Source organism: Rhodomicrobium sp. R_RK_3 (assembly GCF_002198715.1).
In the GTDB taxonomy this organism is placed as follows: domain Bacteria; phylum Pseudomonadota; class Alphaproteobacteria; order Rhizobiales; family Rhodomicrobiaceae; genus R-RK-3.
On sequence record NZ_MWLK01000039.1, the window covers coordinates 57672 to 113684 of the forward strand.

At 65.0% G+C, this 56013-nt stretch carries 51 protein-coding genes, 1 pseudogene and 1 riboswitch (1 of these 53 cut by a window edge); of the genes and pseudogenes, 33 read left to right on the forward strand and 19 right to left on the reverse strand.

Translation table 11 applies throughout. The features are described from left to right. The first annotated feature begins 185 nt into the window (after nucleotides 1–185). Nucleotides 186–1115, forward strand: a complete 930-nt coding sequence (locus BLEFHOIH_RS25345; RefSeq protein ID WP_170937379.1) for a dynamin family protein — start codon at nucleotides 186–188, stop codon at nucleotides 1113–1115. A 316-nt stretch (nucleotides 1116–1431) separates the two neighbouring features. Here the strand turns inward: BLEFHOIH_RS25345 and BLEFHOIH_RS25350 are convergent, their stop codons facing one another. Continuing rightward, a complete protein-coding gene (locus BLEFHOIH_RS25350) occupies nucleotides 1432–3252 on the reverse strand; it encodes a transporter substrate-binding domain-containing protein (RefSeq protein WP_088348855.1) in 1821 nt (606 codons plus the stop codon). A gap of 139 nt (nucleotides 3253–3391) precedes the next feature. After that, complete coding sequence (locus BLEFHOIH_RS26975; RefSeq protein WP_170937380.1) at nucleotides 3392–4018, reverse strand: hypothetical protein; 627 nt, start codon at nucleotides 4016–4018, stop codon at nucleotides 3392–3394. 250 nt (nucleotides 4019–4268) lie between these two features. Here BLEFHOIH_RS26975 and BLEFHOIH_RS25360 point away from each other — a divergent pair, with 250 nt between their 5' ends. Beyond that, on the forward strand, nucleotides 4269–5135 hold the full coding sequence (locus BLEFHOIH_RS25360; protein WP_170937381.1) for a phosphodiester glycosidase family protein: 867 nt from the start codon (nucleotides 4269–4271) through the stop codon (nucleotides 5133–5135). A gap of 24 nt (nucleotides 5136–5159) precedes the next feature. On the opposite strand, the gene BLEFHOIH_RS25365 is transcribed toward BLEFHOIH_RS25360, so the two are convergent. From BLEFHOIH_RS25365 to BLEFHOIH_RS25380, 5 genes and pseudogenes are all read right to left on the reverse strand, one after another. Beyond that, nucleotides 5160–6113 (reverse strand): DUF5996 family protein, encoded by a 954-nt coding sequence (locus BLEFHOIH_RS25365; RefSeq protein WP_088348858.1) that lies wholly within the window; start codon nucleotides 6111–6113, stop codon nucleotides 5160–5162. A gap of 124 nt (nucleotides 6114–6237) precedes the next feature. Continuing rightward, nucleotides 6238–7248, reverse strand: a complete 1011-nt coding sequence (locus BLEFHOIH_RS25370) for a polysaccharide deacetylase family protein (protein WP_088348859.1) — start codon at nucleotides 7246–7248, stop codon at nucleotides 6238–6240. A 258-nt stretch (nucleotides 7249–7506) separates the two neighbouring features. Beyond that, nucleotides 7507–7740 carry a 4-oxalocrotonate tautomerase family protein gene (locus BLEFHOIH_RS25375; protein ID WP_088348860.1) on the reverse strand — a complete coding sequence of 78 codons (234 nt, stop codon included), beginning with the start codon at nucleotides 7738–7740 and terminating at the stop codon, nucleotides 7507–7509. Between the two features lie 20 nt (nucleotides 7741–7760). After that, nucleotides 7761–7871: pseudogene (locus BLEFHOIH_RS27455) on the reverse strand (3-oxoacyl-ACP reductase); the annotation flags it as partial. 96 nt (nucleotides 7872–7967) lie between these two features. Next, complete coding sequence (locus BLEFHOIH_RS25380) at nucleotides 7968–9350, reverse strand: aspartate aminotransferase family protein (RefSeq protein WP_088348861.1); 1383 nt, start codon at nucleotides 9348–9350, stop codon at nucleotides 7968–7970. Between the two features lie 582 nt (nucleotides 9351–9932). Here BLEFHOIH_RS25380 and BLEFHOIH_RS25385 point away from each other — a divergent pair. Then, nucleotides 9933–10370 (forward strand): hypothetical protein, encoded by a 438-nt coding sequence (locus BLEFHOIH_RS25385; RefSeq protein WP_088348958.1) that lies wholly within the window; start codon nucleotides 9933–9935, stop codon nucleotides 10368–10370. Between the two features lie 54 nt (nucleotides 10371–10424). Then, nucleotides 10425–10916 carry a YidB family protein gene (locus BLEFHOIH_RS25390; protein ID WP_245297192.1) on the forward strand — a complete coding sequence of 164 codons (492 nt, stop codon included), beginning with the start codon at nucleotides 10425–10427 and terminating at the stop codon, nucleotides 10914–10916. Nucleotides 10917–10995: 79 nt separating this feature from the next. Here the strand turns inward: BLEFHOIH_RS25390 and smpB are convergent, their stop codons facing one another. Then, the gene (smpB, locus tag BLEFHOIH_RS25395) at nucleotides 10996–11469 is read right to left on the reverse strand and encodes an SsrA-binding protein SmpB (RefSeq protein WP_088348862.1); all 474 of its coding nucleotides are present in this window, start codon (nucleotides 11467–11469) and stop codon (nucleotides 10996–10998) included. Between the two features lie 12 nt (nucleotides 11470–11481). Then, nucleotides 11482–12375: a 4-hydroxy-tetrahydrodipicolinate synthase gene (gene dapA, locus BLEFHOIH_RS25400; RefSeq protein ID WP_088348863.1), complete on the reverse strand. Its 894-nt coding sequence runs from the start codon at nucleotides 12373–12375 to the stop codon at nucleotides 11482–11484. A 345-nt stretch (nucleotides 12376–12720) separates the two neighbouring features. On the opposite strand from dapA, the gene BLEFHOIH_RS25405 reads away from it, so the two are divergent. The 4 genes from BLEFHOIH_RS25405 to BLEFHOIH_RS25420 all read left to right on the forward strand — a co-directional run bounded on the left by BLEFHOIH_RS25405 (nucleotide 12721) and on the right by BLEFHOIH_RS25420 (nucleotide 17414). Continuing rightward, nucleotides 12721–15033 (forward strand): lytic transglycosylase domain-containing protein, encoded by a 2313-nt coding sequence (locus BLEFHOIH_RS25405; protein ID WP_170937382.1) that lies wholly within the window; start codon nucleotides 12721–12723, stop codon nucleotides 15031–15033. Nucleotides 15034–15101: 68 nt separating this feature from the next. Further along, nucleotides 15102–16067 carry an alpha/beta hydrolase gene (locus tag BLEFHOIH_RS25410; protein ID WP_088348865.1) on the forward strand — a complete coding sequence of 322 codons (966 nt, stop codon included), beginning with the start codon at nucleotides 15102–15104 and terminating at the stop codon, nucleotides 16065–16067. Nucleotides 16068–16416: 349 nt separating this feature from the next. Beyond that, nucleotides 16417–17070 carry an SRPBCC family protein gene (locus BLEFHOIH_RS25415; protein ID WP_088348866.1) on the forward strand — a complete coding sequence of 218 codons (654 nt, stop codon included), beginning with the start codon at nucleotides 16417–16419 and terminating at the stop codon, nucleotides 17068–17070. Beyond that, entirely contained in the window at nucleotides 17070–17414 is a 345-nt protein-coding gene (locus tag BLEFHOIH_RS25420; protein ID WP_088348867.1) for a metalloregulator ArsR/SmtB family transcription factor, read from the forward strand. The genes BLEFHOIH_RS25415 and BLEFHOIH_RS25420 overlap by 1 nt, the downstream gene beginning before the upstream one ends. A gap of 158 nt (nucleotides 17415–17572) precedes the next feature. Here BLEFHOIH_RS25420 and BLEFHOIH_RS25425 read toward each other — a convergent pair whose 3' ends face one another. Then, on the reverse strand, nucleotides 17573–18472 hold the full coding sequence (locus BLEFHOIH_RS25425) for a TatD family hydrolase (RefSeq protein ID WP_088348868.1): 900 nt from the start codon (nucleotides 18470–18472) through the stop codon (nucleotides 17573–17575). Between the two features lie 21 nt (nucleotides 18473–18493). Beyond that, nucleotides 18494–19351 carry an EboA domain-containing protein gene (locus BLEFHOIH_RS25430; protein WP_088348869.1) on the reverse strand — a complete coding sequence of 286 codons (858 nt, stop codon included), beginning with the start codon at nucleotides 19349–19351 and terminating at the stop codon, nucleotides 18494–18496. A 99-nt stretch (nucleotides 19352–19450) separates the two neighbouring features. Here BLEFHOIH_RS25430 and BLEFHOIH_RS25435 point away from each other — a divergent pair, with 99 nt between their 5' ends. After that, nucleotides 19451–20842 (forward strand): nucleotide pyrophosphatase/phosphodiesterase family protein, encoded by a 1392-nt coding sequence (locus BLEFHOIH_RS25435; protein ID WP_088348870.1) that lies wholly within the window; start codon nucleotides 19451–19453, stop codon nucleotides 20840–20842. Between the two features lie 300 nt (nucleotides 20843–21142). Here BLEFHOIH_RS25435 and BLEFHOIH_RS25440 read toward each other — a convergent pair whose 3' ends face one another. From BLEFHOIH_RS25440 to BLEFHOIH_RS25450, 3 genes are read right to left on the reverse strand one after another with little or no spacing between them, the layout of a single operon-like run. Then, nucleotides 21143–21991 (reverse strand): UbiA family prenyltransferase, encoded by an 849-nt coding sequence (locus tag BLEFHOIH_RS25440; RefSeq protein WP_210191601.1) that lies wholly within the window; start codon nucleotides 21989–21991, stop codon nucleotides 21143–21145. After that, nucleotides 21988–23169, reverse strand: a complete 1182-nt coding sequence (eboE, locus tag BLEFHOIH_RS25445; RefSeq protein WP_170937383.1) for a metabolite traffic protein EboE — start codon at nucleotides 23167–23169, stop codon at nucleotides 21988–21990. Before eboE ends, BLEFHOIH_RS25440 begins: the two co-directional genes overlap by 4 nt. Beyond that, nucleotides 23169–24365 (reverse strand): 3-dehydroquinate synthase, encoded by a 1197-nt coding sequence (locus BLEFHOIH_RS25450; protein ID WP_088348872.1) that lies wholly within the window; start codon nucleotides 24363–24365, stop codon nucleotides 23169–23171. Before BLEFHOIH_RS25450 ends, eboE begins: the two co-directional genes overlap by 1 nt. Before the next feature lie 114 nt (nucleotides 24366–24479). Between BLEFHOIH_RS25450 and BLEFHOIH_RS25455 the strand changes: the two genes are divergently transcribed. From BLEFHOIH_RS25455 to BLEFHOIH_RS25485, 6 genes are all read left to right on the forward strand, one after another. Then, the gene (locus BLEFHOIH_RS25455) at nucleotides 24480–24848 is read left to right on the forward strand and encodes a transmembrane 220 family protein (RefSeq protein ID WP_088348873.1); all 369 of its coding nucleotides are present in this window, start codon (nucleotides 24480–24482) and stop codon (nucleotides 24846–24848) included. Between the two features lie 222 nt (nucleotides 24849–25070). Further along, nucleotides 25071–26498: a PQQ-dependent sugar dehydrogenase gene (locus BLEFHOIH_RS25460; RefSeq protein ID WP_088348874.1), complete on the forward strand. Its 1428-nt coding sequence runs from the start codon at nucleotides 25071–25073 to the stop codon at nucleotides 26496–26498. 108 nt (nucleotides 26499–26606) lie between these two features. Next, nucleotides 26607–27119, forward strand: a complete 513-nt coding sequence (locus tag BLEFHOIH_RS25465; RefSeq protein ID WP_088348875.1) for a c-type cytochrome — start codon at nucleotides 26607–26609, stop codon at nucleotides 27117–27119. Between the two features lie 1036 nt (nucleotides 27120–28155). Then, entirely contained in the window at nucleotides 28156–28422 is a 267-nt protein-coding gene (locus BLEFHOIH_RS25475; protein WP_088348877.1) for a hypothetical protein, read from the forward strand. Nucleotides 28423–28572: 150 nt separating this feature from the next. After that, nucleotides 28573–30069 carry a peptidase S10 gene (locus tag BLEFHOIH_RS25480; RefSeq protein WP_088348878.1) on the forward strand — a complete coding sequence of 499 codons (1497 nt, stop codon included), beginning with the start codon at nucleotides 28573–28575 and terminating at the stop codon, nucleotides 30067–30069. A gap of 85 nt (nucleotides 30070–30154) precedes the next feature. Continuing rightward, complete coding sequence (locus BLEFHOIH_RS25485; RefSeq protein ID WP_245297193.1) at nucleotides 30155–31555, forward strand: amidase; 1401 nt, start codon at nucleotides 30155–30157, stop codon at nucleotides 31553–31555. 124 nt (nucleotides 31556–31679) lie between these two features. Here the strand turns inward: BLEFHOIH_RS25485 and BLEFHOIH_RS25490 are convergent, their stop codons facing one another. After that, on the reverse strand, nucleotides 31680–32582 hold the full coding sequence (locus BLEFHOIH_RS25490) for a methyltransferase domain-containing protein (RefSeq protein ID WP_088348880.1): 903 nt from the start codon (nucleotides 32580–32582) through the stop codon (nucleotides 31680–31682). Between the two features lie 86 nt (nucleotides 32583–32668). Here BLEFHOIH_RS25490 and BLEFHOIH_RS25495 point away from each other — a divergent pair, with 86 nt between their 5' ends. After that, nucleotides 32669–33478, forward strand: a complete 810-nt coding sequence (locus BLEFHOIH_RS25495; RefSeq protein WP_088348881.1) for a ComF family protein — start codon at nucleotides 32669–32671, stop codon at nucleotides 33476–33478. Between the two features lie 111 nt (nucleotides 33479–33589). Next, the gene (locus tag BLEFHOIH_RS25500) at nucleotides 33590–35878 is read left to right on the forward strand and encodes an NADP-dependent malic enzyme (RefSeq protein ID WP_088348882.1); all 2289 of its coding nucleotides are present in this window, start codon (nucleotides 33590–33592) and stop codon (nucleotides 35876–35878) included. Nucleotides 35879–35905: 27 nt separating this feature from the next. Here the strand turns inward: BLEFHOIH_RS25500 and rhuM are convergent, their stop codons facing one another. Continuing rightward, nucleotides 35906–36973: a RhuM family protein gene (gene rhuM / locus BLEFHOIH_RS25505; RefSeq protein ID WP_088348883.1), complete on the reverse strand. Its 1068-nt coding sequence runs from the start codon at nucleotides 36971–36973 to the stop codon at nucleotides 35906–35908. A 206-nt stretch (nucleotides 36974–37179) separates the two neighbouring features. Here rhuM and BLEFHOIH_RS25510 point away from each other — a divergent pair, with 206 nt between their 5' ends. The 8 genes from BLEFHOIH_RS25510 (at nucleotide 37180) to BLEFHOIH_RS25540 (ending at nucleotide 46765) form a co-directional block, all read left to right on the forward strand. After that, nucleotides 37180–37752, forward strand: coding sequence for a GbsR/MarR family transcriptional regulator (locus BLEFHOIH_RS25510; protein WP_088348884.1), 573 nt, complete (start codon nucleotides 37180–37182; stop codon nucleotides 37750–37752). Then, nucleotides 37752–39122, forward strand: a complete 1371-nt coding sequence (locus tag BLEFHOIH_RS25515; protein WP_088348885.1) for a cytochrome ubiquinol oxidase subunit I — start codon at nucleotides 37752–37754, stop codon at nucleotides 39120–39122. The genes BLEFHOIH_RS25510 and BLEFHOIH_RS25515 overlap by 1 nt, the downstream gene beginning before the upstream one ends. After that, a complete protein-coding gene (gene cydB / locus BLEFHOIH_RS25520) occupies nucleotides 39122–40132 on the forward strand; it encodes a cytochrome d ubiquinol oxidase subunit II (protein ID WP_170937384.1) in 1011 nt (336 codons plus the stop codon). The genes BLEFHOIH_RS25515 and cydB overlap by 1 nt, the downstream gene beginning before the upstream one ends. A gap of 281 nt (nucleotides 40133–40413) precedes the next feature. After that, complete coding sequence (locus tag BLEFHOIH_RS26980) at nucleotides 40414–40590, forward strand: hypothetical protein (protein ID WP_170937385.1); 177 nt, start codon at nucleotides 40414–40416, stop codon at nucleotides 40588–40590. A gap of 173 nt (nucleotides 40591–40763) precedes the next feature. Next, nucleotides 40764–41183, forward strand: a complete 420-nt coding sequence (locus BLEFHOIH_RS25525; protein WP_088348886.1) for a hypothetical protein — start codon at nucleotides 40764–40766, stop codon at nucleotides 41181–41183. Nucleotides 41184–41415: 232 nt separating this feature from the next. Then, entirely contained in the window at nucleotides 41416–42012 is a 597-nt protein-coding gene (locus BLEFHOIH_RS25530; protein ID WP_088348887.1) for a TetR/AcrR family transcriptional regulator, read from the forward strand. A 189-nt stretch (nucleotides 42013–42201) separates the two neighbouring features. Continuing rightward, entirely contained in the window at nucleotides 42202–43221 is a 1020-nt protein-coding gene (locus tag BLEFHOIH_RS25535) for an efflux RND transporter periplasmic adaptor subunit (RefSeq protein ID WP_170937386.1), read from the forward strand. Nucleotides 43222–43597: 376 nt separating this feature from the next. Next, the gene (locus tag BLEFHOIH_RS25540; protein WP_088348889.1) at nucleotides 43598–46765 is read left to right on the forward strand and encodes an efflux RND transporter permease subunit; all 3168 of its coding nucleotides are present in this window, start codon (nucleotides 43598–43600) and stop codon (nucleotides 46763–46765) included. Nucleotides 46766–46845: 80 nt separating this feature from the next. Here BLEFHOIH_RS25540 and BLEFHOIH_RS25545 read toward each other — a convergent pair whose 3' ends face one another. Continuing rightward, on the reverse strand, nucleotides 46846–47547 hold the full coding sequence (locus tag BLEFHOIH_RS25545; protein ID WP_170937387.1) for a TetR/AcrR family transcriptional regulator: 702 nt from the start codon (nucleotides 47545–47547) through the stop codon (nucleotides 46846–46848). Nucleotides 47548–47982: 435 nt separating this feature from the next. Beyond that, nucleotides 47983–48378 (reverse strand): phosphoribosyl-ATP diphosphatase, encoded by a 396-nt coding sequence (hisE, locus tag BLEFHOIH_RS25550; RefSeq protein ID WP_088348962.1) that lies wholly within the window; start codon nucleotides 48376–48378, stop codon nucleotides 47983–47985. 231 nt (nucleotides 48379–48609) lie between these two features. Continuing rightward, nucleotides 48610–48722: riboswitch (TPP riboswitch) on the forward strand. On the opposite strand from hisE, the gene BLEFHOIH_RS25555 reads away from it, so the two are divergent. The 4 genes from BLEFHOIH_RS25555 (at nucleotide 48713) to BLEFHOIH_RS25570 (ending at nucleotide 51908) form a co-directional block, all read left to right on the forward strand. Then, nucleotides 48713–49318 (forward strand): GNAT family N-acetyltransferase, encoded by a 606-nt coding sequence (locus tag BLEFHOIH_RS25555; RefSeq protein ID WP_088348891.1) that lies wholly within the window; start codon nucleotides 48713–48715, stop codon nucleotides 49316–49318. Its footprint overlaps the riboswitch before it by 10 nt. Continuing rightward, entirely contained in the window at nucleotides 49315–51159 is a 1845-nt protein-coding gene (gene thiC, locus BLEFHOIH_RS25560) for a phosphomethylpyrimidine synthase ThiC (protein ID WP_088348892.1), read from the forward strand. The genes BLEFHOIH_RS25555 and thiC overlap by 4 nt, the downstream gene beginning before the upstream one ends. Nucleotides 51160–51405: 246 nt before the next feature. Beyond that, nucleotides 51406–51702, forward strand: coding sequence for a hypothetical protein (locus BLEFHOIH_RS27105; protein ID WP_210191602.1), 297 nt, complete (start codon nucleotides 51406–51408; stop codon nucleotides 51700–51702). Continuing rightward, nucleotides 51702–51908, forward strand: a complete 207-nt coding sequence (locus BLEFHOIH_RS25570; protein WP_088348893.1) for a hypothetical protein — start codon at nucleotides 51702–51704, stop codon at nucleotides 51906–51908. Before BLEFHOIH_RS27105 ends, BLEFHOIH_RS25570 begins: the two co-directional genes overlap by 1 nt. 8 nt (nucleotides 51909–51916) lie before the next feature. Here the strand turns inward: BLEFHOIH_RS25570 and BLEFHOIH_RS25575 are convergent, their stop codons facing one another. Further along, nucleotides 51917–52807 (reverse strand): MBL fold metallo-hydrolase, encoded by an 891-nt coding sequence (locus BLEFHOIH_RS25575; RefSeq protein ID WP_088348894.1) that lies wholly within the window; start codon nucleotides 52805–52807, stop codon nucleotides 51917–51919. 155 nt (nucleotides 52808–52962) lie between these two features. Between BLEFHOIH_RS25575 and BLEFHOIH_RS25580 the strand changes: the two genes are divergently transcribed. From BLEFHOIH_RS25580 to BLEFHOIH_RS25595, 4 genes are all read left to right on the forward strand, one after another. Beyond that, a complete protein-coding gene (locus BLEFHOIH_RS25580) occupies nucleotides 52963–53400 on the forward strand; it encodes a thioredoxin family protein (protein WP_088348895.1) in 438 nt (145 codons plus the stop codon). A 587-nt stretch (nucleotides 53401–53987) separates the two neighbouring features. Continuing rightward, entirely contained in the window at nucleotides 53988–55241 is a 1254-nt protein-coding gene (locus BLEFHOIH_RS25585) for a sarcosine oxidase subunit beta family protein (protein ID WP_088348896.1), read from the forward strand. 168 nt (nucleotides 55242–55409) lie between these two features. After that, nucleotides 55410–55694 carry a sarcosine oxidase subunit delta gene (locus BLEFHOIH_RS25590; protein WP_088348897.1) on the forward strand — a complete coding sequence of 95 codons (285 nt, stop codon included), beginning with the start codon at nucleotides 55410–55412 and terminating at the stop codon, nucleotides 55692–55694. Then, nucleotides 55694–56013, forward strand: partial view of a sarcosine oxidase subunit alpha family protein gene (locus BLEFHOIH_RS25595; RefSeq protein WP_088348898.1) — the start only. The gene runs 2659 nt beyond the window's last position; 320 of the gene's 2979 nt are visible here — the first part of the coding sequence; the start codon lies at nucleotides 55694–55696; the stop codon falls past the right edge of the window. The genes BLEFHOIH_RS25590 and BLEFHOIH_RS25595 overlap by 1 nt, the downstream gene beginning before the upstream one ends.

Sequence of the window (56013 nt, forward strand, 5' to 3'; positions counted from 1 at the left end):
TTGACGATGCGGCCGCGCTCCCCGTGCCGCGGCGATCATGGCACGCCGACCGCCGACGTAATAAGATACTGGCGGCCCTCGCCATGCCGCAAGCATGGTGAAATCTAAATGCCGTTGCATTTGCGCATCGTCCACAAGCCTCACCTTCGGTCCTCATGCCATCCGCCGATCTTGCCGACCCCGATATGCCGACGGATCAGCGCCTTGCGCCGCACGAGGCCCTCGCCGACGGCCATGAGGCCGCGCTCGCCTTCGCCGCGACGGTCGGCCGGGCCCGCGCCGAGATCGAGGCGGCGGGAGGCGCGGGCCTCGCGGCGCTCGCCCCGGCGATCCGCGCGCTGCGGCGAATCGAGGCGCTGCTGCGCCATCCCTTGCGGCTGGCGCTGATGGGCGAGTTCAATTCGGGCAAGTCGACGCTGGCCAATCTGCTGATCGGAAACGCGCCGCTGCCGACGCTGCGCCTCTCCAACACCCGCATCCCGACGCTCATCCATTACGCGCCCGAACCCATGGTCGCCGCCGTGCTGGAGGATGGCAGCAAGCAGCGTCTCACCACCGAGGCGCCGACCCCATTGGCCGAGATGCTGCGCATTCAGCTCGGCATGCCGATGCCGCATCTGCGGGCCTGCGAGATCATCGATTTTCCCGGCATTTCCGACCCCTGGCTGAGCTATGGGGCGCTCGATATCGGCCGGCATCCGGTCGACGCCGTGCTCTGGTGCACCTTCGCCACCCAGGCCTGGAAGGAGAGCGAGGCCGCCGTCTGGCGCCTGCTCCCCGAGCACATGCGGCGCCACGCGATGCTGTCCGTCACCAGCAAGGACCTGCTCAGCGAGGAGCAATCGGCCAAGGTGATGGCGCGGCTGCGCAAGGCGACCACCGACACTTTCGCCGATCATGCGCTGATCTCCGCGCTCCAGGCGCGCAAGGCGATCGACCGCGATGGCGGCGTGCAGGATGCGGGCATCTGGCGCATGAGCGGGGCGGCGGATTTTTACGGCAGGCTGCAGGCGCTGCTCGGCGGGCTTCGCGCCCGGCGTTTGGAGAAGGCGAAGGCCATGACGCACGCCATCGCCGGCGCGGCGATTGCCCGGCTTGCTGGTGGGACGGGCTAGGGAGGGTCGCATCGGACGGTATCGGTCCGGACGCTGGGATAATTCTCAGCGTTCGAACACGCCGCAGCCTTGCCCGCTCCCAGGGGAGAGGTAGCGCGGCTGCGGCTCAATGAGCAGTACCGGTCGGTTCCGTCTACTGCTCTGAAAAAAAAGCCCCCTCACCCGGCCGCTTCGCGTCCGCCCTCTCCCTCGAGGGGAGAGGGCTGCGCCGTGCCAGATGGGAGTCACAGCTTCGCCGCTTGCGCCCTTGCCTCTCCCCTTGAGGGAGAGGGCGGACGCCGTTAGGCGGGTGGGTGAGGGGGCTTTTTCCCCGTCCCTATTCAGCCTTGGCGACCGCGCCGGGCATGAACGCGGCCAGATGCCGGTTCACGATGGCGGCGTATTCGCTGCTCTGTTTCAGCACCGCGATCGCGGCGTTGATCTTGGCAAGCAGCGCATCGGCCTCCCGCTGGGCCTTGGCGATCACGATGTGGATGCCGCGGCTGGCGAGCGGCCGGTCCGCCATCTTGAAACCCGCCGACAGGCCGAGCCGCTCGATCATGAAGCGCGTCTCCGGCTCGCTGCCCGCCAGCGCGTCCGCCTCGCCGCGCTCGACCATGCTCAGGCAGTCGATCATCGTCGCCGGGCGGCGCAGCGTCAGCTTGTTGTTCTCGACCCATTTTCGTTCCGCCTCGCCCAGATCGGCGACGTCACGGCCGGCGGGCAAGCAAATGATGCGACCGCCGACACTGTCATCGGTATCGAAGCGGAAATCGCCGCCAGCCCTGGCGAAGAACACGATCGGCACCTGGAACAGCGGCGCCGAGACCAGCATGCCGTCGCAGACCGCCGCGCTCTGAGCGCCGAGAAATTGCGGCTCGTCACAATTCGGAGTCTGCCAGGGCACGGCGATGGTCGGGCTCGGGGTCTTCACCATGTCCTCGATCTGGCCCGGCTTGTCATTGGCCCAGACGACGGCCACCTCGCCGCCATAGACACGCTTGGCGGCGGCCATGGCCAATTCCGTGATTAGGCCGCCTCCCGGCGCCGAAGGGTCGGTCAGCGGCGGGCTGGCGACGACGGACAGGCTGAGGCCGTCCGTGCGCGTGGCCGCGTCCGCAAGCGCCGGATCGGCGGCGGCTTCGGTCTGGGTGCTGAACGGCACCGTGAGCCTCGCCTGTGCGCCCGCAACCGGAAGCGGCACGACGCGCGGCACCGAGGCCATGATCTTCTGGGCGTGGCGGTAGCGATCCCAGCCGGCGACCGGGGCATGCGGGTCGGTCTCGTTCCAGATCGAAGCCGGAAAGTCCTCGCGCAGTTTCGGCAGGCTGTCGAAGAACAGCCCGATGAAGCGGCTGACATCGGCATAGCGGGGATTGACGGGCGCCCAATCGAAAACCGCCATCAGCGTGTCGACGGCGATGGTCGCGGCGGGGCGTTCGCTGCCCGCCTCGCCGGGGGCGATGGTGGCGGCGTGATAGACGGCCGCAAGCTTTTCGCTTACCGGGATCTCGATCACATGAAAGGCCCCGGAGCGCAGGGTCTCGGCCGGCAGGCTGGCGAGATCGCTTTCCAGCAGGAACAGCGCGTACGCGCCGCTCGCGGCGATGGCATCCGCCCCCGCGCCGATCCGGCGGATATCCGGTTTGACACCGGCGAGCGAGAACAGCGTCCGCGCCGTCACTTCGGTCGAGCTGTCCGGTCCCACCAGCCCGAGCGTTCGGCCCTGAAGCTGGTCGAGGGCGGCGATCTCACGGCGCGCCAGCAGATAGGCCTTCTGACTGTAGAGCCGCGTCACGAACCGGATCTTCCGTCGGGCGTCGGGATGGAGCTTCTGAAGGTCGAGGAAGGCGAGGATGTCACTGTTCAGGATGGCGAATTCGACGTCGCGCGAATGCAGCAGATCATTGACATTGGCGACGCCGCCATAGCCCATCACGGGAAGCGGGCGGACGGCTTTGTTGCTGCCGAGCGTGCGCACGAGCTCGGTCAGCGCCTTGGAGATGCGCCCATCCGGCCGCGCGATGCCGTCGGTATAGATGGTGACGGTGGGCTGAAGGGAGACCTGCGCCTGCGCCGCCGCGAGCGCCGCCATCCATCCGATCAGCATGCCCGCCAGCAGGCGCGGCAGCGTCGCGCTCGACCCGTTCCCTCGCATCGGTGTCTCCCCGGCCCTTTAACCGTTGCCCCCACCCTCTTGATAACAAACCTCCATGCCGGCCGGGTGGCAAAACGATGCGCCGGCGCAAAGATTGCCCGCGCCGTGTCGGAAAACCATCCGCGCGGGGAGGGCGGCGCTACCGCATGGACCGGATGATCCGCTCCAGCCTGTCCTGGTCGAGCACCAGCCCGTCCCGGCCTGCGATCGAGGACCAGCGCCGGTACCAGCGCTCGGCCTCATCGGCGTCGGCCCGCGCGTTCGGACCGGCAATGTGCTGGAGCGCGTTGGGGTCGTAGGAGCGCGCGAGCAGCAAGGCCGCCTCGGCCTTCCGCTCGGCGAGGTCCGCGAGCAGCACCTGCCGCGCCTCGGCGATCTTGCCCTCGTCCATGAGCGACTGCGCCTGCGCCAGACGCTCGCCGTCCTCAGCCGGCGACGCGGTCTCTGTCGTGGCCGCGGCAGGCGGCGCCGCGGTGATGGCGGCGGTGGTCGCCGGAGACTGCGTAGCAATGGCCGGCGGCTTCTTGCCGCCCGGCCAGACCAGCAAACCAGCCCCCGCCAGCAGCACCAGCCCGGCGGCGGCGAAAACGGCAATCATGGCGGGCTTTCGCGGAAGCGGGCTGGCAGCGTTTGCGATGGGAGCAGGCGGAGGCGATGCGGCGGCGGGGTCTGCCGCCTCGTCATTCTCGGCGCCGGTGCTGATGCGCTGAAGCCGCTGCAGAATGGCCCGCACTTCATCCAGCTTTTCGTCCTGCTTGGTTTGCATAGCTTGCCGGCGCATCCCAACCGAAACGCCGCTCGCCCCGTCGCCCGAACGGCACCCCATCATTCCATTTACCGCGCCGCCCCGCAATTGGCCTCGCGAAGCGGCGGGCAATTTTTGCCTGCCCGGCGCCGCCGGGCAGCGCGGCGGCCCAATTTTGCAGATGGTTACGGCTTCCTGCGGAACAATCCAGGAAAAGACGCTGGCATGGCGTGACCGATGCTGCGACCTCTATGGCGAGCAGGAGCAAGCGATGAAGCCGAACACAACGACGACCCGGAATGCCGCATTCGTATCGGCCGTGGCCGGCGCTCTCGCGCTGATCGGGACCTGCGCCTTCGCGCCCGCGACGAGCAAAACGAACCCGCGCGGCACCTCGGCCCCGGCGGCGAGCGCGATCACATGGAAACGCCTCGACGCCGGTTTCGAGGTCGCGGAAATGCCGGTCACAGGGCAGGGCAGGGAGGCCGAGCGCATGCTGCTTGCACGCATCGATCCGGCGCGGTTCCGCTTCGTGCTGCGCAACGCTCCGGCCGGTCATACGCTGGACGAATGGATGCGCGAGCTCGGCGCGGTGATGGTGATCAATGGCAGCTTCTTTGCCGTGGACGGCAAGCCCGATACGCCCATTCTCAGCGAGGGCGTGCTGCTCGGACCGCAGGACTACGACGCCCGACACGGCGCCTTCGTGGCCTCGCCCCGGTTCAGCGGCGTCCGCGACCTGCGCAAGGAAAGCTGGCGGCAGGCATTCGCGGGCGCCGACAATGCCATGGTTTCATTTCCGCTGCTCTTGGGGACGGATGGCGGTAACAGCGTCCAGCCCAGCGACCGGCGCGCCAGCCGTTCCTTTGTTGGACAGGATCGATCCGGCCGCGTCATTTTCGGGACCACGCGGGGCGCTTCCTTTGCTCTCGACCGTCTGGCCGCCTTTCTCAAGGCCAGTCCGCTGCAGCTCGATCTGGCGCTCAATCTGGATGGCGGCCCCTATGCCTGCCAGGCCATTGCGTTCAAGGGCTATGAGCGCAATCTCTGCGGCGAGCCCAATGACGGCGGGCAGGGGGCAAGAGGCGAGCATAGCAGCCGGCGGCTGCCCATCGCGCTTGGCGTTCTGCCGCGTTAGCGCGGCGTGTGGCGCGGCGGGCTATCAGACGGCCCGCGTTATCCCCGGACGCCCCATCGGGACCTCGAGCGCGCCCCGATCCCAATTGGCGCAGGTCGCGGCGGCCTCATATGTGCTCATGAGGAATGCGAGCAGTGTGGCGTCGGGGTCTTCGGCGGTGCGCACGGCGTCATAGGGCAGGATGAATTCGCCGAGCTCCTTGTTGTAATAGGCCTCGGCGGGTTCGACCGCCGCCGCTGCGAAGCCGGGCGGTTCGGGATAGGCATAGGAGTAGAAGGAGGGCTGCGGCAGGCGCTCGTCGCCGGGCCAGAAGCCGGCGCTGCTAACCTCATGCGAATAGGCTTCCCGGGTAACGGCATCGGGAAGGTTGGGGACGCCGCCCGGATGCATCGGCGCGCGCCGCCCCGAGAACCGGGTGACGGCCAGGTCGAAACCGCCCCAGAAGAAATGCACCGGGCTGCATTTGCCGATAAAGCCCGTCCGGAAGGTGTAGAGCACCCGGTCCACCTGCGAGAGAACTTGCCAAAAGCGATGAGCATAGACCGGGTCGTAGGCCGTGTGGGCCCGGTCCTCGCCGAAGGGGATCGGGTTGGCGACTTCGTTCGGCAGGTCGTCGATGCGTATATCCAAGCCGAGGCCGGACAGCCCCTTCATGACGTCGGCGTAAAATTCCGCAACCGGGCGCGAATAAAGGCCGATCTCCCGGTACGCTCCATGATCGGCCGATATCGAAAGCACGTGCCTTTGAAAATCGAACTCGAGCTGAAAGCTCCGGTGGCCGTAGGGAATGGTCGAGGTGTTCAAGCCGCGCGGCGTGACATAGAGCGTGACGTGCCACGAATGGTTGAGCCATGGTGTCTGGGCCAGCCGGATCTTGCCGGCGATTTCGGTCCAGAGATGAAGCGTGGCAAGCGTGTCCTGCCAATCGGCATAGGCCAATTCTGGCCAGACATTCCCGCGATCGCTGCTTCTGGGCATCGGCAGCCCTCCAGTTTGGAAAACGTCCCGCAATGCGCGGGACAATCCTCCATCATACGACTGGTGAGGGTGTTTGCGTAGCAGGCAGCGGCCGATGCGTTAATGCGCCCGGCAAAGCGATCGGTCACCAGGCCGGGGCGCGCTCCTGTTTCAGCGCGGCGGCTTCATCCTGCTTCAGGGAGGCAGCGCCCTGCTTGGCCGACATCGCCGAGGATTCCAGGTCGATGAATTCGGTCTTCATCACATCGACATGCCCGGCCGCCAGCACCTTGCCATCCTGGTTGGCGCGTCCCTCCGCGCCGACGCCGGTGAAGACCTTACTCTGCAGGGACGATTTCGAGAAATCGGCCCGCGCCACCAGCGCGCGGTCGGGCTGATAGCCCGAGTTGGAGACGATATGCACGACCTTGTAGCCCTCCAGCTTGAGCTGGATCAGGAAGCCGTCCAGCGCGTCGGCGGTGACGGCCTTCAGGTCGTGGAACAGCACGATGCCGCCATGCATCCGCCGCACCCGCTCCATCGCCCGGTTGATGAGCTGTTCGGGGGTGGTGCCGGCCATGGTGTCGTCGGTGACCACGTCAACGGACATGACCGCGATATTGCGGCTGGCCAGATAGGCGTTCAGCTCCGGCGAATCATTCAGGCCGGGATAGCGGAAGAACGGCGCAATCGGCTGGCCGAGCGCGTAGGACGTGGCGACAAAGCCTTTTTCGATCTCCACCTTGGCGTCTTCGAACGGCATCTTGCTGAGATCGCGCGGATGCGACCAGGTGTGCGTGGCGATGGTGTTGCCGCGATTGGCGGCATCCTTCAGCGCGGCCTGCATGAACAGCGCCATGCGCCCGACGGTGAAGAAGGTCGCCTTGACGCAATGCCGGTCGAGCGTGTCGAGGATCTGCTTGGTGTGCTGTGGGTGCGGGCCGTCATCGAAAGTCAGCACGACCTCCATGCGCCGGAGCAGCGTCGTGTTGGCGTATTGCAGGCGGCCGATCAGCTTGCCGCCCGTCGAGTCGACCGCCACCGTGCGGGAGAGGCCAGTTGTCTTGGGATCATCGGCGCAATCGCCGGCATGCGCGGCCGCGACGCCACCGAAAAAAATCGCCGCCGCGGAAATTGCCTTCACCAAACCAAACATGAACTGCCAATCCGATCGATGCTACTCACCCTGCATTCTCGTCTCCGGCCCCGATCATACAAGCGATATGTGCCGATTCCGCAAAGACGAAACCCGCGCTGTTGATTCTGCACCACAGCGCGGGAGAGGATTGAGGCGATTCGATCACCGGTAGTGTCCACGAACGGGCAACAAGGCGGCGGAACCATGGCAATCCGCGCATGGCGCGAGATTGCCGCAGCCCCGCTCAACCGCGGTCACGGATCGTGGAGGGCGGCCTCAGTCCGCGGCGGCGAGCCGCTTGCGCAGCTCAGGCACCGGCAAGCCGCCATGGCCCCAATTTTCCAGCGGAACCTCCTGGATGACGACGAAAGTGGCCTCGAGCGGCTTGTTGAGCACGTCGAGGAGGAGCTGGCTGACGCCGGCGATGAGCCGCGCTTTCTCCTCGGCGGTGACGGAATCGCGGCCCGGACCCGAGCCTTCCCGCGTAACTTGGATGGTGACGATCGGCATGGATGACCTCCCTTGACTGGTTAGTGGCCGGCGCCCTGTCCTCCATCGGCATGGAGGATTTCGCCTGTCACGAAGCCGGCTCGCTCAAGGTAGAGGAATGCGCCCACCACGTCGCGGATTTCGCCCAAGTGCCTCGCCGGAACGGGGCCCGCAAGGTTTCGTAATTCTCCGGCGCGCGGATCGCGTCTTGATGAGGCCCGCGCGGTAGGTACTCCGCGGCGGTGGGGTCAGCCTCTCGCGGCGAAGATCGCGTCGACGGCTTCGGCGGTCTTGGCGACGACGATGTCGGCCTCGTCCCGGGTCAGGCAGAGCGGCGGCGCGAAGCCGAGAATGTCGCTTTGCGGCATGGCGCGTCCGATGACGCCGCGCTCGGCCAAAGCCGCCGCGATCCGGGGGGCGATTTTCTCCGAGGCGTCGAAGAACGCCCGGTCGTCCCGGTCGGCGACGAATTCGACGGCGGCCAGCATGCCGGCGCCGCGCACCTCGCCGACATTGGGGTGCTCGCCGACGGCGGCGGCAAGCTGCGCGCTGAAATAGGCGCCGATTTCGGCCGCATTGGCCACGAGGTCCATCTGGTCGATCAGCTCCAGATTGGCGACACCCGCCGCTGCGCAGATCGGATGCGCCGAGTAGGTCCAGCCATGGCCGATCGCGCCGAGCCTGTCGGAGCCGTCGACCAGCACCTGCCAGACCCGCTCGCCGACGATGACGCCGGACAGCGGCGCATAGGCCGAGGTCAGCCCCTTGGCGATGGTGATGAGGTCGGGCCGCATGGCGTAGAGGTCCGAGCCGAACATGGTGCCGAGCCGGCCGAAGCCGGTGATGACCTCGTCGGCGACCAGCAGCACGTCGTATTTCTCCAGCACGGCCTGGATTTTCGGCCAATAGCCCTCGGGCGGCGGCACGATGCCGCCGGTGCCGAGGACCGGCTCGGCGATGAAGGCGGCGACCGTGTCGGAGCCCTCGGCGAGGATCATCTCTTCCAGCTTGTCGGCGCAAAACTGGGCGAATTGGGCTTCCGACAGCGAGCGGTCGGCGCGGCGGAAATAATAGGGCGCTTCGGTGTGCAGCACCGGTCCGAGCGGCAGGCCGAAAGCGCTGTGGAACAGGGACAGGCCAGTCAGCGAGCCACTCATCACGCCGGAGCCGTGATAGCCGCGCCAGCGCGAGATGATCTTCTTCTTCTCCGGACGGCCGAGCACGGTGTTGTAATACCAGATCAGCTTGACGTTGGTTTCGTTGGCATCCGAACCCGACTGGCCGAAAAAGACGCGGCTCATGCCCTTCGGCGCGCGGTCGATGATCATCTTGGCGAGGCGGATCGAGGCCTCGGTGCCGTGCCCGGCATAGGCATGATAATAGGCGAGGCTCTTGGCCTGGGCGGCGATGGCGTCGGCGATCTTCTGGCGGCCATAGCCGACATTGACGCAATACAGCCCGGCAAAGGCATCGAGGCTCTTACGGCCATCGATGTCGGTGACGTAGACGCCCTCGCCTGAGGCCATGACCCGGTTCGCCGTCTCGCCGCGCGCATGGGCGCCCATCGGCGTCGCGGGATGGAAGAAATGGTCCCGATCCCAGGCATTGAGTTCGTTGGAGCGGTCGGTCATCGGATCTCCTAAAAGCGTTCAGGCGGCTGTGTCACGGCGGAAATATTTGAGCGCGGCGAGCGCTTTCCGGGCCCGGAGTGCCGGGTGCCGCCGATCAGGATCGGCGCGCCGGTGCTCTTCGCGCAGCCGAGCAAGGATCATGCCATAGTCCGGCGGGGGGGCCCTGCGGCGTCGGCGCGCGCCGTCATGGCCGCCGGCCGCGGGCGGGCGAGATCGGCCGTCATGTCAGTTGCTCCTCGAGGCGGGTGGTTGGTGCCAGTCTAGGCCTTTGCGGCGGAGAGAGGGGCTGTTGTCCCGGCCGGCGGCAGAGAATTCCACTGTCGACGACCCTGAATATAGACGAATTCTCTGAGGCCACCGTAGTGCGCTGGCGCCGGCTGCCCCCGCGCGCCTTCGCGGCAAACCATTCAAATATCGGCGAAATCCTTCCGGTTGCATAAACGGTTTCGGCCAGTTCCTGTTGAATGCCGGGTCGTTTCTCCGTCATGCCAATGGGTGATGCGAGTTGGATTGCGCCGGCCACGGCCTTTCGCTCCGCCGCCAGCGAAGGAGATTACGATGTCGATCCGCCTCTATGCACTGATGACGGGAATGGCCGCGCTGACGGCCGTCACATGGACGGGCCCCGCCCAGGCCCTGACCATGCAGGAATGCAGCACGAAATATAAGGCCGCCCAGGCGGCGGGCACCGTCGCCGGCAAGAGCTGGAACGAGTTCCGCAAGGCCGAATGCGGCCCCGCGACCAACGCCGCGACGGCGGTCGAGCCGGCGCCCGCTCCCAAGCCGAAGGCTGCGCCCAAGCGCGCCGCGGTCGCGCCCGCCACCACGACCGGGGATGCCGTGTTCCCCAATAAAGTATCCCCGAAATATGCCGGACAGCCCGCCGGACGGGCCCGCATGCACACCTGCCTTGAGCAATATCACGCCAACAAGACCAATAATGGCAACGGCAATCTGAAATGGACGCAGAAAGGCGGCGGCTATTACAGCGAATGCAACAAGCGTCTTGCGCAGCAATGACGCCTTCATTGCGGTCGAAAGCCGGTCTTAGCCCTTAGCCCATGGAGATGTCTGATGGGAATGCTCGACGAAGTGATGAATAAGGTGTCGCCTGACGGAAAAATGCCTGGCTCAATTCTCGAGGTGCTGGCCTCGCTCCTGACGGGGCAGCAGCAGCCGGCGCAAGGCGGGACGCCCAACCAGCCGATGAACCCGCCCCAGGGCATGCCGAGAACCGACCCGCAAGCCGACGGCCATGGCGGGATGCCCGAAGGCGGCTTGTTCGGCGGCCTCGCCGAACTTCTGGCGAAGCTGCAATCGGCCGGCGAGAGCAAGACCGTCGATACCTGGGTCGCCGACGGCGCCAACGCCCCGATCGAGCCTGAAAAACTCGAGACCGCGCTCGGCCAGCGCACCGTCGCCAGCCTCGCCCGGCAGGCCGGCGTCAGCGAGCAGGAGCTTCTGGCCAAGCTCGCAACAGTGCTGCCCGGCGTCGTCGACAAGCTGACGCCCAATGGCAATGTCCCGACCCCCGAGCAGATCGCCGCCTATCTGGCCCGGCGTTAACGCCCGCAAGGAACGCTCTCGCGCATCGGTCCAACCGATCGCGCGGAGCGCCGGCGTTGCAATTCAGGCAAGCGGCCATCTAACCCTTATCGCGCATCAGCCGGGCCTTCTGCCGGTCCCAGTCGCGGGACTTTTCGGCCTCGCGCTTGTCGTGCAGCTTGCGGCCGCGCGCCAGCGCCAGCTCGACCTTCGCCCGGCCGCGATCGTTGAAATAGACCTTCAGCGGCACCAGCGTCATGCCGTCCCGGCGCACCGCGCCGATTAGCTTGGCGATCTCGCGCTTATGCAGCAGCAGTTTGCGCGGCCGCCGCTCCTCATGGTTGAAGCGGTTGGCCTCGGCATAGCCGGGGATATAGGCGTTGATGACGTAGATCTCGCCATCCTGGTCCGTGGCGTAGGACTCGGCGATGTTGGATTTGCCCGCGCGCAGCGACTTCACCTCCGAGCCGGACAGCATGATGCCCGCCTCGAACGTGTCGTGGATCTCATAGGAGTGGCGAGCCTTACGGTTCTCGGCCACGATCTTGCCGATAGGCTGCTTCTTCGGTGCCATGGATGGGTCTGCTTACGCGCTCACGGCCTCGGCGAGCAGCAGACCGCTCGCATGCAGGGCCTCGTCAACGACGCGCTTGCCGGCCTGCGACAAGGGGCTGAGCGGCAGGCGGACTTCCGCGCGGCACAGGCCCAGCCGCTCGGCGGCGTATTTCACTGGCACCGGGTTGCTTTCGACGAACAGCGCTTCGTGCAGCGGCAGCAGCCGGTCCTGGATTTTCAGCGCGCGAGCGAAATCGCCTTCGATGCAGGCATTCTGGAACTCGGCGCAGAGCGCGGGGGCGACATTTGCCGTCACGGAAATGCAGCCGTGACCGCCATGCGCCATGAAGCCGAGCGCGGTCGCGTCCTCGCCGGAGAGCTGGCAGAAATCCGGCCCCATCGCCGCCCGCTGCTGGCTGATGCGCGCCATATTGGCGGTCGCATCCTTGACGCCGACAATGTTGGGCAGCGCGTAGAGCCGGGTCATGGTGGCGACATTCATGTCGACCACGCAGCGGCCGGGAATGTTGTAGATGATGATCGGAATGTCGACGGCGTCGTTGACCGCCTTGAAATGCAGGTAAAGCCCTTCCTGCGTCGGCTTGTTGTAATAGGGCGTGACCACCAGAATGCCATTCGCGCCGGCTGACTTGGCGAAGCGCGCCAGTTCGACCGCCTCGGCGGTGCTGTTCGAGCCCGCGCCCGCGATGACCGGCACCCGGCCCGCCGCCTGCTCGATACAGACCTTCACCACGCGCTGATGCTCGTCATGCGACAGCGTCGGCGACTCGCCCGTCGTGCCCATCGGCACGAGACCATGCGTGCCGGATTTGATCTGAAAGTCTACGAGCCGACGAAACGCGTCTTCATCGAATGCGCCGTTGTGAAAAGGCGTAATCAGCGCCGTAAACGATCCCTTGAACATCTAAGAACCTTCGTGACTGTGGTGTTGCCTTAGCAGCGCCTCAGAATTCATCCATATGGACCATAGTGATTTCTCCCAGGAGGGGCAAGCTACGGCTCCCCTGGGCGCACCGCTTTCAGCATACGTAGCGGATCGTTAAGCGTTTCGCCATTTTCTTGCGCAAAGCTTGGATCGGGAAATGCGTGCCAGAGCGGGTTGGAGACGGTATGTTGTATTTCAGTTCTAATCGGCTGCGCGGCGTGGTGGCTTGCCGCACAGCAAGGATTTCGAGTTGGGAACCTACCATCTATCGTAGCTATGCGTAAAAACCAATATAAAGTCCCGCGCAAAGGATCGGCTTTCGCGGTGCTTGCGACGGTCGCCGCCTGCGCCGGTGTGCTGGCCCTGCTGCAGCCGGATGGCGGCGACGGCGAAACGGTCATCGCGAACCATGTCGGCACCGCCGTTACGGGACGCGCCGAATCCACGGGGCGGCAATCCAAGGCGCTGCTCTCGGTGGCGAAATCGGGGCCGGACACGGTGCCGGTACCCGGCAAATCCGATCTGGCGCCGCTGCCCGACAAGAAGGACGGTGCCGAGGCAGCCGCCGCGCCGATCAAGGAAGAGCCCGTCACCACAGCCGCCATGCGCCCGCCCGAGGGCCGGCTGTCGAAGGCGGAGGGCGACGCCCTGCTGGCACCGCTGCTCAAAGCCGACATCCCGGCCTCTGACATCGATGCGCTCAAGGAGGTCGTCAAGCAGGTCCAGAAGCAGGATTTTCCCGACGCGCGCGACGCCATGGCGAAGATCGGCGATGCGACGGTGAAGAAATTCGCGCTCTGGTATTATTACCGCGCCGAAGCGCCCGATGTTCCCGCCACCGAGATTGCCGCCTTCCTCGACGCCAACCCGCTCTGGCCGAGCCGCGCGGCGCTGACCGAAGCCATCGAGGACGCACTGTTCTGGCGCGAGACCGATCCCGCCAAGGTCATCGCCTATTTCTCCGGCAGACGGCCCGTCAGCGGCACCGGCAAGGCGGCGCTCGGCAGCGCGCTGATCGAGACCGGCCGCAAGAGCGAGGGCGAGGCGCTGGTGCGCGAAGCCTGGCGCAAGACGGTGCTGACGCCGTCCATCGAAAAGAAGCTTCGGCAGTTGCATGTGCTGACGGCGGAGGACCACCGCGCCCGCGCCGATTATCTGCTGATTCAGGACAACAAGGCCCGCCTCCCCGCCGTGAAGCGGCTGCTGCCGTTGATCGAAGGTCATGCCCGCGACGCCATCAAGGCCGAGATCGCCTCGGTCGAGCGCTCGAAAAAGGCCGCCGGGCTGCTCGCCAAGCTGGACAAGGACGTCAAGAACGATCCCGGCGTGATGTTCGCGCGGATGCAGGTGCTGCGCCGCAAGGGCGACGACAAGCAGGTCTGGAGCATTCTGCGCTCGGCTCCGAAGACGGCCGAGGCGATGATCGACCCGACCGCCTGGTGGGGCGCCCGCGAGCCGCATATCCGCCTCGCGCTCAATGCCGGCAACGCCAAGACCGCCTATGCCATCGCCAAGGATCACGGCGCCGAGCTGATCGACGAAGATCTGAGCGACGCCGAATTCCTCGCCGGCTGGATCGCGTTGCGCTATCTCGACAAGCCGGAAGACGCGCGCAAGCATTTCGAGGCCTCGGCCGCCGCCGGCGGCCTGCCAAAGCGGCGCTCGCGCGCCAGCTATTGGCTCGGCCGCACCGAACTGGTTCTGAAGAACGAGCGCGCCGCCACCGCGCGCTTCGCCGAAGCCGCCCAGCAGAGCCACACATTCTACGGCCAGCTTGCCCACCAGATGATCGCCTCGTCCCAGGCCAAGGCGGCCATCCGCGGCTTCGTCCGACCGACAGAGGCCGAGGTCAAGGCCTTCGTCTCCCGCGATGTGATGAAGGCGATGGTCATCGCCCAGAAGGCCGGTTTCGAAAATCTGATGTCGGATTTCATGTTCGACCTCGCCCGCCAGATCGGCAGCGCGCCGGACATGATCTTGCTCTGCGAACTGGCGATCCGAACTGCCCAGCCGCAGCGCACCGTGCGCATGGCCAAGATCGCCATGAACCGCGATTTCCCGGTCGAGCATTACGCCTATCCGAACGCCCTCCCGGATTTCAAATCCGTGGCGGGCGGCGGCGACATCGAGGCCGCGCTCGTTCATGCGCTGACGCGGCAGGAGAGCGAGTTCAACCCCGGCACCGTCAGCCCCGCCGGCGCGCTGGGCCTGATGCAGTTGCTGCCCGCGACGGCGAAGGAAGTCGCCAAGTCGAACGACGTCAAATTCGACAAGGGCAAGCTGACCAGCGATCCGGCCTATAATGTTTCGCTCGGCGCCGCCTTCCTGCAGCAGCTCATCAGCAGCTATGACGGCTCCTATATCATGGCGCTGGCGGGCTATAATGCCGGCCCGGGCCGCGTGCGCCAATGGGTGGCCGCCTTCGGCGATCCGCGCAGCAAAACCGTGGATCCCATCGACTGGATCGAGCGAATCCCCTTTACCGAAACCCGTGAATATGTGCACAAAATCCTTGAAAGCGCGCAGGTCTACCGGTCGCGTCTGGCCAGCCAGGATGCAACGCTCCGGCTCGCCGAGGATCTGCATCGCGGCCGCAAGGACAAGCCGCAATTCATGATCGGCGCGGCCTCGAACTAGCGTTTGCGTGCGGCCGCAGCGGGCGTTTCGCGGTATCGGACTGGGCAGAGAAGCGGGGCGGACGCGGGATGGACGAGGCTGGCGGCCAGGGCTGGGAAGACATACGCTTTACCTCCCATGACGGGCTGACGCTGTACGCCCGCCGCTATGGCGAGCCGAGCCGGGCGCGCCCGGTGGTCTGCCTCGCGGGCCTCACCCGCAATTCCGCCGATTTCCACGATCTGGCGAGCTTCCTCGCCAATCACCCGTCACGGCCGCGCGAGGTCTACTGCCCCGATTATCGCGGGCGCGGCAAATCCGACTGGGACCCCGACTGGCGCAATTATTCGCCCTTCATCGAGCTGCTCGACGTGCTCGACCTGATGGCGATTCGCGGCCTGCACCGCGCCGCCGTGATCGGCACGTCGCGCGGCGGCATCATCTCCATGCTGATGGCGCTGATGCGGCCGACCGCGCTCTCCTCGCTGGTGCTGAACGACATCGGCCCCGAGATCGAGACCGCCGGCCTTGCCCGCATCATGGGCTATGCCGGGAAAATCCCGCTGCCGGCCAATTGGCAGGAGGCGCGCGATCTGGTGCGCTCGATGAACAAGCGGTTCTTCACCAATCTCAGCGAAGAGGAATGGGCCGATCTGGCCGGGCAATTCTTCGCCGAGGAGAATGGCCGCCCGGCGCCGGGCTATGATCCCAAGCTCGGCAGCGCCCTGTCGGAGATCGACATTTCGCAGAAGATCCCCACCATGTGGCAGCAATTCGAGGGGCTGAAAAATCTGCCCGTGCTGGTGCTGCGCGGCGAGAATTCGGACCTTCTGAGCGCCAAGACCGTCGCCGAGATGGCCGAGCGCCACCCGCGCCTTGCCTCGGTCACCGTGCATGCGCAGGGCCATGCGCCGCTCCTGAAGGACCGCTTCACCATCGGCATCATCGCCGATTTCCTGCGCGAAACCGACCCTGATACGGCCCCCGCCCGCAATGGCGAAGCCGGCCGCACGCAGTTGCCTCGGTTGACCGCCCTGGAAGACACGCAGGTTTAGCAGGTACTGCGCTCGGCATTTCGGCACTCACTTACGATTACGAGAGCAAACGTGGCGGGCTGAATTGTTGGACGCCCGCGCCGAGGCTCGCCGCAGCCGAACCCTCTCCAAGGGGAGAGGGTGGCGTGCGTCAGCACGCCGGGTGAGGGGTTGCGGACTCTCGGCTGGCTCACGAACCCTTCACCCCCGCCCTCTCCCCAGGGAGAGGGAGTCTCGCTGCGGGACGTGGCGGGGGGCGTCCTATCTTCCAGGGATGGCCGGGATTATCCACCGCCACGATATTAGCATTGCCTTATATAAGCTCATCCTGGCATGATGCGGCCGGACCACCATCACTCAGGAGCCCAATATGAAAAACGACATTGCCCAGTTGATCGGAGCGGTTGCGCGGGAAGTCGACAGCCGCGAGGTCGACGGCAAGCCGGCGCGCGTCATCATCGCCACCCGCGTCTATGACGCCAATGTCGACGATGTCTGGGACGCGCTCACCAGCGCCGAGCGCATTCCGCGCTGGTTCCTGCCGATCGAGGGCGATCTGCGCGTCGGCGGGCGCTACCAGATCAAGGGCAATGCGAGCGGCACGATCACCCAATGCGAACCGCCGCAGCGCCTTGCGCTGACCTGGGAATATGGCGGGGGCATCAGCTGGGTTTCGGTGCAGCTCGCCGAGGCGGAAGGCGGCGGCACGCGGCTCGAGCTCGAGCATGTCGCGCATGTCGAGGATGGGCTTTGGGACCAGTTCGGCCCCGGCGCGGTCGGTGTCGGATGGGATCTGGCGATCATGGGTCTCGGCAAGCATCTCGAAGGTGGCGCGGGAGTCGATCCGGAGCAGGCGGCCGCCTGGGGCGGGTCCGAGGAAGGCAAGGCCTTCATGCGGGCGAGCAGCGAGGATTGGCGGCAGGCCTCGATCGCGGCCGGCACCGATGAGGCCGCCGCGACCGCCGCGGCCGCGCGCACGACGGCCTTTTATACCGGCGAGAGCGCACCCGCGACGGAGAGCTGATGCACGCTTTCGACATTCTGGGCGATCCTGTCCGCCGCCGCATTCTGGAAGCGCTGGCCGAGGGCGAGCACGCCTCCGGCGACATCGTCGCTCTGGTGCAGCGCGAATTCGGCATCACCCAGTCCGCCGTCTCGCAGCATCTCCGGGTGCTGCGGGAAAGTGGCTTGGCCTCGGTCCGCATCGACGGGCCGCGGCGGGTCTATTCCATCGACGCCGCGCCCTTGCGCGAGGTCGACGCCTGGCTGGCCCGCTTCCGCCGCTTCTGGGAGCATCGCCTCGACGCGCTCGCGACGGAGATCGCCAGGGGCAAGCGCAAGCGGGCCCGGGAGAGTGAGGAAGGGTGATTGGTGAGGCCCATCATCATCCTGACCGAAATGCCCGCGCAGGCGGGGATCCAGTACGCCGCAGTGTAAGCGGTTGGGCAGAAAGCCGATTTCGAGTTTGTGAATACCGGATCCCCGTCTTCGCGGGGATTTCGTCTGAGGGCGGATGAAGGCGCCGTCTACTCCCCACCCTCGTGCCGCTCGACATGGGGCTCGCGGCCGCCGCGCAGGATGGAATTGCCGGCGTAGAGCGTGCGCTGGTCGATGGGCGGCGGGTCGAGCCAGTCGCTTTCGCGCATCTGGCCGCTGCGGCCATAGGCGGCGAGCGCGTTCTCGTAGCAGGCCATGCGCACATGCCGCTCGGGGACACCGCTCTTCAGCGCAAGCTCGGCCGTCTTCGGCACGCCCAGCGGCTCGGAGACACCCCAGTCGCAGGCCGAATCCACGATGATCCGCTCGGCGCCATATTGCTTGAGCAACTGCACCATGCGCGCATCGCCCATCTTGGTGGACGGATAGATCGAAAACGCCGCCCAGAATCCGCGCTGCAACACCTCCGCGACCGTCTCCTCATTATTGTGGTCGACGATCACCTGGGACGGATCGAGCCCGTGCTCCAGCGCGACGTCCATCGAGCGCGTGGTGCCGCGCTTCTTGTCGCGATGCGGCGTATGGATCATCACCGGCAGCTCCAGCTCCTTGGCCAATTCGAGCTGGGCGCGGAAATATTTGTCCTCGAGCGGCGTCTGCTCGTCATAGCCGATCTCGCCGATGGCGACGACGCCGTCCTTCAGTGCGAAGCGCGGCAGGATCTCCATCACGCCCTCGGCCAGCTCCTCATTGTTGGCCTCCTTGGAGTTCAGGCCGGCGGTGCAGTAATGCCGGATGCCGAACTGGCCGGCGCGAAAGCGCTCCCAGCCGACGATGGCGGAGAGGTAGTCGATATAGGTGCCGACATAGGTGCGCGGTTGGCCGACCCAGAAGGCCGGTTCGATCACCGCGACGATGCCGGCCGCCGCCATGGCCTCGTAATCATTGGTGGTGCGGGAGATCATATGGGCGTGCGGATCGATATACATGGCCGCTTGCTCCTTTGGGGTTCAGGCGAGCGTCTGCCAGGTGAGCGCGCCGGTTTCGATGCGGCGCGCCAGGTCCGGCGCGGATTGCAGGATCGGCGCGGCGTCTTCGGATTGCGATGCGGCAAGGGCGAGCGCGGCGGCTTCACGTTCCACCGTGGCACCGTTCGCGAGGACGCGGGCGAGATCGGCGAGCATCGGCGGCGTGGTGGCATAGGACCCGACGCCGCGCCACAATTCCGGCGAGACGCCGCGTTCGGCGGCCCAGCGCTCATGCGCGTAGTCGAACAGCATCAGCGCCAGATCCGCATTGGCGCGCGCGTCCAGTCCCTGTATCGGCGCCAAAGCGGAGCCGACGAACAGCGCCTTCAGGATCATGTGGTTCCAGCGGTGATCGTCGAAATGGTCGCGTGGATAGGCATTGTTATGCGCGACGGCCTCGAAGATCGCCGACATGTTCGAGCGCAGGCCCTCGGCAGCCTGGGCTTCGAGGCGGTCGCCTTGCGGATAGAGCGGCAGGCCGCGATAGAAGGCGATGGCCTCGGCGACGTCGGCGGTGCGGCAGAGGCGCTGGAAATTTTCGGGAAACTTGTCCCCTTGCGCGACCGTCCGCAGCAGCACCAGCACGCGGGCGGCGCCGTCGACGCTCCAGCCGCGCGGGTCCCAGCCGGGACGGGCGGCGTCGGCGGCTTCAAGATCGGCTGCGTCCAGCGCGAGATCGGCGCGGCCCAGGCGGCGGGGTATCAGGCCGAGCGTGATGAAGACATCGCGTTCCGGCGTCGCCGCGCCGCGCGCGATGCGCTCGCTCAGCCAGCGCCAGCTTTCGGGCGAGGTTTGTTTTTCGAGCCATCGGCTTAGCAGTTCGGGGGCGTGAATCTGCATAATGCCTCATGAATGCGACGATTTACCGTACCCTACAAGAAGGCTATGGTCTTTGCAAAGCGCGCGCCGAGCAGCCCTCCTCCGTTTCGGATTTCCATAATGCACCAGACATTGGTGATCCTCGTCGTCGGGCTGTCGCCCGAGCTGGTCGGCATTCACACGCCCAATATCGCCCGGCTGGCGGCGCGCGGAGGCATGCGGGCGCTGAACACCGTATTCCCCGCCGTGACCTGCACGGTGCAATCGACGCTGCTGACGGGCGTCTCGCCATCGGGGCATGGCGCAGTCGCCAATGGCTGGTATTTCCGCGATCTGGCCGAGACCTGGCTGTGGCGGCAGTCGAATCACCTCATCGAGGGCGAGAAGGTCTGGGAGGCGGGGCGCAAGCGCGATCCCGGCTTCACCTGCGCCAACATGTTTTGGTGGTACAACATGTATTCCGGCGCCGATTGGGGCGCGACGCCCCGGCCGATGTATCCCGCAGATGGCCGCAAGCTGCCCGACCATTACGCCAATCCGCCCGAATTGCGCGACGAGCTGAATGCCAAGCTCGGCATGTTCCCGCTGTTCAAGTTCTGGGGTCCGGCGACGGATGTTTCCTCGTCCCGGTGGATCGCCGACGCGACGCTGCATGTCATGGAGACGCGCAAGCCGGCGCTGACGCTGTGCTACCTGCCGCATCTGGATTACAACCTGCAGCGGCTCGGGCCGGATCTCGGCAATGCGCGGCTGACCGAGGACCTAAAGGAGGTCGATGCCGTCACCGGGCAGCTCATCGACTTCGCCGCGCGCAACGGCATGCGCGTCCTCATCGTCTCCGAATATGGCATCATGCCGGTGACGGATGCGGTGCATATCAACCGGGCGCTGCGCGGCGCCGGGCTGATCGCCATCCGCGAGGAGAACGGCACGGAATTGCTGGATGCGGGGGCGTCGGAAGCGTTTGCGCTTGCCGATCATCAGGCCGCGCATGTCTATGTGCGCGACCCTGGCCGCATCGCCGAAGTGAAGGCGCTGCTCGAAGGTGTCGAGGGCATCGAGCAGGTCCTGGACGCCGACGGCAAACGCGAGATGGGTATCGATCATCCTCGCTCGGGCGAGTTGGTTGCGATCTCGGCGGCGGATCGCTGGTTCAGCTATTATTACTGGCTCGACGATGCCCGCGCGCCCGATTTCGCCCGCACCGTCGATATTCACCGCAAGCCCGGCTACGACCCGGTGGAGTTGTTCCTCGACCCCGCCATCCGCAATCCGACCGCCGCCATCGGCTGGCGGCTGCTCAAGCGCAAGCTCGGCATGCGCGCGCTGATGGACGTGATCTCTGCCAAGGATACGCCGCTGGTAAAGGGCTCGCATGGCCGCCTGATGGAGGATAGGCGCCACGGCCCGCTGGTGATCGGCTCGGAGGCTGGGCTGTTGCCGGAGGGGCCGGTCGAGGCGGTGGACTTCAAGGCGCTGATGCTGGCGCATGTGTTCGGCGGCGGCGGGTAGGGCCGCACTTCACAATGGAGCGGAACCTATCCTTGAGCTACAATCCGTGCGAGTTCGGTGCATAAACGCCGCGCCGAGCGCATCTGCTCATAATCCTCTGAACGCCATGTATGCAAATATATTTCTTGCGCCTGCCGAAATTCCCGCAATGCAGCTATATGGCGTGCGTTCGCGGACAATGGCCCAAAGATCATTACAGATCTCCCTTCAATATTATTCGTCCGGAATGCTGGCGCGAGCCGTAGAGTCCATCAAGGGGAACGGACGATTATCCACAATGCTCCGGATCCGATCAGGTCGCTAAGTTCCCGGCACGAATTTCTGCGCGGCAATGGTTACGGGAACGGCGAGTGCGCAGAGCAAGCCCAGTGCCGGGGAATGATAGGCGCCGACGAGGATCGCATCATAGAGCGAGATGCCCGCGATCAGCCGCGAGATCGCGAGGCCGACATCTCCCTGCCGCCGCCGCCAGAGCAGCCACAGCGCCCCGCCGGTCCAGATCACGAAGGCGGCGAAGAACGGCAGCGCCTGCGGCCGGTCGAGAGCCGCGGCTGTGCCGACGGCGAGCGGCACGGCCATCACCGCCAGCGGCCATAGCCGCTCCACCCGGTCGAACGCCCCCTGCTTTGCCGCATAGGTCAGGCCGGTGATGTAGCAGAACAGGCCGATGGCGCCGATGAGCAGCGGCTCGCCCGACGCGCCGTAAGCAGCGGCGGCGGCGACGCCGTAAACCAGCGCGCGGCAGAGAGCCATCAGCAGCGGCGCCAGCGCGGTGCCCTTATGCAGCCAGTCATAGAGCACGATGGCCCCCGCCAGCAGGATCGCCATCAGAAACGCCTTGCTGCCCAGCGTCGCAAGGCAAACGAGGCCCACGGCCATGAGGCTGAAGCCAGCGGCGAACACCGTTCCCGCCGCGACCTCGCCTTGGGGAATCGGGCGGCTCGAGCGCTCGCGCGCGTCGATCTCGGCGTCGAAGGCGTCGTTCAGATACATGCCGGAGACATAGAGCAGCGACAGGCCGATCAGCAGCGGCACAAGGATGCTGTCCGAGGAATGCCCCGCCGACAGCACGATCCCCGCCAGGGCGTTGGTCCAGACGGTCGGCAGGTTGGACACGCGCCCCAGCCGTAGGGCGGTGAGCCAATTCATCGAAGCCTCGCCATGACCCATTGCAATTCGCGCGCGATGGCCTGATCGAGCGGCAGGCTGCGCAAAGCGGGCGGCAGCACGTCCCAGGTGTAGGTTTCGACTTCGAGATGCGGCGCGATCGCCTCCTCCCGGTGCAAGGCTAGGATATGCATTAAGAAGTCCTGGGTGGTGGCGAGCGGTGTGATGTCGGCTTCGAAAATCGGCACGTGGAAATGCACCCGCCATTCCTCGGCGGGCGAGGTCGCGGCTGCGGCCAGCGCGTCCGGCAGATCCTCATAGCGGGTGAGGCCGCCGCCTGCGTCCCGCGTCACGACCTGATGCAGGTAGGTGCCCTCGGCATAGGCTTGCAACGCCTGGAACTGGCGAAGTTTCGGCGCAAGGCGCAGCGCGGCGCTGAGCTGCAGCTTGTGGATCGGAATGCCCGCCGATCGCAGCGCCAGGATGCTCGCCGCCGGGTTCTCGAACTCGACGGCGGCGTGGCAAACATCGTAGCACAGGCCGAGATGACGGCGGAGCGCGGAGGCGGTCGCGGTGGCGGAAAGCCCGGTCAGCTCGGCGACGCGGGCGACGGCGGCCGGCGAAAACAGATGGTCCTCGAAGAACCAGACGCTTTCCTCGATGGTCTCAAGGAAGCAGCAGGGTTCGGGCTCGAGCGCCAGCGCGATGGTCTTGCCGGTGCGCTCGGCGAGGCCGATGAGATGGGCCGCGTGGCGCAGCATCCTATCGGCCATCTGCGTCTCGGCGCCCTCGCCGAGCGTCTTGAAGGTGCCGGGCACGGTGCTGACGGTGCCGAAGCCGGAAGCGGGCAGCAATTGCTCGAGCAGGTCAGCCAGCAGATTTGAATATTCGAGGCGCCGCTCATCGCGCCAATCGGGCTGGTAGACCGCTTCCTTGACGCGCTGACCATGGAAAGCGCCATAGGGAAAGCCGTTGATGGTGAAGACGTAAAGATCCTTGGCGGCGAGGAAATCGCGGAACGCCGCCATCGCGGCCGGCGCGCGCAGGCCTTCGGCTGCTTCCGCCGACAGCCGCAGGCCGACGCCGAACGGCTTGTCCGGCGAGACGGCGGCCTTTACCGCCGGCAAATGCTGTTTCAGGCTGGCGAAGACCTCCGGCCAGCTCTCGCCGGGATGAATGTTGGTGCAATAGGTGAGCAGCGCGCCATCCGCCAGCAGCATCAGCTTTTGCTTCTCGCTTCGAGCCAGTCGATCGCCGTCATCATCATGGCCTCGTCGAGTTCATGCACTTCGACGCCTTCGCCGAGCCCGGTAAGCAGCGTCACGGTGAATTCGCCGCCCAGATGCTCGCGAAACTCACGCAGGCCCTGCAGGATTGCCGGGCGCTGATCCGCCCCGCGCATCCGCAGCGCCGGGTGCCAGAGCTTGAAGCCGAGATTTTCCAGCAGGAAACACACCCGGTCGTCGGCCCCTTGCGCGAGCATCCCCGCCGACACCGAATATCGTGAGTCCAGGGCGATGCCAATGGCGACGGCCTCGCCATGGCGCAAATGGTAGCGGGTCAGCGATTCCAGCTTGTGGGCGGACCAATGGCCGAAATCCAGCGGCCGGGCGCTGCCGGATTCGAAGGGATCGCCGCCGTGGGCGATCTGATGCATGTGCAACTCGGCGCAGCGGCGGATCATCGTCGCCATGGCGTCCGGCTCGAAAGCGGCGAGCGCGTCGGCATGGCGCTCCAGCCAGAGGAAGAAGGCGGGATCGCGGATCAGCGCGACTTTGACCGCCTCGGCCATGCCGGCGATCTTTTCGCGCGGCGGCAGGCTGGCGAGCAGATCGAAATCGTTCAGCACGGCGAAGGGCGGCGCGAAGGTGCCGACGAAATTCTTCACCGCATTGAGATTGACGCCGTTCTTCACGCCGACGCCGGAATCGTTCTGCGACAAGACCGTCGTCGGCACGCGGATATGGCGGATGCCGCGATGCGAAGTCGCCGCGACGAGGCCGACGACGTCGAGCAGCGCGCCGCCGCCCACCGCGATGATGTAGGAGTGGCGGTCGATGCGGTGCTGGAAGACCTGCCCCTGCATCTGCTCGACATAGGCCAGCTCGTTCTTGATCTTCTCGCCGCCGGGCATGGTCTGCGGCGGCGCCACCAGTTCGATCCGGGCGGCATGATGCGCGGCATAAGCCTCGATCCGCGCGGCGAGTTCCGGCGCCAGCCCTGCATCGAGGAAGACGAGGCAGCGATGCCGGCGGTCCGGTTCCAGCCGCGCGATGGCATCGGCGAGGGTGCGGTTCTCCGGCGCGAACAGCGCGCGGGTGAACACCACCGGGAATTCAAAGGAGACCGCGAAGCGCTGCCAATAGGCCCCGGAGCGGGCCTCGCTGGCTGGCGCATTGATCTGCTGTGAAGCCATGGATGACTTGCCTGGACAACCGCGATACGATCCGCCTCCGGCAAAGAAAAACGCCCGACGGAACATCACCCTAGTTTATTGTCATCTTCCTCACAAGGCTTCTGGATCTTCACCATGACAAGAGTTCTCTGGCGCATTTTGATGGGTGTGCTCTGCATCTGTTTCGTGCTGTTTGCTGCAGTGCAATATAATGACCCCGACCCGGAGGTCTGGGCGACGATTTACTCGATCGGCGCGATATGGACCGGCCTCGCCGCCTTCGCGCCGCGCCTGCTCTGGACGCCCGCCGCGAGCTGGCTTTTGCTGGCCTCCATGGTCCTCGCTCTCGCTGGCGTCGTCTACTATTGGCCCCACGCCGCGCATTGGTGGCGCGAGGAGGTCTGGTGGCAGGACGAAGAATCGCGTGAAGGCATGGGCATGATGATTCTGGCCGCCGGCATCGTCCTGGTGGGAGCGCATCGGTTCATCTCGCGACCCGCCTAGATCGGGCGGCTTTCGCGCTGCCCGAAAAGTGTTTGGTTTAAGTTTGTTGATAATTTTACGGTAATAAAATCATATTGGCTCGTTCTTCCCGGAAATAAAGCGCCACACCTGATAGTCCCGGCGATTGAGTTGGCACGCCGTTTTTGCTATGAATTCAAAGTGTTCTTTAGCAGTGCCATCAAAGAGCTCGGCGGGGAACGTCGTTCACTCGGGAGGAAACCAATGGTGAAACGCACAAGTCTACTGATCGGGACGCTGGCGGCGATGGTCGCCTGCGCCGCGCAGGCCCAGGTCGCGCCGACCAAGCCGGACGAGGTTGCCCTGCCCGGCGGCAAGATCCCGGGCGCGCCGAAAATCGCGCTGGTGAAGGTCGCCGACGGCTTTCTCGACCCCACCAATGTGACCAACGCCAATGACGGCTCGGGCCGCATTTTCGTCGTCGAGCGGGCGGGCACCGTCCGCATCGTCGACAAGGACGGCAAGGTCCTGCCCGATCCCTTCCTCGACCTGACCAAGATCAATCCGCTCGGCACCGACGTGCAGACCGGCTTTGTCGAGCAGGGCCTCTACGCGATCGCCTTCCATCCGAAATTCAAGGAAAACGGATATTTCTTCGCGCATTACGCCTCTCTGCCGTTCAATGGCGACGGTGTCGTGGTGCGCTATCAGGTCGACCCGGCCAGCCCGAACGTCATGACGCCGGAGCGCGTCAACGGCACCGCAAAGGTGATCCTGCGCATCGAGCAGCCCTATTACAATCACAATGGCGGCCAGATCGAATTCGGTCCTGACGGCTATCTCTATATCGGCAGCGGCGACGGTGGCTGGGAAGGCGACCCGCTCCAGGCCGGCAAGGACCTGTCGACGTGGCTCGGCAAGATGCTGCGGATCGACGTCAACGTGCCCGACGATGACGGCCGCGCCTATAAGGTGCCGCCGACCAATCCCTTCGCCGACGCCTCCAAGGAACGGCTGATGTCGCTGTTCGGCATCACCGAGGAGCAGTTCGCCAAGATCCGTACCAAGTCGAAGCCGGAAATCTGGGCGTATGGCGTGCGCAACCCCTATGAATTCGCCTTCGACCCCAAGACCGGCAATCTGTTCATCGCCGATGTCGGCCAGAATCACTGGGAAGAAATCCTGTTCCAGCCGGCCGCCAGCAAGGGCGGCGAAAATTATGGCTGGCCGGACATGGAAGGCAAGTTCTGCCACCCGATGACGGGCGACCCGGCGCTGGCGAATTGCGCCGTCGTCGGCGTGCTGCCGGCCGCGCAATATCCGCACCAGACCCCATTTCCCGGCGCCAAGGAACTGACGACGGGCTATGGCTGCTCGGTGCAGGGCTTTGGCGTCGCCAATTACGGCGGCATGACCGGCGTCTATCTGGCTGGCGACTGGTGCACAGGCCGCGTCTGGGGCCTCGGCTGGGATGTCGGCGCCAAGAAGTGGCAATTGCAGGAGATGATGCAGACCGACCTGCAATATACGGCGGGCGGCTATGACGAGCAGGGCAATGTGCTGGCCGTCAACGCCAATAATTTCTACCTTGCCGACCAGGGCCCGACCGCGAACCCGCCTGGCGCGCTGTGGCGCATTGTGCCCGCCGACCAGGTTCCGGCCGGCGCGACCGTCGCGCGCGTGAAGCAGTAAGGCACGGCCCCGGTCCGCCACGTCGGAACGGACCGGGCCATAGACCGTTTCTGAAATCGCGACGCGCCGGGCCCTCGCCCGGCGTTTCCTTGAGCGCAGGATGATCCCATGACCGACCACCGCCGCCGCGTGACGCGATCCGCGCTTGCGCTGCTGTTGCTTGCCGCCGCTCCCGTTTTCGCCCAGAGCGGCGACGCGCCGCCTCCGGCCGCCCCTGGCGGGGGAGCGCCTGCGTCAGGCGGGGAAGTGGAATTCCACCATGTGCTGGACGGCCGCAAGATCGAGCTCACCTACAAGCCCGAACAGCAGATCACCGAAGCCGTCGCCAGCTTCCACAAGACCGCCCAGAATCCCTATAACGACAACCCCGACGCCGTGGCGGAAGGCAAGAAGCTCTACGATCAATGGTGCGCCGCCTGCCATCTCAAGGACGCGACCGGCCGCATCGGGCCCAACCTGATCGATAACGATCACCTTTATCCACAGACCGCCACCGATAAGGGAATGTTCGAAATCGTCTATGCGGGCGGCGCCGGCGCCATGCAGGCTTTCGGCCGCAGAATGACGCAGGATCAGATCCTCAAGGTGCTCGCCTATGTCAAAAGCCTGAAGCAGAAATAGGGCGCCCGGCGCCCTTGCTGCGTCTGCTTTGTGTCGGCTTTGTTATAATTGTCACGATCATATATATAAGTAGTGCAACGTATTCCTGCGATTTTTGCGAAATTCCATTTCCATAAAACCGTTTTAATCGATAGATATTTCACTGGCGGCCAGATGAGGTCGTTGCATAGTGAATATTAAAAACCAGAGCCGTGTTGCTTTAACTCTATTTGTGATATGGCCCTTAGATTTTGTATTAATTTATTGAAATAGAATATTTCGTGAGAAAAGATTAGACATCAGTATTATTGGGTTTATATATTTGGTGATGACAGTCTCAGCCTCGAAGTCTCGCAGCATTTTCCATGGAAAGCTCGGTGCTTTGCTTCCAGTGACGAAGCTGGAAAACGCTTTATTTGCTTTGTGATGCTGGACGCAATTAACAGAAGTTTAGAATTCGGGATCGTAAGTTTCTCAATCAGTGGCTAAGGCGCCAGTTTCATTGGGTCGAGATCATGCCTTGGCGCGGACCATATCGCGTCATCACAGGAGCGAAACGCCATGACGCTATGCCCTGCATTCCCGCGCCAATTGCGCCATCCGCCCGGTTCGCGGTCTGCCGCCTGCCTCCCGCCCTTCTTTGCAACGATCCCCGGGCTTCCGCCGCTTGCACGCGCCGCCTGATCCATGATCCGCATTCCCACCCCCGGCATGGATGGCCACCGTCAATCCCGCTCCCTGCTCTTGCTCAGTCTCGCCGGCGCGGTCGCAGCCGCCTCGCTGGTCCAGGCCGATCAGCAGCAGCCGCGCCGGGGGCCGCCTTTGCCGCAGCGCGCCGAGGCAGCGCGGCCGCCCGCCGATCGCGGCCGAGCCCGGCGCCCCCCGCCATCCGTGCCGGACAATCTCGCAGATCCGTGGCGCACTGTTCCGTTCAATCCGGACAAGTTTTGGGAGTGGCAGCAACGCAACGCGCCCTGAAGTGTGGCAGCAGCCACATCTTCCCCGTTTGCAATCAGCACCTTGAGACATTTTTCGCGTAACTGAGTGGAGTACAAAAATGAAAAACTTATTTGGCCTTCCGGCCCGCCAGCACTCTTTCGGCATCGAACACCGTGCGATCATGCATACGCGCCTTCCAGACGATTATGGCGACGACGACGCGCCCGCTGACGGTCTCGAGTCTAAGGACTCGGCCGAATATATCGAGTCGATGAGCCTGCAATTGCACGATCTGGCCGTCTCCTCGGATCTGACCTTTCTCTCTTATCTGTTACGTCTGGTGGCTGAAGAGGCAAGGCTCGCGGGGGGCCAAGCCGATCGCTGACCGGCGACCGCGCCGCCGGACCGTTCTCACGACGAAGTCAGGGAACGGTCCGGCCGGCGCGGCATTGCCGTCATTCTGATGCCGCTCTTTGCCGCGATCGATGCCCATGCCGCATCGCATTCGCGGGCGGGCGAAACGAAAGGATGACGAATGCCCCATCGTTTAATGGCGGCTTGCGCGCTCGCGCTCGGCCTCGCGCTGTCGCCCGCCTGGGCCGAAGGCCCCGCGCCGGAGACCGCCGCTAAGTCCGCTTCCGCCGGCTCCGTCCTGGCGCTGCCGGAGGACGTCACCACCCAGCATGCGATCGGCGAGGGCGCGGATCGCATCGCCTATAGTGCCACCGCCGGCAGCCTGCCGCTCGCCAACGACAAGGGCGAGACCACCGCGAAGCTGTTCTACGTCGCCTACACCGTCAGCGGCGCGCAGCGGCCGATCACCTTCGTCTTCAATGGCGGGCCGGGCGCCGCGACGGCCTTCCTGCATCTGTCCGCCATGGGGCCGCGCGTTCTCGGCTTCCGGCCCGATGGCGCAGCGCCCGCCGAACCCATCCGCCTCGGCGACAATCCCGACAACTGGCTCTCCTTCACCGATCTCGTCTTCGTCGACCCGGTCGGCACCGGCTATAGCCGCGTGGTCGGGTCGGGCGAGGAGAAATCCTATTTCGGCGTCGACCAGGACGCCAAAGCCATGACCGATTTCGTCCGGCTCTATCTCACCCGCGCCGGACGCGATCTCGCCGATGTCTACATCGCGGGCGAGAGCTATGGCGGCTTCCGCGCCGCGCTTCTGTCTAGCCGTCTTCTGCAAGGCGGCACGCGCGTCAAAGGCGCCATCCTGATTTCGCCCGCGCTCGAATTCTCGATGCTGCGCGGCGACGATTTCCAGCTCACGCCGCTGGCGCTCGATCTGCCCTCCATCGCGGCCTCGCAATCCGAACTGATCGGCGGCCCCAACGCCCCGCTCGACGGCCAGCGCGAGACCGAGGCCTTCGCGCGCACCGACTATCTCAACCACCTCATGCAGGGCTATGTCGCCAACCCGGCGATCGTCACAAGGGTGGCGCGGCTCACCGGCCTCGATCCTGAGGTGGTCGCGCGCTATTACGGCCGGGTCGACCGCAGCCTGTTCATGCAGGAATTCCGGCGGCGTAACGACCGCGTCCTGAGCGTCTATGATGGCGGCATCAGCGCGCCGGTGCCGCGCCCCTCCGGTCGCAACAACCCCGATCCGATCCTCGACAATGCCATCAACATCCTGACGCCGGTGATGGTCAGCTATACGCGCGATGAGCTCGGCTACAAAACCGACCTGCCCTATAAGCTGCTCAACCGCGAGGTCAACGGCGCCTGGGACTGGGGCACCAAGCCGACCGAACAGGGTTTTGCCGGCTCGCTCGATGAGCTGCAAAAGGCGCGCACGCTGAACCCGGCTTTGAAGATCATGATCGCGCATGGCTATACGGATCTGGCGACGCCCTACAGCGTCTCCGAATTTCTGATCCGGCAATTGAAGCCGATCGAGACCGCCGAGCCGGTGCAGTTCCGCGTCTATCGCGGTGGCCATATGATGTATATGCGAGCGCCCTCCCGCCACGCGCTGACGGCCGATGCGCGGGCGCTTTACGGCGCGCCTTCGAAGGCACCGTGACGGCGTAAGGCTGGCAGTGGCGGCGGCCAGCGTCTATCCTGGCGGAGTGCGGCGCCTCCGGCCGCGCTTTCGCGAGGGGACCGCCGTGGCGCATGAAATTGCCGATCTGACCGCAACCGTGCTCTTGGCGCGATACGCGGCCAAGACCCTCTCTCCCGTCGAGGCGACCCGTGCCGCGCTCGATCGCATTGCCAGCCAGAACGGTGCGGTCAACGCCTTCTGCCTCGTCGATGAGGAGCGGGCGCTGGACGCCGCCCGCGCCTCCGAGGCCCGCTGGATGCGCGGCGAACCGCTTGGCCTCGTAGACGGCGTGCCCTGCTCGATCAAGGACTTGATCCTCACCAAAGGCTGGCCGACCTTGCGCGGCTCGCTCACGATTTCCCCCGACCAGCCCTGGGAGGAGGACGCGCCCTGCGTCGCCCGCCTGCTGGCCCATGGCGCGGTGCTGCTCGGCAAGACAGCGACACCCGAATATGGCTGGAAAGGCGTCACCGACAGCCCGCTGACCGGCATCACCCGCAACCCCTGGGATCTGGCCAAGACGCCGGGCGGCTCGAGCGGCGGCGCGGCGGTCGCGGCGGCGCTCGGCATGGGGGCGCTGCATATCGGCACCGATGGTGGCGGCTCGATCCGCATCCCCGCCTCCTTCACCGGCATCGTCGGCATCAAGCCCACCTTCGGCCGGGTGCCCGCCTATCCGGCAAGCCCTTTCGGCGATGTCGCCCATGTCGGGCCGATGACCCGCAGCGTCGCCGATGCCGCGCTGATGCTGCGCGTGATCGCCGAGCCGGATGCGCGCGATTGGCAGGCGCTGCCTTTCCCGCCCCCCGATTACGGCGCGGGACTTGGCGACGGGGTGAAGGGCCTGCGCATCGGCTTCAGCCCGGATCTCGGCTTCGCGCGCGTCGATCCGGAGGTCGCGGCGGCGGTCGAGAAGGCCGTGGCGGCGTTCGAGACATTGGGCGCGACGGTGGCGCCGGCCGGGATCGTGCTGAACGATGCGCATGGCATTTTCAGCGCCCATTGGATGTCCGGCGCGGCGGCGCTCGGCACCCGCATCCCGCCGGAGCAGCTCGAAAAGATCGACCCCGGCCTGAAGCGGGCGATGGCGCATGGCGCCTCGCTGTCGCTCGCCGATTATTTCGCCGGCGCCGCCGGACGCGCCCGCCTCGGCCTGACGCTATCGACCGCCTTCGAGCGCTTCGACCTCTTGGCGACGCCCGCCATGCCCATCCCCGCCTTCGCCGCCGGACAGGAGACGCCGACGCCCGGCGAATGGAACTGGACCGACTGGAGCCCCTTCACCTATCCGTTCAATCTCTCGCAGCAGCCCGCTATGTCGGTTCCCTGCGGCTTCACCGAGGCCGGCCTGCCCATCGGCCTGCAGATCGTCGGGCCGAGGCTGTCCGAGGCGTTGGTTCTCCGCGCAGCCGCGGCCTTCGAGACCGCGATGCCCGTCCGCCTGCCGCCGATGCCGGTGGGTTGAGACGATTTTACCGAAATTCCGCGAAGGCGGGGATCCAGTATTCACTAACTCGAAATTGGCTTTCTGCCCAACCACTTGCGCTGCGGCGTACTGGATCCCCGCCTTCGCGGGGATTTCGAAAAGGCTAATGCTTCGAGCCCTTCAGCTTATGCTCGTCCACACCCAGCGCCTCGGCGAGCCGGGCCTGGGCGGAGCCGGGCTTGAGGGGCTTTTGCTGGCTCTCATGCGGCACCCAGCCGGCCAGATGGATGATCTCGAAAGTGGCGGCGACGCGGCCGCCTGAAGCCGGAAAGCGCTCGGCATAAATCTCCATGGCACGCGTCAGCGTCGCTCGGCGCATCGGGCGCTTGCGGCGCTCGGTCAGCACATTGCCCGCGCCCATCGCCCGCAATTCCAGCATCAAAGCGAGCGGCGAGCTATAGGTCACGGCCACCAGATCGGCGTCCGCGACCGGCAGCGCGAACCCTGCCCGCTGCAGCAGACCGCCGAAATCGCGGATATCGGCCATCGGCGCGACGCGCGGGCTGATGCCGCCCTCCAGCTCGACCTCGGCCTGCGCAAAGCTCAGCCGCAATTCCTGCAATGTCGCCCCGCCCAGCACCGCGCCCAGGAACAGCCCGTCCGGCTTCAGCGCCCGCCGGATCTGGATCAGCGCGCCGGGCAGATCGTTGACGAATTGCAGCGACAGGGCAGAGGCGACCAGATCGAACGCGCCATCGCGAAACGGCAGCGCCTCCTCGTCCGCCCGAACCTTCGGTGACCCACAAAGCGCCAGCAGCGGCGCGCTCGCCTCCATGTTGATGACGAGATCGGCCGCCGAATGGGCTGCCTTCAGGGCCGCCGCCAAAATCCCGTGATGCGCGCCGATATTCAGAATTCGGGCAAAGCTGCGCTCGACGCCTTGCAGACGCTCGGCCATATCTTCCGCGGCCCGGCGGAGCAGGAAATCGGGAGGCGCGGCATTCGCGGCGACGCGATCGCGGCGGGCGCGAAGCAGGGCGCGGTCGAACAGGCGGGGTGCGGTCAAGGGCGGCCATCCGTGAGCTTACGCATTGGAGCGACATGTAAGCCTCGCTAAGCTTGCGCGAAAGGGCAAAGCGAGGAGCGCCGGCTTTGAGCAGCTTCGACGAGGCGGACGCGCCGTCGCCGCGCGGCGCCATGCTGGCCGATCTGCGCCGCTGGTCGCTCGCCAATCTGCGCTACGCCGCCGATCTGATCCTGCCGCCGATCTGCATCCGCTGCCACGCGCCGATCTCCGCCCATGGCGTGCTCTGCGCCGCCTGCTGGCAGGGCATCGATTTCATCACGCCGCCGCTCTGTGACCGGCTCGGCCTGCCGCTGCCATATGGCGGCGAGCCGCCGCTCATGTCCGCCATGGCGCTGCGCCATCCGCCGTCTTACGGCCGCGCCCGCGCCGTTGCGCGTTTCGAGGGCGTGATGCGCGATCTGGTGCACGGCTTCAAATACGCCGACCGGCACGAGGCGGCGGGCCTGTTTGCCCGGATGCTGCGCTCAGCCGGAGCAGAACTGCTCGCGGACGCCGATCTGCTGATCCCCGTCCCGCTGCATTCGAAGCGCCTCTGGACGCGCCGCTACAATCAGGCCGCCATCCTGGCGCGGCGATTGTCCGCCGAGACCGGCGTGCGCGCCGACCTGTCCGCCCTGCGCCGCAGCCGAAAGACGTCCAGTCAGGTCGGCCTGTCGCGCGGCCAGAGACGGGAGAATGTGGCGGCGGCCTTCGCCGTCCCGCGCGGCGCGGCGGCCCGAATCCGCGGCAAACGCATCCTGCTGGTCGAGGACGTCATCACCACCGGCGCAACGCTCGGCGCCTGCGCGCTTGTCCTGCGCGCGGCGGGCGCTGCCCAGGTCGATTGCCTGGCGCTTGCCATTGTGGTCAATGAGGATCAGCTCCTGGCGGAGTGAAGAGCCAATGGGAGCGCGACCTTATGGACCAAACACTTGCAGCGCATTGCCTATAGGGCCAAGCTCGCCTAGAGCTTGACTCGAGAGCTCAGACACAGCCACCGAGGCCACATGGACGAGAATTCCCTGCGCGAGGCCGCGCTCGACTATCACCGCCTGCCGACGCCGGGCAAGATTTCCGTGACCCCCACCAAGGGGCTGATCAATCAGCTCGACCTGTCGCTCGCCTATTCGCCCGGCGTCGCCTATGCCTGCACCGCCATCGAGGAAGACCCGCAGCAGGCGGCGCTGCTGACCTCGCGCGCCAATCTCGTCGCCGTCATCACCAACGGCACCGCCGTGCTGGGACTGGGCAATATCGGCCCGCTGGCGTCGAAGCCGGTGATGGAAGGCAAGGCCTGCCTGTTCAAGAAATTCGCCGGCATCGACGTCTTCGACATCGAGATCGCCCAGAACGACCCGGAAAAATTCATCGAGATCGTCGCCGCGCTGGAGCCGACTTTCGGTGGCATCAATCTGGAAGACATCAAGGCGCCGGAATGCTTCATCATCGAGCGCACCCTGCGCCAGCGCATGAAGATCCCGGTGTTCCATGACGACCAGCACGGCACGGCGATCATCGTCGCGGCGGCGGTGCTGAACGGGCTGAAGCTGGCCGGCAAGGACATCGCCGAGGTGAAGGTGGCCGTCTCGGGCGCGGGCGCGGCGGCGCTCGCCTGCCTTGATCTGCTGGTCAATCTCGGCATCAAGCGCGAGAACATCTTCGTCTCCGACATCGACGGCGTGGTCTATATCGGGCGGCAGGTCAACATGGATCCGGAAAAGGACCGCTACGCCCAGGACACCAAGGCCCGCAAGCTTGCCGACATCATGCCGGGCGCTGACATCTTCCTCGGCCTGTCGGCGGGCGGCGTCCTGAAGCCCGAGATGGTGCGCGAGATGGCGCCGACGCCGATCATCATGGCGCTCGCCAATCCGACGCCCGAAATCACGCCGGAGCTCGCCCGCGAGGCGCGCCCCGATGCGCTGATCTGCACCGGCCGTTCGGACTATCCGAACCAGGTCAACAATGTGCTGTGCTTCCCCTACATTTTCCGCGGCGCGCTCGATGTCGGCGCGACGGCGATCAATGAGGAGATGAAGAAGGCGGCCGTCCACGCCATCGCCGAACTCGCCATGGCGGAGATTTCCGACATCGTGGCGACGGCCTATGCCGCGCCGCAAATGTGCTTCGGCCCGGATTATCTGATCCCGAAGCCGTTCGATCCGCGCCTGATCGAGAAAATCGCCCCCGCTGTCGCGCAAGCCGCGATGGATAGCGGCGTCGCCGCCCGCCCGATCATCGACATGGAAGCCTACCGTCAGCAGATGGCGCGCTTCGTCTATCATTCGGGCGCCAGCATGAAGCCCGTCTTCGATGCCGCCAAGGCCGCGCCGAAGCGCGTCGCCTATGCCGAGGGCGAGGAGGAGCGCGTGCTTCGCGCGGCTCAGGTCGTGGTCGATGAGGGGCTGGCCTTCCCGGTGCTGATCGGCCGCGCCGAAATCATCGCCCAGCGCATCAAGACGCTCGGTCTGCGGCTGCGGCTCGGCGAGAATTGCGAGGCGGTCAACATCCTCAGCGACAGCCGCTACCGCGAAGTGGTCTCCGAATATTACGAGCTGACCAAGCGCAAGGGCGTGACCATGGCCATCGCCCGCGAGGCCATGCGCACGCGGCCGACGCTGATCGGCGCGGCCCTGATGCGGCGCGGCGATGTCGACGCCCTGCTCTGCGGCACGACCGGCGTCTATGTCGATCATCTGCGCGCCATCAAGGACGTGATCGGCCCGCGCCCAGGCGTGAAGACGCTCGCCGCCATGAACATGCTGATGCTGCCCGACCGTCAGATCTTCATCTGCGATACCCAGGTCAACCGCTTCCCCAATGCCGAGCAGCTTGCCGAGATCACCTTGCTCGCCGCGGAGGAATTGCGCCGCTTCGGCCTCGTGCCGCGCGTGGCGCTGCTGTCGCATTCCAGCTTCGGCTCGTCCGAATGCGCCGAGGCCCAGCTCATGCGCGATGCGCTGGCGCTGATCGAGGAGATGGCTCCTGACCTCGAAGTCGAAGGCGAAATGCAGGGCGATGCGGCCTTGTCCGAGACGGTGCTTGCCGGCGCGGTCTCCGGAGCGCGGCTGACCGGCCAGGCCAATCTGCTGATGATGCCCAATCTGGATGCGGCCAACATCTCCTACGGCCTGCTGAAGCTGGCGGCCGGCAACGGCATCACCGTCGGTCCGATCCTGCTGGGCACGGCCCAGCCGGTGCATATCATCGAGCCCTCCGCCAGCGTGCGCCGGATCGTCAACATGACCGCGCTGGTGGTTGTCGACGCGACGGTTCACCGGGCGATGGATTTCTAAGCTTAAGCGGCCGGAAATCGTGTCCTTTCAATGCGGTTTCCGGCCGCTGCGCTTTTCGGCGGCGATAAAGCGCGCGTCGTCCAGCAGGCGGCTCACTTCCCGCTCGCCGCGCGCTTCCTGAGCCAGCCGGACCCGCTCCTCATAAGCGGCGAATTCGGCATCGGCCTTCTTGAGCGCCGCCGCCTTCGTCACCGTCCCGCGATAGTCGGACCGGATCAGCGGACGACCGTCGAGCCTGATGAAGTCGCGCATCTTCTCCAGGAACTGCGCCAACGTCGTGGTGCGCCGCTGCTCGGCCTGACTCTCGAAGAACTCCAGCGTGGCGCTGGTCAGCAGGTTGAGCGTATGGATCTCGGCTTTCTGGTAATAGTTCTTGGCGATCCTGGCGTCGTCGATCATCGGGATCTCGCCCCGGAAATGGGTGAGCCCGGCATGCGGTTTCGAGGCATCGACGCGGCTGTGGATGACCTCCGCCGCCGTCTCCTGCGTCACGGCCCAATGCATCGCGTTCTGAATGGTGGCGAAGAAGATATCCCGGTCGTTCTGCTTCATCATGTGGAAGTCGCTGCAGAAGGAAGCAAGTTCCAGAACCCGCGTCCACATCCGCTTCTCGGAGGCGCGGATCTGACGGATCTTGGCCAGCAGCTCATCGAAGAAATCCGGCCGTCCGTCCGGATTTTCGAGGCGCCGGCCGTCGAGGATGAAGCCTTTCAATAGAAACTGCTTCAGGATCCCGTTCGCCCAGCGGCGGAACATGATCGCCTGCTTCGACGAGCGCACCCGATAGCCGACCGAGAGCACCATGTCGAGGCTGTAGAGGTCGACCGGCTTGTCGGAATTTGCAATATGCGCTTTCCGCACATTGCTTTCCGCCTCTAGCTCCGATTCTGCCAGTATCTTGTTGATATGAACGCCAATTCTGGACACGTCGCGGCCGAATAAAGTCGCCATCTGGCTGCGCGTCGCCCAGGGTTCCTCGCCCTCGAAGCGCAGTTCGAGGGCGACGCCGTCGGGTTTGGCGTACATGACGAAGCGGTCGCCGGTCTCTAGGTCGTGGCGCAGGATGAGCGGCTGCAGGTCAGCGGGGACGGGCATGGCGGCGTCGGTTCCCTCAACAAGCCGGTGCTGGCGAGCCGCGCCAGGACCTTGCCCATTCCTAACAAGTTTCAACGCCGCCGCGCACTTCCGGCCTATTACCTACCGCCCCCGCCATGGCGCCCCGCTTGCAGCGAAACGGGTGGGGCTTGCGTAAAGCCTGTAAGTTCGTATATTTCAGAAATATCTGAAATTACGGAAGTGTCATGAACCTGCCCCCGCTGATCCGAACCTTCGTGCTGCATTTCGGCGAGATGGGCTCCCGCTGGGGCATCAACCGCACCGTGGGCCAGATCTACGCCCTGATTTACGTATCCGACCGGCCGCTGAACGCAGAGGACATTTCGGAGGCGCTCGGCTTTTCGCGCTCCAATGTCAGCATGGGGCTGAAGGAACTGGATAGCTGGCGGCTGGTTCGGCCAAAACACCTGCCGGGCGACCGGCGCGACCATTACGTGGCACCCGACGATATTTGGGAGATCGTGCGCACGCTGGTCGAGGAGCGCAGGAAACGCGAGATCGAGCCGACCATGACCATGCTGCGCGACATCCTGCTTGAAGAGCCGCAGGGACCGCAGGAGCGCCACGCCCAGGCGCGGATGCGGGAAATGCACGAGCTGATCGAGATGCTGACCGGCTGGTACCAGGACATGCAGAAGATGGAAACGGCTCGCCTGGTCCAATTGCTGAAGCTCGGCTCGAAGATCTACAAGCTCTATGAGATGCGGAATAAGCTCAAGCTTATCCCTGGCGGCAAGGCAAAGATGGGAGACAAGTGATGGACGCGCTCATTCTCAGCCGGATCCAGTTCGGGGCGAATATCACATTCCACATCCTGTTCCCGACCATCACCATCGCGCTCTGCTGGATATTACTGTTCTTCAAGCTGCGCTTCGATACGACCGGCGATCAGAAATGGATCGAAGCCTACCGGTTCTGGGTGAAGATCTTCGCGCTCTCCTTTGCCCTCGGCGTCGTCAGCGGCGTCACCATGTCCTTCCAGTTCGGCACCAACTGGCCTGGCTTCATGGAGACGGTCGGCAACATCGCCGGGCCGCTGCTCGCTTATGAGGTTTTGACAGCCTTCTTCTTGGAAGCGACCTTCCTCGGCATCATGCTGTTCGGCACCAACCGCGTCTCGAACCGCGTCCACACGGCGGCCACCGTGCTCGTCACCCTCGGCACCACGGCCTCGGCCTTCTGGATCATCGCGCTGAATAGCTGGATGCAGACGCCGGCCGGTTTCGAGATGATCGCCGGCAAGGCGCATGTCACGAGCTGGCTGGACGTGCTGTTCAACCCCTCCATGCCCTACCGCCTGACCCATATGCTGCTGGCCTCGGGCCTGACCGCAAGCTTCCTCGTCGCTGGCGTCTCGGCCTATCGCTGGCTGCGCGGCGACCGGTCGGCGAGCGTCATGGCGGCGCTGCGCACCGGCGTCTACGCGGCGGCGGTGCTGATTCCGCTGCAAATCTTCGCCGGCGACCAGCACGGGCTGAATACGCTCGAACATCAGCCCGCCAAGATTGCCGCCATGGAGGGCATCTGGCAGACCGAACGCGGCGCGGCCTTGCGGCTGTTCGCGGTGCCGGACGAGGCGGAGAAGACCAACCATTACGAGATCGCCATTCCCGACCTGGGGAGCTGGATTCTCACGCATAGCGGGGATGGCGAGGTGAAGGGGCTGGACGCTTTTGCCGGCAACCACCCGCCGGTCGCGCCGGTGTTCTTCGCCTTTCGCATCATGGTCGGCATGGGTGTGCTGATGCTCGCGATGTCCTGGCTCGGCGCGTGGCAGCTTCATCGGCGCGGCGAACCGGGGCGCTGGCTGGCGCGCGGCCTCGTGGCCATGACCTTCGCGGGCTGGATCGCCACCGTGGCAGGCTGGTACACGACGGAGATCGGCCGCCAGCCCTGGCTGGTCAGCGGAGTGCTGCGAACGGCCGACGCGGTCGCCGCCGTGCCGCCGCCGATGGTGGCCGGCACGCTCGCCATGTATCTCACGCTCTACGCCGTTCTGCTGGCGACCTTCATCTTCGTCGTCTTCTTCATTGCCCGGCGCGCCGGCGAGCCGGTGGCCGGGCACGCGACGCCCGGCGGGTTGTTCGCGCCGCAGCCGGGTGTCACGCGCTTCAGGGAGGATCGCTAATGTGGGCCTATATGACGAGCGCCGATGCGCTGCCGGTGATCTTTGCCGGATTGATGGGGCTGTCGATCCTGCTCTATGTCGTGCTCGACGGCTATGATCTCGGCGTCGGCATCCTCATGTACGCGGCCGAGCCCGATGAGAAGGATCAGATGATTTCCTCGATCGGGCCGTTCTGGGATGCCAACGAGACCTGGCTGGTGCTCGGCATCGGCCTGCTGCTGGTGGCCTTCCCGATCGCGCATGGCATCATCCTGACCGCACTCTATATCCCCGTGGCGGTCATGCTGCTCGGGCTGATCGTGCGCGGCGTCGCCTTCGATTTCCGCGCCAAGGTGCGCGACGAGCATAAGCGGCTCTGGGACAATGCCTTCATCTTCGGCTCGGTGCTGACCTCACTGGCGCAAGGCTTTATGCTCGGCCTCTATATCGTCGGCTTCGAATACAGCCTCATCAACATCGTCTTCGGCCTGCTGTGCGGGGTGTGCCTGATGGCCGGCTTCGCCTTCATCGGCGCCTGCTGGCTGATCATGAAGACCGAGCACGAATTACAGCATAAGGCCGTGCGCTGGGCGCGGATCTTCGTCTGGCTGACGGCGCTCGGGCTGGCGCTGGTGTCGCTGGCGACGCCCATCGTCAGCGAGCGCATTTTCGAAAAATGGTTCAGCCTGCCGAACATCCTGTTTCTGGCGCCGATCCCGCTGCTGGCGGGGGGGCTGATCGTCGGGCTGGAATTGCTGCTGCGCCGGATGCCGATGCCGGGCGACCGCTATTACTGGCTGCCTTTCCTCGCCGCGGCCGGCATCTTCATCCTCGGCTTTGCGGGGCTCGCCTACAGCTTCTATCCCTATGTGGTGCTGGACCGGCTGACGGTCTGGCAGGCGGCCAGCGCACCCGCCTCGCTCAGCTTCATCCTCGTCGGCGTGGTGATCGTGCTGCCATGCATTCTAGCCTATACAGCCTATTCCTATGTGGTCTTCTGGGGAAAGGTTCGCGAGCTTACCTATCATTAAGTCAAGCATCGGCTTTTTGCCCTCTGGCGGCGAGGGGCGTGCCAAAATCTCCTCTCGCCGGGTTTCCTTCACCAAGGCTCATTTTTCCGTGAATGGATGTGTTTCGGTCGTAATATCTGTAATTGTTGTTCGATCTTGAACATTGAAGTCAATTTGAGACACCTAAACCTTACCTCTTGAGGGACCATCTTTGGGGAGTGGCGGACAACCCCGCTGCAAACATCGATAGGAAGCACGCCGGACAGAACTAACCGGCGGGGTACTCAAAAAGGAAGATCAACATGAGCACGATCATTCGTTCGGCAATTTTCGCGGCAGCTGTCTCGGCGGGCCTGTTTGCAGTTCAGTCGCGGGCTTTCGCCCTTGAAGATTCTGCCCGCCCGCTGACCTCCTACGACCTCAACGACTCTCATGAGTCGAAGCAGTTCTGGGACCAGCTTCAGCGCCGCGGCAACTAACTGAGCCGAAAGACGGGGCAGACCCTCATGGGTCTTGCCCCTTTCTATTCGGGTCAGGAGCAGGACAAGAGCCGAGGTTTTTCCGGCGAACTCATCGACCCCTTTGTCCATTTTGATAGCCGGCGCCGCGATTGGCCGCGCGGGCGTAAATTTTCGCATAACAGGAGACCATCATGATGGTCAGATCAGCCATTCTCGTGGCATCCCTCTTCATGGCGGGCCAAGCGCTGGCCGCCGATAATTCTCTCTCCGGCCACCGGCTTAGCGGTCACCCGCAAGCCGCGGCCGCCGCGGCCGCTGGCATCGCGCCCGCCGGACTCGGCGATCTTGCCGATGTCGGCGCCGAAGGCGGTCCGACGCCCCATGCGCAGGAGTTGAAGCGCATCGCCATTTATAACGCCATCGGCAACAGGGACAGCGCCGAGATCTTGTCGGCCCAGATAGGCCAGTTCGGCGTCACGCGCGACGAGATCGATGAGGCCGTCACCTGGACGAGGCTGCATGGCGGCAGCGGCAGCGGCCCTGCTCAGCGGCAGACTCATATTGAATTCGGTGCCAATGCGCCGCTCGCAACGACCCCAGCCCGGTACTAGGCGATTGCCTCCCCTCGTGGCGAGCCCGCCCCGTGAATAGCCTGTACCGGCTCCCTCGCAAACCGCCTTGCACACTCGGCTCCCGAGCAGCAGGGCGGTTTTGCGTTTCTGGCTCCATCCCGCGTCCTGTCCCCGGATCGACTCTTGCCAAGCCGTGCGAGCGGGTCTATGGTCGCTGAAGATTTTCGATTTTCTTCAGTCGTCATGCGCCGGCTGGCGCGATTGGGCAGGCATGATCGTTCCACAGGCTGCGGCAGATACCCAGGCGAGAATCCTCACGGAGGCGGAACGGCTCTTCCGCCATTACGGATACGCCAAGACCACCATGGCCGACATTGCCGAGGGATGCCAGATGTCGGCGGCCAATCTCTACCGTTTTTTCCCTTCTAAGCTCGCTCTGGTCGAGGCGATTTGCGCCCGCATTCTGAGCGAAACCGAGCGGCGCCTGTTTGAAATCGTCCGCATGGAGAAGCCGGCGGCGTGGCGTTTGCAGCGGCTCATCGAAGAAACCTATCAGAACACGCTGGAAAACCTGCTCGACCACCGTAAGGTTCATGAATTGGCCGTGGTGGCGATGGAGGAGAACTGGCAGGCGATCAAGGCGCATCTCGGCCGTGTCCGCCTTTATATTGAAGAAATCATCAAAAGCGGCATGGCGAGCGGCGAATTCGCCCAACAGGATTCGATGCGCGCGGCGACTTGGGTGCAGAGCGCCATGGCGTGCCTGTGCCACCCGGTCCTGGTGGCACAGAAACTGGATGATGAGACCCGGACCACGCCGACTGAAATGGCGGCCTTCATTGTCAGGGCGCTGACGGCACGAATTTAGAGCGGGAGCAAAGCTATGTCCGAGGCTGAGCAGTCCATGGGGTTTTTGCCGCCTGAGGGTGAACAAAAACGAATTTCATCAGAATTTTCTCATAACACATCAGGCTTTAGGCTTGCCGGCGCGGCGGCGCTATTGCTGGCGCTCGGGGCATGTAAGGAAGAGCCCGTTGCCGAAAAGGTGATAAGGCCGGTGAAGGCTGTCATCGTTAAGGAGCATACCGGCGACATCGTCAAAAGTTTCTCCGGCGATGTGCGCGCCCGCACCGAGAGTGCGCTCGGCTTCCGCGTCCCCGGCAAGATCGTCGAGCGCCTGGTCGATATCGGCGACGAGGTGAAGATCGGCCAGATCATCGCGCGGCTCGACGATACCGACCTCGTACTCAGCGAGAACAGCGCCCGCGCGGCGGCGGACTCGGCCAAAACGCGGCTTGCCGTCGCCAAGGACGCATTCAACCGGGCCGAAGCGCTGCTGCCGAAAGGTTTTACGCCGCAAGCCGTCGTCGATCAGCGCAAGCTCGAAGTCGATGCCGCGCAGGCCGCACTGGATGCGGCGGAAGCGCAGGCGCGGCAGGCCGCCAATTCCTCCGGCTATGCGGTGTTGAAGGCCGACAAAGCCGGCATCGTCACCGCCGTGCAGGCCCAGGCCGGACAGGTCGTCGCCGCCGGATCGCCGGTGGTCTCGGTCGCCCGCGCCGGCGAAATGGAAGTCGCCTTTCGCGTGCCCGAACAGGATGTGACGCAACTCGCCATCGGCCAGGACGCCGATCTCACGCTCTGGGCCGATAATGGCATCAAGGCCAAGGGCAGCATCCGCGAGATTGCCGGGCAGGCCGATCCCGGCTCGCGCACCTACGCCGTGCGCGTCGCCCTCGCCAATCCGCCTGCCGCCATGCGCCTCGGCATGACCGTTACCGCCGCCCTGCGCCTGCGCTCCGGTTCGCCGCATATTGCCCTCCCGCTGCCGGCGCTGACCGAGGTCGAGGGCCGCAAGGCGGTCTTCGTCGCCGACCGGGCGACGTCGAAAGTTGCGCCGCGCTTCGTCGAGACGGGCGGGGTGGCGGCCGAGGACGTGAAGATTGTGGCGGGCCTGAAGCCGGGCGAGGTCGTCGTCACCGGCGGGGTGCAGTTCCTCACCGACGGCATGGAGGTGCGGCTCCCGCCGGGCGCCCTGCAAACCGCCGCCGCCAAAGATGCCGAGCCCAGCCGCTAGGCCGCCCCGATGACCGGTTCGCGACAAACCGCGCGGAAATTATGCCCTGAGTGGGCGGGGGTGCCCCGCGGCGGGGCCGCCGCCCGTCGCTCACGCACTGAACACCCGCGCGCCGCAGCCCGACTCCCTCTCCCATGGGGAGAGGGCTGGGGTGACGGGGTAATGCCTATCGGTGAGGCATCACCGCCTCAGCCGGCGCTGACGCGCCGACCTCTCCCCATGGGAGAGGTCGGGCTGCGGCGCACTCCAAGGATCGGGCACCTAGCAACGCCGTCGCGACACGCCTCGGCCGCCCCGCACCCCATCACGCGCGCGCCCGTCCCTGCCGCGCCCTCATCCGACCATCCCTTGTCTTCTGCCGAGCGAGAGTGACGCCATGTCCAAGCCGTTCAAACTGCCGGAGCAGCCGCAGCGCGGGTTCAACCTCTCCCGATGGGCGATCCAGCATGCCAGCCTGACGCGCTTTCTCGTCGTGCTGATTCTGGCGGCGGGCGGGCTGTCGCTGTTCAGCATGGGCCAGAAAGAAGACCCCGACTTCACCTTCCGGGTGATGGTCATCCAGGTGCAATGGCCGGGCGCTTCGACCGAGGAGATGCAGAGCCAGGTCGTCGACAAGATCGAGCGCAAGGCGCAGGAAGCGCCGCATCTCGATTTCGTCCGCTCTTATACGCGGCCCGGCAGCGCCGTCGTCTTCGTCAATTTCAGGGGCGAGGCGCGCGGCCGCGAGATCACCGACGGCTTCTATGAGGTGCGCAAGAAGATCCGCGACATCCAGCAGACCTTTCCGGCCGGCGTCATCGGGCCGTTTTACAATGACGAATTCGGCGACACCTACATCACCCTGCACGCCCTCACCGGCGACGGTTTTGGTTATCCCGAGCTGAAGACCGAGGCCAAGCACATCCGCGACATTCTCCTGCGCGTGCCCGGCATCGAGAAGGTCGATCTGCTCGGCACCCAGGACGAGCGCGTCTTCATCGAGGTCTCGTCAAAAGTGCTGGCCGAGCGCAATCTGTCGCCGCAGGACATCCAGGCCGCGCTCGCCGCCCAGAACACGCTGGAGCCGGCCGGCCGGGTCGAGAGCGACGCCCGCTCGGTGCGCCTCGACGTCGAAGGCTTTCTGCTCAGCGTCGATGAAATCCGCGAATTGCGCCTGCGCATCGGCGGCGACACCATCCGGCTCGGCGATATCGCCACCGTCACGCGGGGCCTGCAAGACCCGCCGGTTGCCAAGACCCGATATCAGGGCCGCGAGGCGGTGCTGATCGGCGTCGTCATGGCCAAGGGCGCCAAGGTCACCGATGTCGGCAAGGCGATCGAGGCGGCGCTGACCAAGGTCAAGGCGGCATTGCCGCTCGGGCTCGAACTCGGCCAGATCGCCGATCAGCCCGACGTCGTCACCAAATATGTCGGCGAGTTCCTGGAAGCGCTCGGCGAGGCCTTGCTGATCGTGCTCGGCGTATCGTTCCTGTTCCTCGGCTGGCGGGCAGGGCTCGTCGTCGCGCTGACCATCCCGCTGGTGCTTGGCGCGACCTTCCTCACCATGTCGATTATGGGCATCGATTTGCAGCGCATCTCGCTCGGCGCGCTGATCATCGCGCTCGGCCTGCTGGTCGATGACGCCATGATCGCGGTCGAGATGATGGAGCGCAAGCTGCAGGAAGGGCTCGACAAGCTCAGCGCTGCGAGCTTTGCCTATAATTCCACCGCCTTCCCGATGCTGACGGGCACGCTCATCACCGTCTCCGGCTTCATTCCGGTCGGCTTTGCGGCCTCGACGGCGGGCGAATATGTCGGCTCGCTGTTCTGGGTGGTCGGCATCGCGCTGATCATTTCCTGGATCGCGGCGGTCTATTTCACGCCCTGGATCGGCCATGCGCTGCTGAAGCCGCATAAGGTCGAGGGAACCCCGAAACATCCGCCGTTCAAGGGGCCGTTCTACCGGCGGCTGGAGCGCGCCATCGAATGGTGCGTGATGCGGCGGCGCGTGGTCGTCGCCATGACGCTCGCCGCCTTTGTCGCCGGCATCGTCGGCTTCGGCTTCATCCCGCAGCAATTCTTCCCCGCCTCGAACCGGCCGGAAGTGCTGGTCGATCTCTGGCTGCCGGAAGGCGCTTCGTTCCGTCAGGTCGAGACGCAGGCGAAGGCCGTCGAGGCCGAGATGATGGCCGACCCGGATGTGAAATTCGTGACGACCTTCGTCGGCGAGGGCGCGCCGCGCTTCTATCTGCCGCTCGACCAGCAATTGCGCAACCCGAATTTCGCCCAGCTCCTGGTGATGCCGAAATCGCTGGAGCAGCGCGATCCGGTCATCCTCAAGCTGCGCAAGCTGCTCGCCGACCACTATCCGGAGATCCGCTCGAAGGTCGACCGGCTGTTCAATGGGCCGCCGGTCGGCTGGCCGATCCAGCTCCGCGTCACGGGGCCGGAGCGTGAGGAAGTCCGCCGCATCGCCGGCGAGGTGGCCGCGACCATGCGCGCCAATCCGCTGATTACGGTGGTACATAATGACTGGCTCGAACCGGTTCCGGCGCTAAAGCTCGACATCGACCAGGACCGCGCCCGCGCCATCGGCGTCTCGTCGCAAGCGGTCCGGCAGACCTTGCAGGCGGTGCTGACCGGCGTCACCATCGGCGAATTCCGTGAGGGCGAGGAGACCATCAGCGTCCTGCTGCGCGAGCCCAAAATCGCGGGCGATGCGTTCGGCGCGGTCGAGGCGGCCTATGTGAAGACGGCGAGCGGTGCGTCGGTGCCGCTGGCGCAGATCGCCAAGATCAATGTGGTGATGGAGCCGGGCATCGAATGGCGCCGCTCGCGCCTGCCGACGATTTCGGTGCGCGGCACCGTGCCTGACAGCGTGCAGTCGCCGGACGTCACCAAGGCGATCTATGCCCAGCTTCAGCCGTTGCGCGATGCGCTGCCGCTCGGCTATCGCATCGAGATGCAAGGGGCGGTCGAGGAATCGGCGATCAGCCAGGATTCGATCAACGCCAAGATGCCGGTGATGCTGCTGGCCATCGTGCTTCTGCTGATGATCCAGCTCCAGCATGTCGGCAAGACCGCCATCGTGCTGGCGACCGGTCCGCTCGGCATCATCGGCGCGGCGGCGGCGCTGCTCATCTTCCAGTCGCCCTTCGGCTTCGTCGCTATTCTCGGCGTCATTGCGCTGGCCGGCATGATCATGCGCAACAGCGTCATCCTCGTCGACCAGATCCAGCAGGACCGCGAGGCCGGCATACCGGTAGGCGAAGCCATCGTCGGCTCGACGGTGCGGCGCTTCCGGCCCATCGTGCTGACCGCCGCGGCGGCGGTGCTGGCGCTGGTGCCGCTTTCGACCTCGCTATTCTGGGGGCCGATGGCGCTGGCGATGATGGGCGGCCTCGTGGCCGGAACGATTCTGACTTTGACCTTCCTACCCGCTCTCTATGCTCTCTCCTTCGGCATTGGCGTAAAGACGGCGGAAGGTCAAGTGGCGCCGGAGCAGTCTGTCTACCCCGAACAGCGGCCTGCTCCGGCGTATTTCATGCCCCAGGCGGGCGAGTAAGGCGGGTGAATGAAGAGGACGAGAGTTTCGGATTCTCGTCCTCGATGGATTCCCGCCGCGCGGGGATGACGTCGGAACGCCTAAGGCCGCAAATAACGCTGGACCACGTCGACGACATGTTCGGCGCGGGTGGCGAGGGCTTCCTCGCTGGCCAGATCGCGGGCGAAAATCGCCGACAGGCTGAGCCGCGTTATCACATAGAACGAGCTGAGCCCCGCAATCGACAGATAGACCTGCACCGGGTCGATATCGGCGCGGAACACGCCTTCCTTCACGCCGCGGTCCAGAACGTCCTGCAGCGCGTTCATCAGCGGTGCATTGAAATTGCTGATCTGGCTGGAGCGCGTGACATATTTGGCGTTCTGCATGTTCTCCGCGCTCATGATGCTGAGCAGCTCGGGATGTTTGAGGTAGTAATCCCAGGTGAACAGGATCAGCCGCTCGATCGCCTTGAGCGGCGGCAGGCCGGCCAGATTGAGCTGGGCTTGCGCCGCGCGCAAAGTGGCGTAGATCTTCTCGATGACGGCGATGTACAGCTCGTCCTTCTTGCCGAAATAGTGGTACAGCATGCGTTTATTGACATTGGCGCGCGCCGCGATTTCGTTGACGCTGGCTCCGGCAAAGCCTTTGCAGACGAATTCGGCCGTTGCCGCCTCGAGAATGGCGCGCTTGGTGCGATCGGGATCGCGCTGGCCTGGCACACGAATATTGTTCTCGGAAAGCGGCTCGTAATCGCCCGAGCCGGGTTCCATCGCTTGTAGCCTGCCCTTGATGATATCCATAGATCCGCTGAGCTCCCATGACCAATCCGGCAAGTTGGACTGGCTCGATCGATGGTGACGCATGATGGAAAGACCGCCTTACCCGCCCGCTGCTGACGTCGCGCCCCTCGCTGCTGCCGCGTCACCCGCCCGGGCCGAAGAGGCCGCGGACGTGTCGCAGACAGCACGCGGCGAGTTCGGCGAGATCACCTCCATCTCGCTATAATACGAATAAGAAGAGGGGGAGGATCAGCGTGGCAAATATTTTATTTTGTGAATGTGGGGGCAGACGCAGACTCGGATTGCTAAATGTCTGCAATTCCTAGAAAAAAAATCCGTGCAAAAATTTTTCCAGCCTTGATCTGGCCGCAGAATTTAGTTTCCCAAATGGGGTATAGCGCGGAAAAATATTGTGTTTGATCGATGCAAGTTCGTATGCAGCGCGCTCTCGGCGGCTCAGGCAAGGGCGCAGCCATCGTCGGATTTGGCCCTTTTCTCGGCCAGCCCATAGGCGGTTTCGCGCGCCTGCATTTCGCTCCAGACCTCCTCCGGCGTGATGCCCAGAGCGGCCCATAAAACGGCAAGATGATAGATGAGATCCGCGCTCTCAAGCACCACTTCCGCGCGGTCGGAGACCGCTGCCGCCACGGCCGCCTCGCCGGCTTCCTCGATCAGCTTCTTGGCCATCTTCTGCCGTCCGCTGACCGCCAGCCGCGCGGTCCGTGGCGGAACCGGCGCCGCATGGCGCAGATGCGCATCGAGCGAATGCCACAGCCGGCCGATGACATCGGTTCCCTGGCCCGCAAGGCTGTTGCCGTTTGCGGTCGGCGGGCGCGGCGCTGCATCGGTCATTGTCTTTCCTTCTCCCTTCAGCCGCGCGCGGATCATAAATTCCGGCAAATCGCGGATGTCAGCCGGTTAGGATGGGCATTCATAATCCACAGGGCAAGTGATAAACGCCTCAAAAACGTAAAGGTCTTGCTAGCGCCGCCTTATTCGCGCCGCCACCGGGACAATCGCTGGCTGCGCCCATCGGTATTTGCTCGGAGCTTGCAATGTCTTTCGAACCGTTGCAGGATTGTCACCTTTCCCGAGGGGGGCCGGTGGCAGCCGGCTGAGATCGAACCAACGCCGTTCGACCACCCTATGAACCTGATCCGGCTCGTACCGGCGTAGGGACGGAGTGATGACAGACGCAGTCCTTTCCCATCCAATCCTGACCGAGCGTCTCATCCTGCGCTGTTGGCAAGAGGCGGACCGCGATCCGTTCGCCGCCATGAATGCCGATCCGCGCGTGATGGAGTATTTCCCGAGCACGCTGGACCGCGCGGCCAGTGACGCGGTGGTGGACCGGCTCCAGGCCCATGATGCTGCCCATGGCTTCACCTTCTGGGCGCTGGAGGACCGGGCCACCGGAGACTTCGCCGGTTTCACGGGCCTCGCCCACGTCGGCTTTGCCGCGCATTTCGTGCCGGTGGTCGAGATCGGGTGGCGCCTGCCTGTCGCCTATTGGGGGCGCGGCATCGCCAGCGAAGCCGCCCGCGCCTCGCTGGCCTTCGGCTTCGGCAGGCTGGCGCTGACGGAGATCGTCGCCTTCACGCCCAACCGGCACCTGGCCTCGCGCCGCGTCATGGAGCGCATCGGCATGAAGCGCGATCCAGCCGACGATTTCGTCCACCCCCGGATGCCGCCCGACCATCCCTTGCAACCCTTTGTCCTCTACCGGACCAGCCGCGCCGCATGGGCCGAAACACCAGCGGCAGAACACGATTCTCTCAAGGAGCAGCCATGAACACCCCCCGCCGCCCCGAAAGCTTCACGCCGTTCAGCGTGACGACCGGCCCGCTCACTGCGAGCACCAAGGTCCATGCCGGTCCCTTGCGCGCTCCCTTGCGCGAGATCGCGACCGGCGAAGGCCCGGTGCATGTCTATGACACCAGCGGCCCCTACACCGATCCGGCGGCGGTCATCGACCTGGAGCAGGGCGCCGAGCCCGTGCGCGCGCCCTGGATCGCGGAGCGCGGCGACGCCGAGGCCTATCAGGGCCGCCCGGTGACGCCGCTCGACAATGGCAACGCGACCGGCGACCGGCTGGCGCGGGCGTTCCCGAATCTGCGCGCGCCTTTGCGCGGCATCGAAGGCCGTCCCGCGACGCAGCTCGAATATGCGCGGGCCGGCATCATCACCAAGGAGATGGCCTATATCGCCGCGCGGGAAAATCTCGGCCGCGAGGTGGCGCTGGATCGCGCGGCGGCGGCGCTGGCGGATGGCGAGAATTTTGGCGCGTCCGTGCCGGAGCATATCACGCCGGAATTCGTGCGCTCGGAAGTAGCGCGCGGGCGGGCGATCATCCCGGCCAACGTCAATCACCCCGAACTCGAGCCGATGATCATCGGCCGCAATTTCCTCACCAAGATCAACGCCAATATCGGCAATTCCGCCGTCACCTCCTCCGTCGAGGAGGAGGTCGAGAAGATGGTCTGGGCGATCCGCTGGGGCGCGGACACGGTGATGGACCTCTCCACGGGGCGCAACATCCACAACACCCGCGAATGGATCATCCGCAATTCGCCGGTGCCGATCGGCACGGTGCCGATCTACCAGGCGCTGGAAAAGGTCGGCGGCGACCCGGTCAAGCTCGACTGGGAGGTCTATAAGGACACGCTGATCGAGCAATGCGAGCAGGGCGTGGATTACTTCACCATCCATGCCGGCGTGCGCCTGCGCTACATCCCGATGACCGCCAAGCGCGTCACCGGCATCGTCTCGCGCGGCGGCTCGATCATGGCGAAGTGGTGCCTGTCGCGCCACCGCGAGAGCTTCCTCTACGAGCGCTTCGACGAAATCTGCGATATCATGCGGCGCTACGACGTGTCGTTCTCGCTCGGCGACGGCCTGCGCCCCGGCTCGATCGCCGACGCCAATGACGAGGCGCAGTTCGCCGAGCTGGAGACGCTGGGCGAGCTGACCAAGATCGCCTGGGCCAAGGGCTGCCAGGTGATGATCGAGGGGCCGGGCCACGTGCCGCTGCACAAGATCAAGGTGAATGTCGAGAAGCAGCTTGCGGTCTGCGGCGAGGCGCCGTTCTACACGCTCGGGCCGCTCGTCACCGACATCGCGCCGGGTTATGACCACATAACCTCGGCCATCGGCGCCGCGATGATCGGCTGGTTCGGCACGGCCATGCTTTGCTACGTCACGCCGAAGGAGCATCTGGGATTGCCGAACCGTGAGGACGTCAAGGTCGGGGTGATTTCGTATAAGATCGCGGCGCATGCCTCCGATCTGGCGAAGGGCCACCCGGCGGCGCAATTGCGCGACGATGCGCTGAGCCGCGCCCGCTTCGACTTCCGCTGGCAGGACCAGTTCAACCTGTCGCTCGATCCGGACTCGGCCCGGTCGATGCATGACGAGACCATGCCGAAAGAGGCGCATAAGGTCGCCCATTTCTGCTCGATGTGCGGCCCGAAATTCTGCTCGATGGAGATCACCCAGCAGGTCCGCGATTACGCGGCCAAGCTGAATGAGCAGGAGCAGGGCATGGCCGAGATGAGCGAGAAGTTCACGGAGATGGGCGGCGAGGTTTATGTTGACAATACGGCCCTCGCCGACGCTAACAAGATGCGGAACTGATTCACGCCGTCGCGGGCGCCAGATTCATGCAAGAATTGATAATGATTGCCGGCCCTAATGGGGCCGGCAAAACCTCCTTTGCCAATGAATATCTTCCGGTCTCAAGGAACCGTCTCGTCTTCGTCAATGCGGATGAAATCGCCCGCGAGGTCGAACACGGGGTTGTCGCCAGCGGCAATCGATCTTCGCGCCGGCAGGACGATGTTGGCGCGCATCGACGAGCTCGTAGAGGCTCAACAGGAGCTGATGCTTGAGACGACGCTGGCTTCCTTGACCTACGCGACGAAGATTCCCAAATGGCGACAGGCAGGATATTCCGTCGCCTTAATATACCTGCGCTTGCCGAATGTGGAGACTTCGATCGAGCGCGTTCGCCGTCGAGTCGCGGCAGGCGGACATGACATACCGGAGGGAGTCATCCGCAAGCGCTTTGCCAAGAGTCTTGATTACCTTGAGCGGATTTATAAGCCGCTCGTTGACGAATGGTACATATGGGATAGTCTCGAGGGTGACTTTGCTCGAGTCGAAGCTTGGGATGATTGATGGCAAAGTTCATTGACAAAGAAAAAGTCAGCAGCGCGCTGAAGCGTGCGGCAAAGATTGCCACGACCGGTCCGAGGGAGGCTCGGTCCGGGCGCTTTACTGCTCGGGACGCGAAGACTGGCCAGTTCATTGACCATCCGTCTCGCCTGCCGGAGAAGGCTAGGGCCAAATCCGGCGAAGGCGACGATCGCTCTGAGAAGCCCTGACGCCCTCCTCAAAGCCCATCGATCGGCACCTTCAGAAACCGCTTCCCGCTGTCATCCGGCTCGGGCAGGTTGCCGCCTCTGATGTTCACCTGGATCGACGGGATGATCAGCTTCGGCATCCCTAGCGTCTTGTCGCGCGCCTCACGCATGGCGACGAACTCGTCCTCGGAAATCCCCTCGCGCACGTGGATGTTGTTCGCCCGCTCCTCGGCGACGGTGGTCTCCCAGCCGATGGCGCGGCCGCCGGGGCCGTAATCATGGCACATGAACAGGCGCATCTCGGCGGGCAGCGCCAGCAGCGTCTTGATCGAGCGGTAGAGCTGGCGGGCGTCGCCGCCGGGAAAGTCGGCGCGGGCGGTGCCGCCATCGGGCATGAACAGCGTGTCGCCGACGAAAGCCGCGTCGCCGATCACATGCGTCATGCAGGCGGGCGTGTGGCCGGGCGTGTGGATGACGAAAGCCCTCATCGTGCCGATCTGGTAGCTGTCCCCGTCCTTGAACAGGCGGTCGAACTGGCTGCCGTCGCGCTGGAATTCGGTGCCCTCGTTGAAGATTTTGCCGAAGACGTCCTGCACGATGGTGATGTTCTCGCCGATGCCGAGCTTGCCGCCGAGGGTGCGCTGGATATAGGGCGCAGCCGAAAGGTGGTCGGCATGGGCGTGCGTCTCGATCAGCCATTCGACGCGCAATCCGGCGTCCTGCACATGGCGGATGATCCTGTCCGCCGAGCCGTAGCTGATGCGGCCTGAGGCCATGTCGATATCCATGACGCTGTCGATGATGGCGCAGGCGGGCGAAAGCGGGTCCTTCACCACATAGGAAATCGTGTTGGTCTCCGGATCGAAGAAGCCGGTGACCTCCGGCTTGACGCCCATATCGGGGAAGGCGCTTTCGGGCATGTCTGTCTCCGATGAAACTGTGATCCGGGCGGCGGCAATCCGCGCCGGCGCGGCGATCTTGCGGGAAAACGCTTTAGGAACCGCCATATGGCGGCGGGCGCGACGGCGCGCGACCCGCTTTAAAATTCGCTCATATCCTCGTATAAGTCCAGGTTATGAAGACATTCGTCCCCGCGAGTTCGCTCGTACGCGCCGCCGCCGCCCTATGCTGGCTGTTGGCTCTTATCACTTTCGCCGCTCCCGTCAGCGCCGGCGAATTGCTGGTCGTCAGCCGGCCGGACTGCGTCTATTGCAAGGCCTGGGAGATGGAGGTCGGCGCATTCTATCCGAAAACCGATGTCGGCAAGATCGCGCCCTTGCGCCGCATCGCCATCGAGAAGCTGGCGGCGACGCCCTATGCTTTCAAGGAGCCGGTCACTGCGACGCCGACCTTCGTGCTGATGGACGGCACGATGGAAGTCGGCCGCATCATCGGCTATTCCGACCGCGCCGATTTCTGGCAATCGCTGAAAGCCCTGCTCAACCACGCCGACCCGGAAGCCTCCCCCGCGCTGCGCAAGGCCGAGGCGGCGGGTGGTCGAGCCGGTGGATAGGATCTGCCTCTTTCGTCGTCCCGGCCGCCGCGAAGCGGTTAGCCGGGACCTAATCACCTATCCGCGATTGCTGCGGCAAGAGCAGATGCGAGTGGGCCCCCACTCTGACGGGCTGGGGCGACGAGGGACTAGTGCTGCGCATGAGAGGCGGCTTTCCGAGAGATTGTAGCCTCGCACCGGCCCTCTCCCATGTGGGCTACGGGATTCACACATCCTGGTCCTGATGGGCGACGGTGACGCCTTCGATGCGGTCGAAGAGACGGTCGAGGCCGCGGGCCATGGTCTTGAGGCCGGGCGATTGTAATAGCAGTTGCGCCTCGGGGCGGCCAAATGCGGCGCCAGCGGGTTCGCCGTCCCGGACGCCGTGCGGCCGCTTGGGAGGAGCCGTAGTGCCTTATCGATCGTTTGTAACCGCTCACCGGGCACGCTTCCCCCGCAAGTGGAGCGAGTTCCGGGCCGCGAACATGAGCAGCAAGCCGAACCATATGGCCGGCCGTAAGTCGCAAAAACTCAACTGCGCGTCGTTAGGGGGGAAGCGCGCCCCGCTGCCGCGCGGCAGAGTTCGATAGGCAAAGCAGGAAGTCCCCATGCGCCGCTTTTCGCTGAGAACGCTCATCGCCGAGGCCTTCAACGCCCATCAGGGCTGGGAGCGGCAATGGCGCAATCCGGAGCCGAAACCGGCCTATGACGTGATCATCGTCGGCGCGGGCGGGCATGGGCTGGCGACCGCCTTCTACCTCGCCAGCGAGCACGGCGTCACCAATGTCGCGGTGATCGAGAAGGGCTGGCTGGGGGGCGGCAATACCGGCCGCAACACCACCATCATCCGCTCCAACTACCTCTATGACGAGAGCGCCGGCCTCTACGAGCACGCCGTCAAGCTTTGGGAAGGGCTGTCGCAGGCGCTGAATTACAACGTCATGTACTCGCAGCGCGGCGTGCTGATGCTGGCGCATAACGTCCACGACGTGCAGAGTTTCAAGCGACACGTCTACGCGAACCGCCTGCAAGGCATCGACAATGAATGGCTGACCCCGGAGCAAGCGAAAGCCTTCTGCCCGCCGCTGAACATTTCGCGTGACCTGCGCTATCCGGTGCTCGGGGGGGCGTTGCAGCGGCGCGGCGGCGTGGCGCGGCATGACGCCGTCGCCTGGGGCTATGCGCGGGCGGCCGACGCGCTCGGCGTCGACATCATCCAGAATTGCGAGGTCACCGGCTTCCGGCGCAACGCCAGCGGCGCCGTCGAAGCCGTCGAGACAAGCCGGGGCACCATCAAGGCGAAGCGCGTCGGCGTCGTCGCGGCGGGCCATACGAGCGTGATCCTGGCACGCGCGGGACTGCGGATGCCGCTGGAAAGCTTCCCGCTGCAAGCGCTGGTGTCCGAGCCGGTCAAGCCGGTCTTCCCTTGCGTCGTGATGTCGAATGCGGTCCACGCCTATATCTCGCAATCGGACAAGGGCGAACTCGTCATCGGCGCGGGGACGGATCAGTATGTCTCCTATAGCCAGCAGGGCGGGCTGCATGTGCCGATGCACGCGCTGGACGCCATCTGCGAGCTGTTCCCGCAATTTTCGCGGATGAGAATGCTGCGGAGCTGGGGCGGCATTGTCGACGTCACACCCGACCGCTCGCCCATCATCGGCAAGACGGCTGTGCCCGGCTTGTTCGTCAATTGCGGCTGGGGCACCGGCGGCTTCAAGGCGACGCCCGGCTCGGGCCATGTCTTCGCCCATACGCTGGCGACGGGCGAGCCGCACCCGCTGAACGCGCCCTTCACCCTCGACCGCTTCCGCACCGGCCGCCTGATCGACGAAGCCGCCGCCGCCGCCGTCACGCATTAGAGGTCGGTGGTATGCACGACGCCCATCACACCCTCAGCCGAAATCCCCGCGAAGGCGGGGACCCAGTACGCCGCAGCGCGAGAGGTGAGGCAATGCGCCAATTCGAGTTTGTGAATACTGGATCCCCGCCTTCGCGGGGAATTCGAAAAACCCGTTAGAGACCCCGCCATGCTGCTGATCCCCTGTCCCTATTGCGGCGAACGGCCGGAGCTGGAATTCCGCTGCGGCGGCGAGGCGCATATCGCCCGCGCGGCCGATCCGTCGGCGGTGGACGACGGTGCGTGGTCGGAGTTCCTGTTCTCGCGCGGCAACCCTAAGGGGCTTTACGCCGAGCGCTGGAACCATGCGCATGGCTGCCAGCGCTGGTTCAACGCCATCCGCGACACGGCCAGCGACCGCTTCGTCGAAAGCTACAAGATGGGCGAGAAACGCCCGCTCCCAGGAGGCGAATAATGGCCGGCGTCAACCGTCTCCCGCGCGGCGGCCGCATCGACCGCGCCAAGCCCGTCTCGATCAGCTTCAACGGCCAGACGCTGTCCGGTTATGCGGGCGACACCGTCGCCTCGCTGCTGCTCGCCAACGGCATCCATCTCGTCGGCCGCTCGTTCAAATATCACCGGCCGCGCGGCATCCTCAGCCACGGCTCCGACGAGCCGAATGCGCTGCTCTCCATCGACCGCGGCCCCGGCAAGATCGACCCGAATAACCGCGCGACCGTGGCCGAAGCGCGGGGTGGCCTCGTCACCGCGTCGCAGAACCATTGGCCCTCGCT

Bases quoted from the DNA above. Each gene is read 5' to 3' on its own strand.
- cydB (WP_170937384.1), top strand. From the start codon at position 39,122: ATGTGGGCCTATATGACGAGCGCCGATGCGCTGCCGGTGATCTTTGCC.
- BLEFHOIH_RS25430 (WP_088348869.1), bottom strand. From the start codon at position 19,351: ATGCAGATTCACGCCCCCGAACTGCTAAGCCGATGGCTCGAAAAACAA.
- BLEFHOIH_RS25420 (WP_088348867.1), top strand. From the start codon at position 17,070: ATGCACGCTTTCGACATTCTGGGCGATCCTGTCCGCCGCCGCATTCTG.
- BLEFHOIH_RS25570 (WP_088348893.1), top strand. From the start codon at position 51,702: ATGGCAAAGTTCATTGACAAAGAAAAAGTCAGCAGCGCGCTGAAGCGT.
- eboE (WP_170937383.1), bottom strand. From the start codon at position 23,169: ATGCTGCTGGCGGATGGCGCGCTGCTCACCTATTGCACCAACATTCAT.
- dapA (WP_088348863.1), bottom strand. From the start codon at position 12,375: ATGTTCAAGGGATCGTTTACGGCGCTGATTACGCCTTTTCACAACGGC.
- BLEFHOIH_RS25580 (WP_088348895.1), top strand. From the start codon at position 52,963: ATGAAGACATTCGTCCCCGCGAGTTCGCTCGTACGCGCCGCCGCCGCC.
- BLEFHOIH_RS25500 (WP_088348882.1), top strand. From the start codon at position 33,590: ATGGACGAGAATTCCCTGCGCGAGGCCGCGCTCGACTATCACCGCCTG.
- hisE (WP_088348962.1), bottom strand. From the start codon at position 48,378: ATGACCGATGCAGCGCCGCGCCCGCCGACCGCAAACGGCAACAGCCTT.
- BLEFHOIH_RS25435 (WP_088348870.1), top strand. From the start codon at position 19,451: ATGCACCAGACATTGGTGATCCTCGTCGTCGGGCTGTCGCCCGAGCTG.
- BLEFHOIH_RS25440 (WP_210191601.1), bottom strand. From the start codon at position 21,991: ATGAATTGGCTCACCGCCCTACGGCTGGGGCGCGTGTCCAACCTGCCG.
- BLEFHOIH_RS25360 (WP_170937381.1), top strand. From the start codon at position 4,269: ATGAAGCCGAACACAACGACGACCCGGAATGCCGCATTCGTATCGGCC.
- BLEFHOIH_RS26980 (WP_170937385.1), top strand. From the start codon at position 40,414: ATGAGCACGATCATTCGTTCGGCAATTTTCGCGGCAGCTGTCTCGGCG.
- BLEFHOIH_RS27105 (WP_210191602.1), top strand. From the start codon at position 51,406: ATGCTTGAGACGACGCTGGCTTCCTTGACCTACGCGACGAAGATTCCC.
- BLEFHOIH_RS25410 (WP_088348865.1), top strand. From the start codon at position 15,102: ATGGACGAGGCTGGCGGCCAGGGCTGGGAAGACATACGCTTTACCTCC.
- BLEFHOIH_RS25465 (WP_088348875.1), top strand. From the start codon at position 26,607: ATGACCGACCACCGCCGCCGCGTGACGCGATCCGCGCTTGCGCTGCTG.
- BLEFHOIH_RS25390 (WP_245297192.1), top strand. From the start codon at position 10,425: ATGGGAATGCTCGACGAAGTGATGAATAAGGTGTCGCCTGACGGAAAA.
- BLEFHOIH_RS25540 (WP_088348889.1), top strand. From the start codon at position 43,598: ATGTCCAAGCCGTTCAAACTGCCGGAGCAGCCGCAGCGCGGGTTCAAC.
- BLEFHOIH_RS25555 (WP_088348891.1), top strand. From the start codon at position 48,713: ATGACAGACGCAGTCCTTTCCCATCCAATCCTGACCGAGCGTCTCATC.
- BLEFHOIH_RS25460 (WP_088348874.1), top strand. From the start codon at position 25,071: ATGGTGAAACGCACAAGTCTACTGATCGGGACGCTGGCGGCGATGGTC.
- BLEFHOIH_RS25375 (WP_088348860.1), bottom strand. From the start codon at position 7,740: ATGCCGATCGTCACCATCCAAGTTACGCGGGAAGGCTCGGGTCCGGGC.
- BLEFHOIH_RS25510 (WP_088348884.1), top strand. From the start codon at position 37,180: ATGAACCTGCCCCCGCTGATCCGAACCTTCGTGCTGCATTTCGGCGAG.
- BLEFHOIH_RS25415 (WP_088348866.1), top strand. From the start codon at position 16,417: ATGAAAAACGACATTGCCCAGTTGATCGGAGCGGTTGCGCGGGAAGTC.
- BLEFHOIH_RS25380 (WP_088348861.1), bottom strand. From the start codon at position 9,350: ATGACCGACCGCTCCAACGAACTCAATGCCTGGGATCGGGACCATTTC.
- BLEFHOIH_RS25345 (WP_170937379.1), top strand. From the start codon at position 186: ATGCCGACGGATCAGCGCCTTGCGCCGCACGAGGCCCTCGCCGACGGC.
- BLEFHOIH_RS26975 (WP_170937380.1), bottom strand. From the start codon at position 4,018: ATGCAAACCAAGCAGGACGAAAAGCTGGATGAAGTGCGGGCCATTCTG.
- BLEFHOIH_RS25590 (WP_088348897.1), top strand. From the start codon at position 55,410: ATGCTGCTGATCCCCTGTCCCTATTGCGGCGAACGGCCGGAGCTGGAA.
- BLEFHOIH_RS25480 (WP_088348878.1), top strand. From the start codon at position 28,573: ATGCCCCATCGTTTAATGGCGGCTTGCGCGCTCGCGCTCGGCCTCGCG.
- BLEFHOIH_RS25370 (WP_088348859.1), bottom strand. From the start codon at position 7,248: ATGTTTGGTTTGGTGAAGGCAATTTCCGCGGCGGCGATTTTTTTCGGT.
- BLEFHOIH_RS25515 (WP_088348885.1), top strand. From the start codon at position 37,752: ATGGACGCGCTCATTCTCAGCCGGATCCAGTTCGGGGCGAATATCACA.
- BLEFHOIH_RS25350 (WP_088348855.1), bottom strand. From the start codon at position 3,252: ATGCGAGGGAACGGGTCGAGCGCGACGCTGCCGCGCCTGCTGGCGGGC.
- thiC (WP_088348892.1), top strand. From the start codon at position 49,315: ATGAACACCCCCCGCCGCCCCGAAAGCTTCACGCCGTTCAGCGTGACG.
- BLEFHOIH_RS25525 (WP_088348886.1), top strand. From the start codon at position 40,764: ATGATGGTCAGATCAGCCATTCTCGTGGCATCCCTCTTCATGGCGGGC.
- BLEFHOIH_RS25455 (WP_088348873.1), top strand. From the start codon at position 24,480: ATGACAAGAGTTCTCTGGCGCATTTTGATGGGTGTGCTCTGCATCTGT.
- BLEFHOIH_RS25530 (WP_088348887.1), top strand. From the start codon at position 41,416: ATGATCGTTCCACAGGCTGCGGCAGATACCCAGGCGAGAATCCTCACG.
- smpB (WP_088348862.1), bottom strand. From the start codon at position 11,469: ATGGCACCGAAGAAGCAGCCTATCGGCAAGATCGTGGCCGAGAACCGT.
- rhuM (WP_088348883.1), bottom strand. From the start codon at position 36,973: ATGCCCGTCCCCGCTGACCTGCAGCCGCTCATCCTGCGCCACGACCTA.
- BLEFHOIH_RS25475 (WP_088348877.1), top strand. From the start codon at position 28,156: ATGAAAAACTTATTTGGCCTTCCGGCCCGCCAGCACTCTTTCGGCATC.
- BLEFHOIH_RS25365 (WP_088348858.1), bottom strand. From the start codon at position 6,113: ATGCCCAGAAGCAGCGATCGCGGGAATGTCTGGCCAGAATTGGCCTAT.
- BLEFHOIH_RS25585 (WP_088348896.1), top strand. From the start codon at position 53,988: ATGCGCCGCTTTTCGCTGAGAACGCTCATCGCCGAGGCCTTCAACGCC.
- BLEFHOIH_RS25545 (WP_170937387.1), bottom strand. From the start codon at position 47,547: ATGGATATCATCAAGGGCAGGCTACAAGCGATGGAACCCGGCTCGGGC.
- BLEFHOIH_RS25425 (WP_088348868.1), bottom strand. From the start codon at position 18,472: ATGTATATCGATCCGCACGCCCATATGATCTCCCGCACCACCAATGAT.
- BLEFHOIH_RS25450 (WP_088348872.1), bottom strand. From the start codon at position 24,365: ATGGCTTCACAGCAGATCAATGCGCCAGCCAGCGAGGCCCGCTCCGGG.
- BLEFHOIH_RS25575 (WP_088348894.1), bottom strand. From the start codon at position 52,807: ATGCCCGAAAGCGCCTTCCCCGATATGGGCGTCAAGCCGGAGGTCACC.
- BLEFHOIH_RS25385 (WP_088348958.1), top strand. From the start codon at position 9,933: ATGACGGGAATGGCCGCGCTGACGGCCGTCACATGGACGGGCCCCGCC.